We start from the raw sequence: 48229 nt of genomic DNA on the forward strand, positions 1-48229 counted from the left end.
AAGACGGGACTCGGGAGCGTCGGGCGATGTCTGGCGCCGGCCGGTTGGGCCGGCGACCAGCGACGACGTCGAACGGTCTGCCCTGGACAACGACTTCGGACCGGCCGACTCGGCCGGGACACCCGACTGAACACCCGACTGAGCGACGAGCCACGCGAGTCGATCCGCGGCAACGTTCGTGGCGTAGCGGCACCATCCGTCGCCGTTGCGTCAAGGGCAAGGACGGCCGAGCCGTCCACACGAGCAAGGGTTCTCATTTGATGTCGAGGACCATGAGCCTCGCCGCGCGGAGTCGACGCCACTCATCCGGTACCGGCCGACGGCCGGAACACCTCGGAGAACCGCGCCGTCTCCCGGTCCCCGACGTCAGGGATGCCGCGCTGAACCGGCTGACCGCGCAGGAGTGATCGGCCGCTCCGCCCCTCGGTGACCGCCGCGGCCGCGAAGCGTGTGCCCGACAAGCCTGCGGCAGCGAAACCCGCGCCCTCGGAGGCTGCGACCGCGAAGCCCACGGTCGGGCGTACGCGTGGGGCGGAGCGGTAGCGCTCCGTCGGCCCGCCGGACATACGCGAGCCCCCGGATCACGTCCCCGCGCGAGGCGGGGCGGCGTGAGCCGGGGGCGAAGTGCGGAGCCGCGTGTTGACGCGGGCCGGCCGCGGAGCCGTGTGTTCATGTAGGGCACGAGCAGTTCCGGGCCCGAGGGGCTCGGCCGGAGGCGCCGTGCTCTCTGGCTCGTGGGCAAAGCCCGGTCCTGATCGACGCTCGATCGGCATCCGGGAGACCGGTGACCGGGAGGTCGGAGCAGCGCCGGCGGTCGGAGCTACGCGTTCGCGCGGGCCGCCATGCGGGCCTTGCGGGTGGCGAGCTTCTCGTCGAACTTCGAGGCCTCCGAGTCGAGACCGCCCATGAAGAGGCCGAGCTCCTCCTGGGCCTTGAGGCCCTCGGGGCCGAGGCCGTCCATCTCCAGGACCCTGAGGTGGCGCAGCACGGGCTGGAGCACGTCGTCGTGGTGGATGCGCATGTTGTAGACCTCGCCGATGGCCATCTGCGCGGCCATGCGCTCGAAGCCGGGCATGCCGTGACCGGGCATCCGGAAGTTGACCACGACATCGCGGACGGCCTGCATGGTCAGGTCGGGGGCGAGCTCGAACGCGGCCTTCAGGAGGTTGCGGTAGAAGACCATGTGAAGGTTCTCGTCGGTCGCGATGCGCGCCAGCATGCGGTCGCAGACCGGGTCGCCCGACTGGTGACCGGTGTTGCGGTGCGAGATGCGGGTCGCCAGCTCCTGGAAGGCGACGTACGCGACCGAGTGCAGCATCGAGTGGCGGTTGTCCGACTCGAAGCCCTCGCTCATGTGGAGCATCCGGAACGCTTCGAGCTTGTCCGGGTCCACCGCGCGCGAGGCGAGAAGGTAGTCGCGCATCACGATGCCGTGCCGGCCCTCCTCCGCCGTCCAGCGGTGCACCCAGGTGCCCCAGGCGCCGTCACGGCCGAAGAGAGAGGCGATCTCGTGGTGGTAGCTCGGGAGGTTGTCCTCGGTGAGGAGGTTGACCACCAGGGCGATGCGGCCGATCTCGGTGACCTTGGACTGCTCCTTGTCCCAGGCCTCGCCGTCCTCGAAGATCCCGGGGAAGTTCCGGCCGTCGCTGAAGGGCACGTACTCGTGCGGCATCCAGTCCTTGGCCACCTTCAGGTGACGGTTCAGCTCCGTCTCGACGACTTCCTCCAGCGCGTACAGCAGGCGAGCGTCGGTCCAGGCGGCTGCCGGGCTGCCGAGGTCAGGAGAAGTGATCGTCACGGGTACTCCAGGGAGGGACGGGAAAGCGAGCGGAACACCTAACCTACGGCATCGTAGGCTACGTCTCCGTAGGTTACGCCTCCGTAGGTTAAGAACCCTGTAAAGGTCGCTGATCTGCGGTGTTACAGGCGAGGGCGCGCACTTTCCGGCCCACACCGGAGGACGCCCTGGACGCCGAGGTCCCAGGGCCGGACGGATGTATCGCTCACTCGTTCAGACGTACAGCTCCCGAAGTCTTACTGAGAGACACGTCACACACCCTTCGAGCTTCTCGAACTCGCTGATGTCCACCAGGACCGGTTCGTGGCCGAGGTCCGCGAGCAGTTCCGCGGTCTTCGGGGCGCCCGCCGACATCAGGAGCTTGCCGCCGCCCAGGAGGACGACATGCGCCCCGGACTCCTCCGGGACCGCCAGGAAGCGCGGGAAGAGCGAGGGGGTGTCCACGAGCGGCTCGTGCCCGATCACCGTCCCGTCGGGCAGCGCGGTGACCGCCGACTTCAGATGCAGCACCTTGCTGACGGGGACGGCGACGACCCGCGCCCCGAGCGGTTCGAAGACCGCTCGCAGCTGCTGGACCCCGGCCGCGTTCGTGCGGCCGCCACGGCCCACATAGATCGTGTCGCCCACCTTCAGGATGTCGCCGCCGTCGAGGGTGCCCGGCTCCCAGATCCAGTTCACCGAGCAGCCGAGCCGTGCCACGGCCTCCTCGACCCCCGGAGTCTCGGCGCGCCGGGACTCGGCACCCGGGCGGGCGATCAGGGCGACGTTGCGGAAGACGACGACGGCGTCCTCGACGAACACCGAGTCCGGGCAGTCCTCCGCCGGGTCGACCTCGACGGTCTCCCAGCCGTGCGTGCGCAGCGCCTCGGTGTACGCCTCCCACTGCTCGACCGCGAGGTCGACGTCCACCGTCGTGCGCTCCATGTGGGTCACCAGCCCCTCGGCGAGGCGGGGGCTGGGCCGGCGTACGAGCGCTTTCTGACTGGGCACGGGTGGGTCTCCGAATCGGCAGGGGGTGTCGGCGCAACATCATGCAGCGCGGTTCGCGCGCGCAAAAGCCCCCCGGCCTGACGTCGGGCGCCACCCCCGACGCTAGGCCGCCTCCGCTCCCCGCACTAGGAGGAATACCCGACAGTTTCCGGCGCGATTTCTTTCAGTTCTCCTCCTTCCAACAGCAGCCGTCGCGTGATGCCGATCGACTCCAGGAACGGCATGTCGTGGCTGGCGACGATCAGAGCCCCTTCGTACGACTCCAGGGCCGTGGTGAGCTGGCGGACGCTCGCCATGTCGAGGTTGTTCGTCGGCTCGTCGAGCATCAGGAGCTGCGGCGCGGGGTCGGCCAGCATCAGAGCCGCGAGCGCCGCGCGGAAGCGTTCGCCGCCGGAGAGCGTCGCCGCCCGCTGGTCGGCCTTCGCGCCCTTGAACAGGAAGCGGGCCAGACGCGCCCGGATCCGGTTGTTGGTGGCGGCGGGCGCGTACCGGGCCACGTTCTCGGCGACGGTGCGCTCGTCGTCGAGAACGTCGAGCCGCTGCGGCAGGAAGCGCAGGGGCACATGGGCGTGCGCCTCACCGGACACGGCGTCCAGCTCCCCGGCGATCGTGCGCAGGAGCGTCGTCTTGCCCGCTCCGTTGCGCCCGGTGAGCGCGATGCGTTCGGGTCCGCGCAGATCGAACACGCCGTCCACCCGTGCGCCGTATCTCAGCTCCAGCCGGTCGAGGGTGAGGACGGTGCGCCCCGGCGGTACGGCCGTGTACGGCAGGTCGATCCGGATCTCGTCGTCGTCCCGTACGGCCTCCACCGCCTCGTCGAGACGCTCCTTCGCCTCGCTGAGCTTCTCCTCGTGCATGATGTGGTGCTTGCCCGCGGACTCCTGGGCCGCCCGCTTGCGCGCACCCATGACGATCTTCGGCTCGCGTTTCTGCTCGAACATCTTCTGGCCGTACCGCTTGCGCCGGGCCAACTTGACCTGTGCGTCCACCAGTTCGCGTTTCTGCTTCTTCAGATCGGACTCGGCGACGCGCACCATGCGCTCAGCCGCCTCCTGTTCGCCGGCGAGCGCTTCCTCGTACGCGGAGAAGTTCCCGCCGTACCAGGTGACCTCGCCGGACCGCAGATCGGCGATCTGGTCGACCAGGTCCAGCAGTTCACGGTCGTGGCTGACCACGACCATGACCCCGGACCAGGCCTCCACGGCCGCGTACAGCCGCTGTCGCGCGTACAGGTCGAGGTTGTTGGTGGGTTCGTCGAGGAGGAGGACGTCGGGCCGGCGCAGCAGGAGCGCGGCCAGCCGCAGCAGCACCGACTCGCCGCCGGACACCTCGCCGATCGTGCGGTCCAACTCGATGTGTCCGAGACCGAGTTCGCCGAGGGTCGCGCGGGCCCGCTCCTCGACGTCCCAGTCGTCGCCGACGACTTCGAAGTGCTCCTCGGCCACGTCGCCCGCCTCGATCGCGTGCAGGGCGGCGCGGACCGCGGAGATTCCGAGAGCCTCGTCGACCCGCAGGGCGGTGTCGAGGGTGACGTTCTGCGGCAGATGGCCGACCTCGCCCGCGACCCGGACGGTGCCGTCGGCCGGGGCGAGTTCTCCGGCGATCAGCTTCAACAAGGTTGACTTACCGGATCCGTTGGCCCCGACGAGCCCGGTGATGCCAGGTCCGACGGCGACCTGGAGGTCGTCGAAGACCTCGGTGCCGTCCGGCCAGGCGAAGGACAGGGAGGTGCACGTTACGGAGGTGGGGAACGCTGACATGAGAGCCTCGCGGTTGCTGGATGCGGTCGGGGGTACGCGTACGGGACACCGCGAGGCGACGACGATCCAGTTCGGAGGAGAGCGAGAAGAAGGCTCCGCACCCAAGGACGGCTCGAACGCCGAGGTCGCACGCTGCGCACACGCGGGCCGGACAGATCACAGATCCGGCTGTGTGTGACGCGGTGTCTCAGACCTCAGACGAGCAACGTCCTTCTCCATTCGACGGCAACAGAACCGCTGAACACCGTACGGGCGGCCCACTGGGCTGTCAAAGGATTAGACGCGCCCCCGACGAACCAAGGAGACCTCGTGCCGAACGGCCCGCTCTCGTTGCCCGCCCGGCTCTACCTCCTGGCCTGGGACACCTCGAAACGGAAGATCACCGGGTCCACCCACCTCCATCACCTGGTGCGCGCCGGCGCCCTCACCGAGCTCGCACAGCGCGGGCTGCTCGTCGACGACGACGGCATCGTCACCCCCGTGGACGCGGACTCCAGGACGGGAGACCTCGTCCTCGACGGGCTCCTGGAACTCGTGTCGGAGTCCCGGCCCCGCAGGTGGAAGCCCTGGGTCACCTCGTGGGCCAGGGTCACCCTGGACGCCGTACGCGCCCAGCTCGCCGCCGAGGGATATCTGCGGGCGGAGAAGAAGCGGGTCCTCGGGATCTTCCCCTCCGTGGAGTACGAGCTGGACCGGGTGCCCGCCGTGGAGGCCCTGCGCGCGGAGGCGCGACAGGTGCTGGGGGGACCGGTGCCCGTCGCCGACGTCTGCGACCGCGACGCGGCCCTCGTGGCCCTCGCCACCGCGGCCGAGCTCCGCACCCTCGCGTCGCCCAAGGACCGCAGGCTCCACAAGGCCCGCATCGACGAACTCACCGAACGCAGCGGCGCGGCGGCTCCTGCCCTGAGGAAGGTCATCCAGGAGGTCCGTACGGCGGTGATCGTGGCGGCCACGACAGCCACGACAGCCACGACAGCGACGACCACGGCCGCGACCACCGCGAACTGAACGGACACGGGCCGAGGCGCCCCCGCGGGAACGCGAGTTCCCGCGGGGGCCCGTCCGCGGCCACGGCGGGGGCCGTCTTTGACGGGCCCCCGTCTGTGGCCCCGGGGTTCCAGGACGGCGGCCTGCCCCACATGCATGTCGGATTCCCGCCAGCCCCCGTCGCGCGGACCGTGCTTGGGTTCTCTCCATGACCAAAACCGAGCAGCTCCGCGAAACCGCCCGCGCCTTCCGCGCCCTGCATGTCCCGGGCCGCCCCCTCGTCCTGCCGAACGCCTGGGACGCCGCGAGCGCCAGGATCGTCGAGGAGGCCGGCGCGGCGGCCGTGGCGACGACCAGCGCGGGGCTCGCCTGGGCACTGGGCGCGGCGGACGGGGACCGGCTGGACAGGGAGGTCGCGCTCGCGGCCGTCGCGCGGATCGCCGCCGCGGTCGGGGTGCCGGTCAGCGCGGACATCGAGAGCGGGTACGCGCCCAACGCACAGGGAGTGGGGGACACCGTCCGCGCGGTGCTCGCGGCGGGCGCCGTGGGCGTGAACATCGAGGATGCCCTCTATGGGGAGGGCGCCGGGCCGCTGCGCCCGGTGGACGAGCAGGCGGAGCGCATCGCTGCGGTCCGCGCGGCAGCCGACGCCGCGGACGTGCCGCTGTTCGTCAATGCCCGCATCGACACGTTTCTGCGCGGCGCGGGCGGGATGGAGGAGACCCTGGAGAGGGCTGCCGCGTTCCTGGCCGCGGGAGCCGACGGCGTCTTCGTCCCCGGAACCGTCGATCCGGCGACCGTGAAGGCGCTCGTCGAGGGCATCGACGGCCCCCTGAACATCCTGGTGGGCCCCGGAGCGCCGTCCGTCGGCGAGCTGGCCGCTCTCGGAGTGGCCCGGATCAGCGCGGGTTCGAGCATCGCGGTGGCCGCGTATGCCCTGGTCCGGCGGGCCGCGCGGGAGCTGCTGGGCACGGGATCCTACGAGACGCCGACCGGCGGGCTCGACTACGCCGGGCTCAACACCCTGATGCGCCGCGTCGGTTGAAGACCCTGAAGGTACCTGCGCCGTGTTGGCTGAAGGTGCTGAAGGTACCAGCGCCGCTTCAGCAGGTGCCCCGCATGAGTTCCGCCAGATCGTGGTCCAGGTCCACCTGGAGGTGCTCCAGGCCGACCGGCACCAACTCGGTGGTCTGCTGCAGGAAGTTCCGCACCTCGCCGGAGCGGATGTGCACCACGGCGGTGCCCTCGGGGGCGTGGAACTCCAGCACGGTGCGGTCGTATCCGTACGGCCGCACCCGTACGTCTCCGACCCCCACCGAGTCGTCGAGGCCCGACACGAGCAGCTCGCGGGCGAAGGTCCAGCAGACCTCCACGCCTTCGAGCGTGGCGGGGGCCGGGAAGGTCATGCGGACGGCGAACGGGTCGGTCCGGTCGTAGTGGAGCGTGGCCGGAATGCTCGGCATCCGCGGCGCGGCGGCGACGAGGCGGGCCTCTACGGGCTGCTCGATGACGGTGGACAACGCCTTGCTCCCTTGTGACGGCTGAACGAACTCCGGGCGGATGAAGCCGGTCAATTGAAGAGACGGAAGAATGACCCGGCGCGTGCACCTCTGAGCCGAGTGACCTCTGTCACCGAAGTCATGCACCGGGGAGATCCACTTACCCCGGCCATGGTGATCTCTTTCCGTTCCGCACTCACCCGACACCGAAGAGGACACCCGAGCGGGCTCCGGGGTTCCCGCGGGAGGCCATATAGACGCCATCGGGCGAGTGGACTAGCTTCGCCCGCCATGAGGGGCTTGGGGAAGACGAGACGTACGAGCCGGACGGTCGGCGTGGGACTGGGGGCGGCCGCACTCGCCGCGGCGCTCGCGGTGGCGGTGCCGGCGCAGGCGCACGAGGCGGCACGGACCACCCCGCACTGGGCGCTCAAAAGCAGCGGTACAGACGTACGGTTCCGTGGACTGTCGGCCGTCAGCAGGGACACCGCGTGGGTGGCCGGCTCGAAGGGCACCGTGCTGCGCACCACCGACGGCGGCGCGCTCTGGCGGAACGTGTCGCCGCCCGGGACGGCGGACCTGGAGTTCCGCGACATAGAGGCGTTCGACGCGCGGCGCGCGGTGGTCCTGGCCATCGGGGAGGGCGAGGCGTCCCGCGTCTACCGGACCGAGGACGGCGGCGCCACCTGGACCGAGTCCTTCCGCAACACCGACCCCAAGGCCTTCTACGACTGCCTCACCTTCCTCGACCGGCGGCACGGCCTGGCGGTGAGCGACCCGGTGGACGGCAGGTTCCGCATCCTCTCGACCAGCGACGGCGGCCGCTCCTGGAAGGTGCTGCCCAGCGACGGGATGCCCGCCGCCGAGGACGGCGAGGCGGGCTTCGCCGCGAGCGGCCAGTGCCTGGTCGGTTCGGGGCCCCGCGATGTGTGGCTGGCCACGGGAGGGGGCGCCCGCGCGCGCGTGCTGCACTCCGCGGACCGCGGACTGACCTGGACCGCCGCCGACACGCCCGTACCCGCCGGCGATCCGGCGCGCGGTGTCTTCGCCCTCGCCTTCCGCGACCGCGTCCACGGACTCGCGGTCGGCGGCGACTACCGCGCCGACCAGGCCTCACCGCAGGCCGCCGCGACCAGCCTCGACGGAGGCCGCACCTGGACCACGGCCGCTCAGTCCCCGCCCGCCTACCGCTCCGGCGTCACCTGGCTTCCGCACAGCCGCACCGCCGCCCTCGCGGTCGGTCCCACCGGCACCGACCTGACGACCGACGGCGGCCGGACCTGGCGCACCCTCGACACCGGCTCGTACGACACTGTGGACTGCACCCCGGACCTGGGCTGCTGGGCCTCCGGCGAGAAGGGAAGGGTCGCCCGGCTGGAACGCTGAACCGTGCGCTGTCCGTCCGGGGCGCGCCCTTGGCCGCGCCCGGACAGCGCCCCGAATTCTGTCCGAATGCCGTCCGGATACGGGGTACTCGTACCGCGCAGGAAGGGAAGTGATCAGCAATGCCACGCGGTGCGAGCCCCAAGCGGGAACGTCAGTACGAACACATCAGGCAGAGCGCGCGAGATCGGGGCGAGAGCGAGAAGCGCGCCGAGGAGATCGCGGCACGCACGGTGAACAAGGAGCGTGCGCGCGCCGGCGAGTCGCGGACCGCGAGCCGCACGTCCGTCGAGGACATGTCGTCCGGTGAACGGGGTGGCAGGCGCTCGCACCAGGGCGCACAGGGGCCCACTTACGACCAGCTCTACGAGGAGGCCAGGCGGCACAATATCGAGGGCCGCTCGGGGATGAACAAGGAGCAGCTCCAGCGGGCGCTCGACCGGGGCTGAGCGCGGCGCTCAGCCGAGCGGCTCGCGGTACCGCTCGAGGCCGGGAGCCGTTTTCGTCGCGACGAACTCGGTGACGCGGTACGCGCACACGCCCGCCGTGACGAACGGGTCGCCCGCGGCGATCTCCTCGATCCGCGCCCGGTCGTCCGCGACGGCCAGGATCACGCCTCCGTCGCGGGGGTTCTTGCGCCCCGAGGCGATGAAGAACCCGGCCGCGTACTGCTCGTCGAGCCAGGCGACATGAGCATCAAGGACGGCGTCGACGGCTTCGAGCGGCGCGGTGTAGGTCAGCTCCAGTACGAACATGATCGCGAGCCTATCCCTGGCCCGCCGACCGGATGCCGTACCCCTTGACGAGTGGCCGGCATCCCCGTCCGAAGCGCGGCCCAAGCCCCTGGGGGCGAAGGTGTAAAGGAATCCTTGACGCGCTCGACCGTGTAAAGGCATCCTTTACATGTGACCGATTCCTCGCTGTCCCTCACGGCCGTATGCGCCCGGCTCGCCGAGCAGGCCTCGGCCCTGGCCGCCTCCATGGGCAGCCCGTTGACCCCACCGGCCTACCTCGACCTGGTGGGACGCGCCCAGGGCATCGATGCCCTGGGGGAACAGGTACTCAGGTTGTGCGTCCAGCAGTCCCGCGACGCCGGTCACACCTGGCAGGAGATCGGGGACCTGCTCGGAGTCACCCGCCAGGCCGCCTTCCAGCGGTTCGGCAAGCCCATCGACCCTCGCACCGGAGAACCCATGGACAAGACAGTGCGGATGACCGACGCCGCGGAACGCGCCCTCACGATCGTCACGGCCGTCCTCGAAGACCGCATGGACGACGCCCGGCCGTCGTTCAACGCGCAGGTCCTGGAGGCCTTCACCGACAAGGTCCGGGCCGACGGCCTGGCCACGGTCGCCGGACTGGTCGGCGCGTTCGAGGGCTTCGCGGAAGGTGAGCCGTTCGTCCGGAGGGTCGGCGACCACACCGTCGTCGACATCCCCCTGAACTACGAGGCCGGTGACATGAAGGCCCGGGTCGCGTTCGACGCCGACGAGAAGGTCGCCGGAATCTTCATCCTCGCGCCCGAGGTCCCGTGAGGTGTCCGTCCATATCCGCCCACATCCGTCCGCGACCAGGACGAGGATCCGCTGGCCCGCTGGCCCGCTGACCCGCAGACGGAAGCGGGTGATCGGCCCGCGATGAGCACCAGGAGATGCAGTTGAGCCACGAGAGTGCGACCCCCTATGACGACGGCGTGATCCGCTGCGACGAGCAGGGCCTCACCATCCGACGCTACTTCCCCTGGGGGGCGAAACGGATCCCCTACGCCTCGATCAGAGGAGTCACCACGCTTTCCCTGACCGGCGTGAACTCGGTGCGGAAGTGGCGCATCTGGGGCTCGGGTGACCTGGTCCACTGGTGGAACCTCGATCCGCGGCGCCCCGGGAAGCACATGGCACTCGTGATGGACGTCGGGCGTCGTGTGCGTCCCACGATCACTCCGGACGACCCGGACGCCGTCCAGCACATCATCGCCCAGCGCATCGGCGGCGGTTGATCGGGACAGCCGCCAGGGTTGATTGCAGTCGTTGGTTTTGCCTTCCCGGGACCGGGGCCGGGCCGAAAACCCGGCCCCGCCCAGGAAGACCTGAACTCATCTGCGACGCTCTTTCCCATCATGACCATCGTGAGGATCCCCGCGGGGTGGCCCGCCACCGAGGAACAAGCCCGGCTCGTGCAGGACGAGTTGCGCGAGCGCGTGGTGCTCGACGAACCGGGGCCGCCGCCCGGCACCGGCCGGGTCACGGGCGTCGACGTCGCCTACGACGACGAGCGGGACGTCGTGGTCGCGGCGGCCGTCGTCCTCGACGCGGCGACCCTCGACGTCGTGGCGGAGGCCACCGCCGTCGGCCGGGTCTCCTTCCCGTACGTCCCCGGACTGCTCGCCTTCCGCGAGATCCCGACCGTCCTGGCCGCGCTGGACGCCCTGCCCTGCCCGCCCGGCCTGGTCGTCTGCGACGGGTACGGACTCGCCCACCCGCGCCGTTTCGGCCTCGCCAGTCACCTCGGCGTCCTCACCGGGCTCCCCACGATCGGCGTCGCCAAGAACCCGTTCGCCTTCTCCTACGAGGAGCCCGGCGCCCGGCGCGGCAGCGTCGCGGCGCTGCTCGCCGGTACCGACGACGTGGGCCGCGCGCTGCGCACCCAGGACGGGATCAAGCCCGTGTTCGTGTCCGTCGGCCACCGCGTGGACCTCGACAACGCCTGCGCGCACACCCTCGCGCTCACCCCGAAGTACCGCCTGCCGGAATCCACCCGGCGCGCGGACTCCCTGTGCAGGCGGGCTCTCCAGGAGGCAACTGCCTGACGTCTTCGGACTGTTGGCAGGCCCGACGTCCCTCACCCGCCGGCCGGCCCGACGTCCGTCACGCGCCGACCGCCCGATCCTCCCACCGGCCGGCCCGCCCGATGTCTCCCATGTGTCGGCCGGGACGGTCTGAGTACGTGTTCTGAGTACTCGTACGGATGCATGAAGTCGCCATGATCGGCAAGCTGATCCGTATGACCACGCACCGTGCCCCGAGACCCGCCGCCGACCCCGCTCGGCCCGCCGGACGCGCCGTGACGGCCGCACTGGTCCTCGCCGTTCCGGCCGGACTCGCCTGGATGGGCGGGATGATCTACACGGTCATGGCCTGGGCGTCGTGAGGGTCGCCCGACCCTCACGCCCGCCTCGCACCCACCGGAGTACCCGGCCCTTCGGGATTCTGCCGGGTCCCACCGGACTTCCCGGCCCTACCGGACCGCCGCCACCCGGAAGGTGATCCCCGCCGCGCTGAGCCGTTCCAGCAGCGCGTCGCCCATCGCCACCGCCGGTGTGACCTGACCGGATGTCTTCGGCAGCTCGTCGAGGGCCAGGGCCAGCGCCGACTCGGCGAGCATCTTCGCGGTCTCGTCGTAGCCGGGGTCGCCACCCGTGACCTCGGTGAACACGCGTCGGCCGCCGCCCTCGCCCACGAAGCGCACCGAGAACCAGCTCTTCGCGCGGCGCGCGGCGCTCGGCCCCTCGCCCGGCTTGATCCGGTCGGACAACCAGCGGCGCGCGGGCGGCAGCTGGGCGGCGGCGAAGACCGCGCTCACCCCGGCGACTCCGCCGAGGGCCACGGGCAACCGCTCGACGGCCGCGTAATGGCGGTAGCGGAAGTCCGGCCCGTACCGCGCCAGGGCCCGCGCCGAACGCTGCACCACCTGGGCGTCGATCGTGGGCAGCGGCAGGGCCCACGCCCCGACCTCCGCGGCGAACCGCGGCGCCCCCAGCGGGGCCGTGACCCGCCGCCCCATCAGGCGCGGCTCGTGGTGCCTGCGCTCCCGCGCCGCGGCGAGCATGTGCCGGCCACGGGCGAACTGGTTGAGCGCGGAGGCGAAGGTGCCGCCCGAGAACATCGCCTGGGAGCGCACGAATCCGTCCACCCTCAGCGGCACGTCCTCAGGGAGCTGCCGCACGGTGAAGTAGGCGCCCAGGTCGTGCGGGATCGAGTCGAAGCCGCAGGCGTGCACGAGCCGCGCGCCCGTCTCCCGCGCGCGTGCGTCGTGCCGGACGTACATCAGGTCCACGAACTCGGGCTCGCCCGTCAGGTCCAGGTAGTCGGTCCCGGCATCCGCGCAGGCGGCCACCAGGTCCTCCCCGTAGGTGATGTACGGCCCCACCGTCGTGGCCACCACGCGCGCGTGGCGGGCGAGTTCGCGTACCGAGTCCGGGTCCGTCACGTCCGCCCGCAGCACACCGGGTGCGCCGCCGAGCCGCTCCCGCAGTCGTTCCAGCTTCTCCGCGCTGCGTCCCGCGATCGCCCATCGGAGTCCCTCGGGCGCGTGAGCGGCCAGGTACTCCGCGGTGAGTTCCCCGACGAACCCCGTGGCTCCGAAGAGCACGATGTCGTACGCGCGGTCCGACTCGATCAGCCTGCTCATGACACCCTCCGCACTGTGGGCTGCGCTCGATCGTGCGGTGCCTGCCCGCCACGTCGTGCGCGAAGCGCCGTTGTCGGTGGCTGAGGCTAGCGTGAGGTACGAACAGTCGGACGACGAGGTCGCACGAACAGGCCGGAGGCAGCCGTGGCCGTGTCGAAAAACGCGCTGAAAAAGTGGCAGAAGGTGCGCGAGTTCGCGCTCGGCCTGCCCGGCGCCACGGAGGAGTTCCCCTGGGGCGAGACCGTCGCGAAGGTCAACAAGAAGGTCTTCGTCTTCCTCGGCCTCGAGGACGGCAGTTACCCCCTGGGCCTCACCGTGAAGCTCAAGGACGAGGCGGCACACGCCCACGCGCTCACCTCACCCGGTGCGGAGCCCGCCGGATACGGCCTGGGCAAGGCCGGCTGGGTGCGCGTGCCCATGGAGGAGCAGGGGGCCCCCGCGGCGGAGCTGCTCTGCGACTGGGTCGAGGAGAGCTATCGCGTGATAGCGCCCAAGAAGCTGATCGCGGAACTGGACCAGCGCCGATGGCGGAATCGGGCCGGCGTGATTGCGGAACTGGACCAGGGCTGATCGCGGAGCTGGATCAGGGCCGGTCGCGGAAATGGGTCGGTGCTGGTCGCGGTACGGGAATTTAACTAAGCGCTTGCTCGCCAGGGGCTTGCCCGGAGTGGAACACGTTCTTAACATCGCTGATGTCACATCAGTGGTGTCACAGTGCTGGGGGCTTGATGACAGCGGCAGGAACACCGGGACACGGCCCGCTCACCGGGGTGCGCGTGGTCGAGCTGGCGGGCATCGGCCCCGGCCCGTTCGCCGCCATGCTGCTCGCCGACCTCGGAGCGGACGTCGTCCGGGTGGACCGGCCCGGCGGGGCCGGGATCGGGGTCGATCCGGCCTACGACATCACCAACCGCAACAAGCGGTCCGTGATCATCGACCTCAAGGCCGAGGACGGGGCGGCCGGCGTTCTCGACCTGGCCGAACGGGCCGACATCCTGATCGAGGGCTACCGCCCCGGCGTCGCCGAGCGCCTCGGTGTCGGCCCCGAGGCCTGCCGTGACCGCAACCCGAGGCTCGTCTACGGCCGGATGACCGGGTGGGGCCAGGAAGGCCCGCTCGCCGACCGCGCCGGGCACGACATCGCCTACATCGCGCTCACCGGCACCCTCGGAATGATCGGCGAGCCGGACGAGCCGCCGGCGGTCCCCGCCAACCTCCTCGGCGACTACGCGGGCGGCTCCCTCTATCTCGTCGTCGGCGTCCTCGCCGCCCTGAACCACGCGCGCGCGACCGGCGCCGGGCAGGTCGTGGACGCGGCCATCGTCGACGGCGCCGCGCACCTCTCCACGATGATCCACGGCATGATGGCCGCGGGCGGCTGGCAGGACCGGCGCCGCGCCAACCTCCTCGACGGCGGCTGCCCGTACTACGGTACCTACGAGACGGCCGACGGCCGGCACATGGCGGTCGGCCCCCTGGAGCGGCGGTTCTACGACGAGTTCGTCGAACTGCTCGGCATCCCCGAACTCGGCCCCGCCCGCCAGGACCCGGCCCGCTGGGAGGAGCTGCGCGAGGGCGTCGCCGCCCGCTTCAGGACCCGTACGAGAGACGAGTGGACCGCCGTCTTCGAGGGCTCCGACGCGTGCGTGGCGCCGGTCCTGTCGCTGCGCGAGGCGCCCGGGCACCCGCACCTCGCCGCGCGCGGCACCTTCGTGGACCACGGCGGCATCACCCAGCCGGCCCCCGCGCCGCGCTTCTCGGCCACCCCCACCTCGGTCCGCGGCGGCCCCGCCCAACCGGGCGCCCACACCGCGGACGTGGCCCGTGACTGGGACGTACCCCGGCTGACGAAGGACGGCGGTTGATGGAGCTCACCCGACCGCCCGCCCGCGGCGAGGACCCGGCCCGTACGCACCCTCGCGAGCCCCAGGAGCACGCTCCACGAGGGTTCCCCGGTATGAACTCCAGGAAGGCGTTTCCCGCATGAAGCGGCAGATCTTCACCGCCGAGCACGACGCGTTCCGCGAGACCGTGCGCACCTTCCTCGCCAAGGAGGTGCTGCCCCACTACGAGCAGTGGGAGAAGGACGGCATCGTCTCGCGCGACGCCTGGCGGGCGGCCGGTAAGCAGGGCCTGCTCGGACTCGCCGTGCCCGAGGAGTACGGGGGCGGCGGCACCACCGACTTCCGCTACAGCGCCGTACTCGCCGAGGAGTTCACGCGCGCGGGAGCGGCGGGTCTCGCCCTCGGACTGCACAACGACATCATCGGGCCGTATCTGACGGGCCTCGCCACCGAGGAGCAGAAGCGGCGCTGGCTGCCCGGTTTCTGTGACGGCTCGATCGTCACGGCGATCGCGATGACCGAACCCGGCGCCGGATCCGACCTTCAGGGGATCACGACCCACGCCGAGGACAAGGGCGACCACTTCCTGCTCAACGGCTCCAAGACCTTCATCTCCAACGGCATCCTCGCCGACCTGGTGATCGTCGTCGCGAAGACCACGCCCGAAGGCGGTGCGCGCGGGCTGTCGTTGCTCGTCGTCGAGCGCGGCGCGGAGGGCTTCGAGCGCGGCCGCAATCTCGACAAGATCGGGCAGAAGTCGCAGGACACCGCCGAGTTGTTCTTCAACGACGTGCGCGTACCCAAGGAGAACCTGCTCGGAGAGCTGAACGGCGCGTTCATCCACCTGATGACGAACCTCGCGCAGGAGCGCATGGGCATCGCCGTCGCCGGGATCGCCGCCGCCGAGCACCTGCTGGAGATCACCACGCAGTACGTGAAGGAGCGCGAGGCCTTCGGGCGGCCGCTCGCCAGACTCCAGCACATCCGCTTCGAGATAGCCGAGATGGCCACAGAGTGCGCCGTCACCCGCACCTTCCTCGACCGCTGCATCGTCGACCACTCGAACGGCGAACTCGACGCGGTGCACGCCTCGATGGCCAAGTGGTGGGCGACCGAACTGCAGAAGCGGGTGGCCGACCGGTGCCTCCAACTGCACGGCGGCTACGGCTACATGACGGAGTACCGGGTCGCCCGGGCCTTCACCGACGGACGCATCCAGACCATCTACGGCGGGACGACCGAGATCATGAAGGAGATCATCGGCCGTTCCCTGCTCGGCTAACCCTCCCCGAAAGGCTTACCAGTGAGCACCGAAGCGTACGTGTACGACGCGATCCGCACTCCGCGCGGTCGTGGCAAGCAGAACGGCGCCCTGCACGGAACCAAGCCCATCGATCTGGTCGTCGGGCTCATCCACGAGGTGCAGCGGCGCTTCCCGGGCCTCGACCCGGCCGCCATCGACGACATCGTGCTCGGCGTCGTCGGCCCGGTCGGCGACCAGGGCTCCGACATCGCCCGTATCTCGGCGATCGCCGCCGGACTGCCCGACACGGTGGCCGGCGTCCAGGAGAACCGCTTCTGTGCCTCCGGCCTGGAAGCCGTCAACCTGGCCGCGATGAAGATCCGTTCGGGCTGGGAGGACCTGGTGCTCGCGGGCGGCGTCGAGTCGATGTCGCGGGTGCCGATGGCCTCGGACGGCGGCGCGTGGTTCGCCGACCCGATGACCAACCTCGCCACCAACTTCGTGCCGCAGGGCATTGGCGCCGACCTCATCGCCACCATCGAGGGCTTCTCGCGTCGCGACGTCGACGAGTACGCGGCCCTCTCCCAGGAGCGTGCCGCCGCGGCAGTGAAGGACGGCCGCTTCGAGAAGTCCGTCGTCCCGGTCAAGGACCGCAGCGGTCTCACGGTCCTCGACCACGACGAGTTCCTGCGTCCGGGCACGACCGCCGACTCGCTCGCCAGGCTGAAGCCGTCGTTCGCCGACATCGGCGAACTGGGCGGCTTCGACGCCGTGGCGCTGCAGAAGTACCACTGGGTCGAGCGGATCGACCACGTCCACCACGCGGGCAACTCGTCCGGCATCGTCGACGGCGCCTCGCTCGTCGCCATCGGCTCCCGCGAGGTCGGCGAGCGCTACGGCCTCACCCCGCGCGCGCGGATCGTCTCCGCCGCCGTCTCCGGCTCCGAGCCCACCATCATGCTCACCGGGCCCGCGCCCGCGACGCGCAAGGCGCTCGCCAAGGCCGGTCTGACCATCGACGACATCGACCTCGTCGAGATCAACGAGGCCTTCGCGGCCGTCGTCCTGCGCTTCGTGAAGGACATGGGCCTGTCGCTGGACAAGGTCAACGTCAACGGCGGCGCCATCGCGCTCGGCCACCCCCTCGGCGCCACCGGCGCGATGATCCTCGGCACCCTCGTCGACGAGCTGGAGCGCCAGGACAAGCGGTACGGCCTCGCCACCCTGTGCGTGGGCGGCGGCATGGGCATCGCCACGATCGTCGAGCGCGTCTGACCTCCCCAACGGATCAAGGATCTACGGAGCATCCCCTGATGAGCACTGAGCCCACCACCATCCGCTGGGAACAGGACGAGACCGGCGTCGTCACCCTCGTCCTCGACGACCCCAACCAGTCCGCGAACACCATGAACCAGGCGTTCCGCGCTTCCCTCGCAGCGATCACCGACCGCCTGGAAGCCGAGAAGGACTCGATCCGGGGCGTCATCTTCACCTCCGCCAAGAAGACCTTCTTCGCGGGCGGCGACCTGCGCGACCTCATCCGGGTCACCCCCGAGACCGCCCAGGACCTCTTCGACGGCGGCCTCGCCATCAAGCGCGACCTGCGCCGCATCGAGACCCTGGGCAAGCCGGTCGTCGCCGCGATCAACGGCGCGGCCCTGGGCGGCGGCTTCGAGCTCGCCCTCGCCTGCCACCACCGGGTCGCCCTCGACACCTCCGGCACCAAGATCGGCTGCCCCGAGGTCACCCTCGGCCTGCTCCCCGGAGGCGGCGGAGTCGTCCGCACCGTACGGCTGCTGGGCATCGCCGACGCCCTGCTGAAGGTCCTCCTCCAGGGCACGCAGTACAACGCGACGCGCGCCAGGGACAACGGCCTCGTCCACGAGGTGGCCGCCACCCCCGAGGAACTGCTCGCCAAGGCCCGCGCGTTCATCGACGCCAACCCCGAATCCCAGCAGCCCTGGGACAAGCCGGGCTACCGCATCCCGGGCGGCACCCCGGCCAACCCGAAGTTCGCGGCCAACCTGCCCGCCTTCCCCGCCAGCCTGCGCAAGCAGACCAACGGCGCGCCCTACCCGGCCCCGCGGAACATCCTCGCGGCCGCCGTCGAGGGCTCTCAGGTCGACTTCGAGACGGCCCAGGTCATCGAGGCCCGCTACTTCGTCGAGCTGGCCGCGGGCCAGACCTCGAAGAACATGATCCAGGCCTTCTTCTTCGACCTCCAGGCCGTCAACTCCGGCGCCAACCGCCCCCAGGGCATCGAGCCGCGCCCGGTCCGCAGGGTCGCCGTCCTCGGCGCCGGAATGATGGGCGCGGGCATCGCCTACTCGTGCGCCCGCGCGGGCATCGACGTCGTCCTCAAGGACGTCACGGCGGACGCGGCGGCCAAGGGCAAGGCGTACTCCGAGAAGCTCTGCGCCAAGGCCGTCTCCCGGGGACGTACGACCCAGGAGAAGGCCGACGAGCTGCTCGCCCGCATCACGCCCACCGCCGACCCGAACGACCTCGCGGGCTGCGACGCCGTCATCGAGGCCGTCTTCGAGGACACCTCGCTCAAGCACAAGGTTTTCCAGGAGATCCAGAACATCGTCGAGCCCGACGCCCTGCTCTGCTCCAATACCTCGACGCTGCCCATCACGGCGCTCGCCGAAGGCGTGGAGCGGCAGGAGGACTTCATTGGGCTGCACTTCTTCTCGCCCGTCGACAAGATGCCGCTCGTCGAGATCATCAAGGGCGAGCGCACCGGCGACGAGGCACTGGCCCGCGCCTTCGACCTCGTACGGCAGATCAAGAAGACCCCGATCGTCGTGAACGACTCGCGCGGCTTCTTCACCTCCCGGGTCATCGGGCACTTCATCAACGAGGGCGTCGCGATGGTCGGCGAGGGCATCGAGCCCGCCTCCGTCGAGCAGGCGGCCGCCCAGGCCGGCTACCCGGCCAAGGTGCTCTCCCTGATGGACGAGCTGACGCTCACCCTGCCGCGCAAGATCCGCAAGGAGTCCAAGCAGGCCGTCGAGGAAGCGGGCGGCATCTGGGAGACCCACCCGGCCGAGGCCGTCATCGACCGCATGGTGGACGAGTTCGGGCGCCCCGGACGCAGCGGCGGCGCGGGCTTCTACGAGTACGCCGAGGACGGCAAACGCGGCCTGCTGTGGCCGGGGCTGCGCGAGCATTTCGGGGGTTTCGGGGGTCGCCCCCCGGGCCAGCACGGCACGAAGGCGGGGTACGAGATCCCGTTCGAGGACATGAAGGAGCGCATGCTCTTCTCCGAGGCGCTGGACACCGTCCGGCTCCTGGAGGAAGGCGTCCTGACCTCGGTCGCCGACGCCAACATCGGTTCCGTCTTCGGGATCGGCTTCCCGGGCTGGACCGGCGGTGTCCTGCAGTACATCAACGGCTACGAGGGTGCTTCCGGCACCGGACCGGCCGGATTCGTGGCCCGCGCGCGGGAGCTCGCCGAGCGCTACGGAGACCGTTTCCTGCCGCCGACGCTGCTCGTCGAGAAGGCGGAGAAGGGCGAGCGGTTCACCGACGCGTCCTGACCCGGCACACGACACCCGCGGGCCCACACCACATCCAGGCCCACGCGACACCCAGCCCCACGCCACACCCGGGCACATGCCACATCCCGCCGCACGCCACGAGGTGACGTGTCGCTGAGTGGTATGGGGGACTTGCTCCACGGGGGACGGGCACCGGACGCTGACCGGCGAACCGGTACCCGTCCACGCCGAGGAGCCCCCATGGGTCGCCGTCCCGCCCTCGCTCTGCTGGACATCCTGCGCGGCGAGGGCGTGGACCGCGTCTTCGGCAACCCCGGCACGACCGAACTGCCCTTCCTGGCCGCCCTCGCGGAGGCAGAGGACGCACCGGAGTACGTCCTCGGCATCCACGAGGGCGCCGTCGTCTCCATGGCCGACGGATACGCCCGCGCGACCGGGCGGCCCGCCTTCGTCAGCCTGCACATCGCCGCCGGGCTCGCGAACGGGCTCATCGGTCTGCTCAACGCCCGCCGCTCCCGCACCCCGTTGGTGGTGATGGCGGGCCAGCAGGACCGCCGCCATCTCCAGCAGGACCCGATGCTGTCGGGCGACCTCGTCGGGCTGGCCCGTCCCGCCGTCAAGGCGGCCATCGACGTCCAGCACGCCCGTGACCTGCCGCTCGCCGTGCGTCGCGCCTTCGCCCTCGCGATACGGCCGCCCGCCGGGCCGGTGTTCCTGTCCGTGCCGATGGACCTGCTCGCCGAGGACACCGAGGTCGAGGTCCCGCCCCGCACACCGACCCCCCGCGCGGGTCCCGCCGTCGGCCTCGACCGCGCCGCCGTGCTGCTGGGCGGGGCCACCCGCCCCGCCGTGGTGGCCGGCGACGGCGTGGGCCGCGACCACGCCGTCGCGGCGCTCGTACGCGTCGCCGAGGCCTGCGGTGCCCCCGTCCACCACCAGCCGATGGCCGACTGCCTCGACTTCCCGACCACGCACCCGCTGTACGCGGGCATGCTGCCCCCGCGCCACGAAGCCATCCGCGAGTCGCTCGCGCCGTACGACACCGTCCTGATCGCCGGCACACACGCGTTCACCCCGCACCACTACAGCGCCGGACCCGCGCTGCCGCCCGGTATCACCGTCGTCCAGCTCGACTCCGACCCGGACGAGATCGGCCGCAACTTCACCGCAGACCTAGGGCTGGTCGGCGCCCTCGCCCCCTCCCTCGACCGGCTGGCGGACCTGCTGCGCGACCAGGTGCCCGCGCATACGGCCAAGGCCAGGGTGCTGCGCGCCGGTGAGCGGCACACGGCGGAACGGGGCCGCGCGGAGGCCGCTGCCCGCGCCGCCTACTCGTCGGCGCCGCTCGCACCCTGGGCCGCCGCCCACGCCGTGGCGCACGGACTGCCGCCCGGCGCCGTGCTCGTCGAAGAGGCCATCACCGTCGGCCTGTTGCTGCGTCGGCTGGTACGCATGGACCGTCCCGGCAGCTACACCCACACCGTCGGCGGTGGGCTCGGCTGGGGGATCGGCGCCGCCGTCGGGCGGGCGCTCGCCGAGCCGGGGCGGCCCGTGATCGCCGTACTCGGGGACGGCTGCGCCCTGTTCGGCCTGCAAGGGCTGTGGAGCGCGGCACGGTCCGGGGTACCAGTGCTGTTCGTGGTGATGAGCAACGGCGCCTACCGCACCCTCCAGGACACCTACGAGGCGATGGGCGGCCGGGGTCCCTGTCCCGGGACGGAGCTCGGCGCACTCGACTTCACCCGGGCGGCGGGATTCTTCGGGATCGACGCCGTCCGGGCCGAGAGTGCCGACCATGTACGGGAGATCGTCGCGGGAGCGGGCGATCTGACGCGCCCGATGCTCATCGACGTACCGTTGAGATAACCGACCGGGAGCATCAACATCCCTTGCAGGTGCTGGAGTTGTCCGTCCGAAGCCGACCGGCCCACCACTTCGGAGTCGGCCGGCGACTCACGGTGACCCACGCCTTGTCATCCGGCGTCGCGGGCCCGATCATCGGTCCATGACGGACGCAGCGGTCCCGAAGTCGGTGCTCGCGCGGGGTGCGGCGCTGCTGCGCGCCTGCGGGGAGTCCGAGGACGCCCTGAGCCTCGCCGAACTGGCGCTGCGCACCGGGCTGCCCAAACCGAGCGCGCACCGGCTGATCGGCGAACTGGTCCGGCTGGGGCTCCTCGAGCGCACCTCCGCAGGTCGCTACCGAATCGGGCTCGCCCTCTTCGTCCTCGGCCAATCGGCGCCGTCCGCCCGGGAGTTGCGGGACGTCGCCCTGCCCTACCTCGGCGATCTGCACGAGGAGACCCACGAGAACGTGCACCTCGCCGTGCCCGACGGGCCCGACACCCTGTTCCTGGAGAAGATCACCGGCCGCCGAGCCACCCCGATCGTCTCGCGCACCGGCGGCCGGCTGCCCGCGCACTGCACGGCCACCGGCAAGATCTTCCTCGCCCATGACCCCCGGCCACCGCACCGGGCCCTGCCTCGGCTGACCCCGCGCACCCTCGTCCTGCCGGGCCAGCTCGCCCGCGACCTCGCCGCGACGCGGGCCCGTGGCTACGGCGTCAACCTGGAGGAGGCCGAGATCGGCGTGTCGGCCGTCGCGGCCCCCGTCTACGAACAGGGCCCCGACGGACCGCGTCCGATCGCCGCGCTCTCGGTCACCGGCAGCACCCGCCGCCTGGACGTGGACCGCGTCGGGGCGCGGGTCTGCGCCGCGGCACGAGCACTGACACGCGCACTGTCCGCGTGACCGCCGGAACGGTCAGTGGTTCCGTCCCGCCCGGCACAGAGCCGCGGGTCGCCGACGGGCGGACCGAACTCCGCCACGATGAAGCCCGTTGGCGGTCCGAACCGACCGGTGAGGTCGCTCCGGCCTCCGGCACCGACGACGCCGGGCGCGGTCGCGGACGGCGCCCGCACGGGTGCCCGTCGGACGCACTCCCTGTCACCTGGCCCAGCTCACCCCCGACTGCATCGCCACCGCCAGGGCGTGCTCCGTGAGTTGCTCGCCGTGCACCTCGCCGACGAGCCGCCCCCGCACGAACACCAGCACCCGGTCGCACAGCTCGGTCAGTTCCGCCGGATCTGTCGAAGCCGTCAGCACCGCCGCCCCCGAGGCGGCCAACTCGCCGACGATCCGGTGCATCTCGGCGCGCACGCCGACGTCCACACCCCGGGTCGGATCGTCCAGGACGACGATCCGTGGCTCGGTGGCGAGCCACTTGGCGAAGACGACCTTCTGCTGATTGCCACCGGACAGCCGGGCCACGATGTCCTCCGGGGTGCCACGCAGCCGTAGCCGGTCGGTCAGAACCTCCGTGCTCCGGATCAGCCGGGCGCGCGAGGGCAGCATCCCGCCGCGCCCCAGGGCCAGCCGGCTCACCGCGGTGGCGTTCTCCCAGACCGTGCGATCGGTCATCAGCCCGTAGCGTTTGCGGTCGCTCGGCACGAAGGCCACCCCCGCGCGCACCGCCGCCCGCAGGGATCGCGGCAGCCCCCGGCCGCCCACATCGACGCGCCCGGCCGAGATCGCCGTACGCCCGCAGACCACCTCCAGCGCGGTGAGATGGCCCGCTCCCTGGAGCCCGGCCACCCCCACCACCTCGCCCGCCCGGACCGTGAACGTGACGTCGGTGAGCCGCCCCGGCACGCTCACCTCGGACAGCACCACCGGCGGCGGGCCGTCGCCCACGACGCGCGAACGGCGTACGGGCCCCGGCGGAGCGCCACCGAGCATGGCCGTCACCAGCTCCGGCACATCGACGTCGGCGCGGTGAGCGCCGGCCAGCGCGACCCGTCCGTCCCGCAGCACCGTGACGCGCTGCGCGAAGCGCATCACCTCCTCCAGGAAGTGGGTGACGTACAGGACGGCGATGCCCCGTGCCGTCAGGGCGCGCAGCACGCGTTCCAGCCGGTCCACCGCGGCGGCGGGCAGCGCGGAGGTCGGTTCGTCGAGCACCAGCACCTGGGGGCGCCGCAGCAGCGCCCGGGCGATCTCCGTCAACTGCTGGTCGGCCAGCGTGAGTTCGGCGAGCGGCGTGCCGGGGTCGAGGTCGAGACCGAGCTCGGCGAGCACCGGCCGGGCCGCGCGGTCCATCGCGCCCCGGTCGAGCAGGCCGAACCGGCTCGGGGGGAGGTGGGGGTAGAGGTTCTCGCGGACGGAGAGATCGGGAAAGAGGCTCAACTCCTGTGACACGACGGCGATTCCACCCGACCGCGTTTCCCGCGCCGCTCGCACCGTGCCTTCGTCGGGCGTCACCGTGCCGGACAGGATGCCCACGAGCGTCGACTTGCCGGCGCCGTTCTCGCCGACCAGCGCGTGCACTTCGCCGCCGCGCAGGCTGATGCCCGCTCCGTCCAGGGCCCTGACCCCGCCGTAGGACTTGACCAGGTCGCACGCGACCAGCAGCTCGCCGTCACCCATGTCAGCGCGCGTCCTTCAGGGGCTTCAGCTGGGCCTTCTGGTCGCCGAGCAGCTTGTCGATCGTCGGCTTGTACCAGTCGTAGGCGGCCTTCGCGGATTTCTGGCGGGCGATGATCTGGTCGATGTCGGACCGGTCGACCACTGCGCCGGGGGACAGGAACCAGCCCTGGAGGAGCTTGCCCTGGTGATCGCGGACCGCCTCGATCAGCATCGACGTGGACAGATAGCCCTTGAGGAAGTGCTGGGGGTCGATGGTGACGAAGTTCGAGCCGTCCTTGACCGCGTCGAGGGTCTTCGGGTCGACGTCGAAGCCCGCGGTGAGCCAACTCCCGTGCTGGGCCTTCTTGATCTTCGCGAGGTTGTAGCTGTCGGCGTCACCGACACCGAGGAAGGCGAGTGCCTTGGGGTGCGCGTTGACCTGCGCCGACCAGGAACTGTAGTTCTGCCCCGGGTCGCTGTACGTCTGGAACGGGCCGAGGATCTCGACGTTCGGGGCCTGCTTCCTGAACGTGTCGGCGATGCCCTTCGCCCGGTTGTCCAGCACCGGCGTCCCGGGGTTGGGCACGCCGATCACGATCTGCCCCCGGGGATCCTTGCCCAGCCGCTTGAGCGCCTCCTTCGCCATCAACTCGCCCAGCCCGTAGTTGTCGTTGCCCACGTAGAAGCCGACCTTGCTGCCGTCGGTCGGTGAGGTGTCCAGGGCGACGATCGGGATGCCCTGGTCGACGGCGCGCGCGGCGGGCCGGGTGAAGATCGGCGGGTCGAGGTTCTCCAGGACGATGCCGTCCTTGGCGCGGGCGGTCAGGTTCTGGAAGAGCTGCACCTCGGCGGGCCCGTCGGTGTTGGGCGGCCCGACCGTCTTGAAGTTCACGTCGCCCTGGTGGCTCGCGGCGCTCTCCGCGCCGAGGACCATCTCATGGGCGAAGTTCAGGCTGATGTTGGCCACGGCGATGCCCATGTCGAGCCGGCCGTTCCTGCCGTCGGAGCCGCTGCCGCCGCCACACCCCGCGGCGGCGAGCAGGGCCAGCGCGGCGGGTACGGCGAGCAACATACGCGATCGGGGGTGCATCACGGCCTCCAAGCGGCTCCGGACGGGATCTGAGGTCCGAAGGGGGGAAGTCTTCGGACCGGGGTACTTCACCGGGGTACTTCAACGACGTCGGCGGCCGGTTCCGCGCAGCGCGCTGTCCGCCGCGACCGCGACGAGGATCACGCCACCGGTCGCGAACGACGTCCAGTTGATGGGTACTTCGAAGAAGACGAGTCCGGAGGCCACCACGGCCAGGATCATCGCCCCGGCCACCGCGCCGACCACCGAACCGCGCCCGCCGGCGAGCGGTGTGCCGCCGATGATGCACGCGGCGATGGCCTGCAACTCGTAGCCCTGGCCGAGCGTCGGGTCGCCGGCCCCGTAGAACGCGAGCGCGAGCGCCGCAGCGCAGGCCGTGGTCAGACCGGACAGGGCGAGCGCCTGCACCCGGGTGCGGACGACGGGGATGCCGCTGAACTCGGCCGCGTCGGGGTTGGATCCGATCGCCCGCACCCGCGCTCCGTAGCGCGTCCGCGTCAGCACCACCGTCAGCACGACGACCACGCCGAGCAGCACCCACAGCGCGAACGGAATCCCCGCCGCGTCACCGCCCGCCAGCGTGAAGAACGAGTCGTCGAGCGGCAGATCGGTGATCTGCTTGCCGTCGGCGAGCGCGAGACCGACACCGCGGTAAAGCATCAGCGTGCCGAGGGTCACGATGAACGAGGGCAGCGAGAGCAGTGTCGTGACCAGCGCGTTGAAGACGCCGAGCGCGATGCCGGTGGCCAGCATTACGGGGACCGCCAGCCACGGCGGCGTACCGTCGCGCACCAGCAGCGCCCCCACGACCAGGCACATGGCGTAGGTGCCGCCCACCGACAGATCGACCTCTCGCATGGCGAGCGCGAAGACCATCCCGCACGCCATCAGTGAGATGTAGACGGAGTTGTGGGCGGTGGTGAGCAGGTTGTCGCCGGTGAGGAAGTCCGGGTAGGGGATGCCGATTCCCGCGACCAGCAGCCCGAGCACGACGAGCACGCCCAGTTCGTCGCGGACCAGCCGGCGGGAGAGCGTGCCCAACCGCCGTCGCCCGCCGCCCAGTTCGCGGGCGCGCTCGGCGTCGTCCACGGCATGCTCGGTCTCGGTCATCGGGCACGGCTCCCGTACGTACGGCTGACGCTGGGCGGTCGCCCCGCAGCGTGGGCCCGGCGAACGCCCGCGGCAACAGGGCCGTTCCGGCGAGTGGAATGCGCCTCTGCCCAGCACGGTTCCGGTACGGAGGGGGCGCTCCGCCCCAGCACGGTTCCGGCGAGTGGAACGCGCTCTTGCCCGGCGACCGACGGCTCTTCACACTCGGCGCATGGAGACACGTACCGCGCTGGTGACCGGAGCGGCACAGGGCCTCGGGCAGGAATTCGCCGTGGCGCTCGCCGGGCACGGCTACCGGGTCGCGGGCCTGGACCTGGTCCCGCAGCCCGAGACGGCGAAACGCGTACTGGACTATGTGGAGTTGATCGCCGACGTCACCGACGAAGCGCAGATTGCGTCTGCGCTGGAACACGTCATCGAACGGTTCGGCACCCTGCACGTGCTCGTCAACAACGCCGGTGTGTACCCGGAGTCGGCGTTCGAGGACACCACGCCCGAGGAATGGCGGCGGGTCATGCGCGTCAACCTGGGGGCGCCGTTCCTGATGGCCCGCGCCGTCCTGCCGCACCTGAAGGCGGCCGGCTGGGGCCGGATCGTGAACATCACGTCCGCAGCCGTCCTCACGGCACCGCCCACGATGGTCGCGTACGTCTCCTCGAAGGCCGGACTGATCGGCTTCACAAGGACGTTGGCGTCCGCCCTCGGACCGTACGACATCACCGTCAACGCGATAGCGCCGAGCATGGTGCGCACCGCCACCGCCGAACGGACCGTCGGCGCGGACGGCGGCTTCGAGCACGTCCGCGCCCAACAGGCCGTCCCGCGCACCCAGCGGCCGTGCGACCTCGTCTCCACTCTCCTGTACGTGGTCGACGAGGGCAGTGGCTTCCTGACCGGCCAGACCCTCAACGTGGCGGGCGGGTCAGCCTACTTGTGAGCGATCGCGCCGCCGGGGCGGGCCGACCCGGAATCAGGAATCGGATTCCTTGAGCCACTCCCGCAGCTCGTCCTTCAACGAGCGCTGGAACGCGGTGAGAAGCGCCTGCACCACCAGCGGCTGCATGTGCGCCGACAGCGACTTCACCGCGGCCACCGACTCCCGTTCGCCCACTGCGTCGCGCAACAGGACGGACAGTTCGTGGGCCGCCGCGCGCGAGTGCTCCAGCAGGACGGTCCGCGCGGCGAGGATCGCCTCGTCCGCGATCGGTACGTCCAGGAGCTCCACGCCGAGCTTCAGCAGCCCGGGGTCCAGCCGGACGGAGTCCCCCGTCCGCTCGATGACGCCCATCGCGGCAAGCCGCTCCAGGTCCGCGTCGCCGAGCGCCCGCCCGGCCCGCCGCTCCAGCTCCGCCCGGGTCACGTCCTCCATCGCGTCGGGCGCCCAGGAGGCCACCACGGCACGGTGGATGGCGAGGTCGTGCGCGCTCAGACCGGGCGGCAGCCGCGTCAGATGGCGCTCGATCGCGGCCAGCGTCATGCCCTGGTGCTGCAGCTCCTCGATCAGCGCGAGCCGGGCCAGGTGCTCCTGGCTGTAGTGGCCCACGCGCCGGGGGCCGATCACGGGCGGCGGCAGCAGGCCCCTGGCGCTGTAGAAGCGGACCGTACGGACCGTGACGCCCGCCCGCGCGGCCAGCTCGTCGACCGTGAGCGTCGGTTCCTCGGTGTCCGTCGTCATGGCAGGTCCTCGCCTCTCGCGTCGTGCGGCGCGCGTCCTTGGTGACCGGCGACGGCGCGGTGCAACAGTATTGCTGTCCCACCAGTGTTGTGAAAGCGCCTGTCCACGAGCGACGCGGGTCGCGGCCCTTGACCTCCAAGAAGGAAGCATCGGTGCCGGAAGGGTGTGGTCACCGTTGAGCAGGTTCACCGAATCCGGCCCGATGCCTTCGCCCGCCGCGCCGTCGGCGGTGCGGTCCACGACCACGCTGATGGGGCGGAGAAGCAGCCGCGCTGTTGGGGCCGGTGAAGTCCGCCCGCACCTGCACCGTGCCGTCCGGGTCGACGACGAATGTCGCTCTCCACGTCGGGCTCGGGCTCTTGCCACTGGTCAGAGCCACCGGCCGGCCGGTCAGGGCCTCGCCGCCCGACGGCACGTCCGAGGCCGTGATAGGCGTCAGCCGTCCGCGTCGCCGCGTCGCCGCGTCTCCAGGAGAAGGTGACCTTGTCGTACTTGGAGGCGTCGGCCTCCGCCTTCAGCGGGACGCGGGCGGCGGGGCGGTGCCGTCGTCGAGGGCGGTGACGCCACTGGGACCGAGGTGGAAGGTGCAGGAGACAGGATCGGACTTGTTCTCCGCCTTGTCGGTGGCCCGTACCTCCAGTGTGTTGGTGCCGGGGTGACGGTGAACTTGCCCGTCTGGTCGGCGCCCTTGACCCACCAGGCGGAGGGACAGTCGGTGGAGGTCACCGAGGCAGGCGCGGAGGTGTCGACGGTGAAGTTGGCCCACGCCGACCAGTCGGCGAGCAGGCCCCGGCGAAGAGGTGTGCCGACCATCGTCAGTACGCCGTTACATATCCCTCTGTCCACTGGTCTTCGTTGATCACGGCCTCTTCGATATAGAAGCAGTTGGGTTCGTCGGCGAACCCGGGAAGGGTACGGGCGCGCTCGATGCGTTCTTGTGCCAGCTCGCGGCTCGAATAGACGCCGAGGTGTTTGACGTTGTCTCCGTCTTCTTCATCGGCCCAGAAGTCATCGGGATCCGCGAAGTGCCGAATCATTCCGTCTTCCTCGGCCTTGTGATGTACGTGCGACAGCAGGTAGACCTTGCCGGACTCGTCCATATCGTTTCGCAGCCTTTCTTGTATTTCGACTGGGCAAAAGATGGGTGCCTGTGGATGATGCACGGGCAGTCGGCGCAAACCCGGGCCACCGGACGGCCGGCCACGCGGGCCGACCGTCCGGTGCGACTGATCGTCGCACAGGCTATTTCAGTTCCTGGACAGGTACTTCCGCACCTGGTTGTAGATCGACTTGGGCCCCTTCTTGTACGGAGGTCGGTATTTTCCGTGCCTCATCACTCGGTCCACGGCCTTGTCAAGCGATTCCCCCGTATGCCTCCGCTGGCCCTTCGCGAAGTCGGGTACATCGTTGCCCTTCTCCTTGCCGGACTTCTTGGAGTCCCTCCACAGGACCCGGACCTTGTGGATGGCCCAGTTCTTTCCGTACCACCAGATGAGAGCGATGATCGCGACGACCGCGGCGACGCCGATGATGGTGAGTGCCGTGCCGGCGCTCACTCCGAGGCCGGCGGCTCCGACGAGGGCGATCGCGGCCATTCTTCCGTCGAGGTCGACCATGTTGACCGGGTCGCCGCAGACGTAGTCGTAGCTGTTGCAACTGCCGCCTGCGACCGGGTCGACCTGGAGGAACCGGCCGGAGTTCGCGTCGTACAGGCGGACGCCCATCAGGGTGAGGCCGGTGACGGTCTCGGACGAACGCTGCTTGCCGCCCAGCCAGTCGTAGCGGGCCGCCGGCTGATCCGCCCGCGGGTTGCCGTACTCGTCGGCGTCGAAGACGGTCGGCGCCACACTGGTGTCGACCGGCAGCGCGAGAATCACGTCGCTGTGCAGGTTCGACAGCAGAAGGACCGTGTCACCCGTCTTGCCGGTGGTGGCGGCGAGGGCGCCGTCGGGTCCGTCGACGTTGCGGCTGAGGGCCCCGCCGGCGGTGTCCTCCACGATCCAGCGCGGGTCGTCCCCGTCGGAGTCGTAGTGGTTGAGCTTGGATCCGGTCTGGGTCCAGGTGCCGGAGGCGTTGGACTCCGTGGTCCAGGAGCGGAACCGCAGACCGGAGTCCAGGGTCCAGGTCTGACGTTGAGTGCCGGCGGTCTGCTGCTGGACGAGGTCGTTGGCGAAGTAGGCCAGCGTGGTACCCGGCAACGTGGTGGTGCGGCCGAAGGCGTCGTAGGTGTAGCCGGTGTTCATCAGCCGGTCGGCGCTGTCGTAGGTGTTGGAGGTGCTTGTACCCCCGGTGGTGGTGCAGTCGGTGCCCGGGGTCGCGACGGAGGTCGCGAGCGCCTTGCGGTTGCTGTTCTTGTCGAAGGTGTAGGAACGAGTGGTGCAGACCGCGTCGGCGCCGGTGTCCTGCACCTGGGTGAGGCGGCCGACCTTGTCGTAGGTGTAAGCCTGGGAAGACGTCACGCCGGGGGTGCCGGTGTGGGTGGCCAGTTGGCCCTGCACCGTCGCGGCGACGCTGTCGGACACGAGCACGGTGCCGTCGCTGTCGCGGGTGTAGGTACGTGCGACGGGACGTCCGGCCGGATCCAGGTCCTGCTGCATGGTGTAGCCACCGGGCAGGCCCTGGCTCGCCACCGCGCCGTCGGCGTCGTAGCGGGCGGAGAAGGTGCCGGCGACGGAGTCGGTCACCGAAGTGGCCAGCCCCCGCGGGTCGATGGCGGCGTCGTAGGTGTAAGTGGTGCTCGACGGCACGTTGTCGGTGACGACGGTGGGCCTGTCGAGCGTGTCGTACTGGGTGCTGGTGGTACCGCCGTCGGCGTCCGTGTAGGACATCTGACGGCCGAGCCGGTCGAACGTCTGGGTGATGGTGCCGCCGGCCGTGGAGGTCTGCTTGACCTCATCACCGGTGGTGGGGTCGTACGACTTGGTCGTCGCCGGGACGGCTGCCCCGACCCCGCCGGAGACGGTCACCGTGGTGGGCCTGCCGGCGGTGTCGTAACCGTTCGTGGTGGTGCGGGTGACGCTGTTGGCGGTCTCGGTGACCTTGGTGGTCTGCCCGAGCGTGTCGTACTCGAGAGTTTTGACAGGCAACTGCGTCGGGTTCGAGCCGCCGTCCGTGATAGCCGCGGCGGGGCCGGTCTGGCAGACCGCGTCGGCCCATTCCGGCCTACCGCCGCAGGTGCCGGTTCCGTCGCCGGTGTAATAGCTGGTCTGGGTGGTTCCGGCGTCGGTGCCGGTGGAGGCGGGCAGCTGGGTCTTGGTGACGCGGCCCTGGCTGTCGAAGGTGGTGGTCGTGGTCAGCGCCAGCCCGCCCGGGTCGGCGGTGCTGGTGGTGGCCACGCCCTTGCCCCAGTCGTAGCCGATGGCCGTGACCTTGGCGTCGGCGGTCAGCGTGGGCCAAGCCCGAAGCTGGGCGCCCACGGTCTGCTTGGTGACCTGGTCCTGTACCGCTGCGGTGCCGTCGGTGGGGCGACCGCTGTCGTGCTCCTTGAGGGTCTGGGTACGAGCGATGACGGTGCTGCCGGCCTGTGCGACGGTGGTGGCGCCGCTGAGCAGCTTGGATGCGAGGACGACCTGGTGCAGGGGCCCGTCTTCTTCGAGCACGCGGGTGCCGGCGCCGTTGTAGACGGTGCTGGCCGACAGCAGCTGGGCGCGTTCGGCGGAGGCCAGGTTGACGATGCCGAGCATGGTCAGCCGGGTCCGCTGGTCGGCGGTGACGCCGAGGGCCAGTTCGCGGTTGCCCGCGCTCAGGGCGCGGACGGTGTTGCCGAACTGGTCGTACTCGGTGGCGGTGATGTGGTGGCCCGGGGTGGCCTCGTCGACCTCATGGCCGGAGGCGTCCAGGTAGTGGATGTCCGCCCGGGTGTAGGCGGTCGCGGTCAGGGTGCTGCCGTCGTTGTCCGCGGGCACCTGGTCGGTGGGGAACACCGCGGTGGCGTCACTGGGCTTGTCGGTCTGACCCCAGGAGTCCGTCGCGGAGGAGCCGAGGTTTTCCGGCGCCGTCGTGCCGGTCAGCGGGACGCCGTAGACGACGCTGGTGGTGGCGGTGCCGTTGGTCTGGCCGGCACTGCCCGGGGCGAGCGTGGGCCGGCTGGCCTTGAGCAGCATGCCGGCGCCGGCGGCCGGGTTGGATCCGGCCTGCCCGTAGGTGAAGGTCCACGGCAGTTGTCCGGCCGGGGTGAGCGTGGTGACGCGGCCGGCGCTGTCGTAGGTGTAGGCGGTCTTCAGCGGGGGGCTGACGCGCGGGTCCCACTGCTCACGCAGTCGGCCGCTGTCGTCATAGGCGTAGGACGCGACGGTCTGCGCGGTGGCCGCAGCGGCCCCGGGCGCGGTCGACCACAGCTTGATCGCCGACACCTGGTCCTTCACGTCTCCCAGCGCGGAGCCGGTCGCGGTGGTGGAGGTGGCGTAGACGAACTCCAGGACCCGGCAGCCCTTGGTCGACGGCGCGGACGCGCACGCCGATGAGGTGACCGCCGAGGTGGGGGCGATGAGCAACTTCGGGCGGGAGGTCTTGTTCTCGCCCAGGGTGACGGCCTCACTGACCGTGGTGGTCGTGGTGCTGGCCAGACCGTCCAGGTAGGAGGTGGAGGCATTCCACAAGGTGGTGCTGCCGGTCACCGCGGTGAAGGTGGTGGTCTCGCCGTCGCTGTTCTTCAGGGTGAAGTTGCCGCTGAAGTCGCCGGTGAGATTGTAGTCCTCGGCGCCGACCTCCGGGATCCAGCCGGTCTTCGCCGCGTTCTGGGTGAAGTTCAGGTGCGTGTCATCACCCGACGCACCAATGCTCACCGAAGTCGCCGACGTCTTCATCAGCACCGTCCACGGGGTGGACGTCTGGTCGCCGGCGGCGCCGTAAAGCCATTCCTTTCCGAAGATCGGCGCCTGTTGACCGGTGCCGGCCGCCGCCTGCGGGGAGCGGGAGGATGCGGTGCGGTCGACGGACAGACCGAAGAAGGAGGCGTCGTTGTCGGAGAGCGTGTAGTCGCCGGTCAGCAGGCTCAGCGAACCGGGACCCACGGCGTCGGAAGCGGCACCGTCGGCTGTGCGGTCGATGGTTGCGTTGACCGGATCCGCAGAAGCCGAAGCGCTGGAGGGGCCGGTGAAGTCGGCCCGTATCTGCACCGCTCCGTCCGGATTGACGGTGGAGGTGGCGTTCCAGGTCAGCTTCGGGCTCTTGCCGCTGGTCAGAGCCACCGGCCAGGCCGTCAGCGGCTGGCCTGCCACTGTCACGTCACCGGTGGGAATGATGGTCCAGGTGTCGGCCTCGCCGCGGCGCCAGGAGAAGGTCACCTTGTCGAACTTCGAGCCGTCCGCCTCGGCGGTCAGCGGCAGCCGGGCGGCGGTGCGGGTGCCTTCATCGGGATTGGTCACACCGCCGGGGCCGACGTGGAAGGTGTAGGTCGTGGCCTCGGACTTGTTGTCGGCCTTGTCGGTCGCCCGCACCTGCAGGGTGTTGGTGCCGGCCTTGGCGGGCTTGACGGTGATGCTGACCGGGGTGGTGCCGGAGGTGGGCACCTTCGTCCAGGTCGTCCCGTCCAGTGACCACTCGATGCCGTTCTGGTCCCCCGACGGGGGCGTCACCTTGAACACGCCTGCCTGGCCGGCACCCTTGACCCATGAGGCGGAGGGATAGTCGGTGGAGGTCACCGCGGTCGGGGCGGACGGGGCGGAGGTGTCGACGGTGAACGTCGCGTACGCCGACCAGTCGTTGTTGTAGTGCAGCCCGTCGTAGGGGTTGGTGCGGAACTTGTAGGTCTTGCCGTTGGTGAGCAGACCCGAGGGAACCGTCACCGACGCGGGCTGCCCGGAGGGCACGTAAGGAGAGACCAGATAGTTGCCGACCTGCGCATTGGTGGTGGCGTCATCGACCTCGAAGGTGCCGTCGACCTTGTCGTTGTTGGCGTCGATGAAGGTGTCGCTCAGCGTCGGCGTCGTGGTGTTGACATACCAGGCACCTGAGGCGTCCTGGAAGAACGGTGGGCCGGCCTGCTGGTCGGTGCCGGTCTTGGGCCGGTAGTTGTACGTCACCGTCAGCTTCGGCGGATTCGACGCGGCATTCGCCGAGTTGAACCGCTTCCACTGCGCGGTTGCCGTCTCGCTCGGCGCACGCAGGCCCATGCCGGAGGTGACGTTCTTCGCCGATGCCCACGTCTGCACCAGATTGGTGACATCCGCGTTCACCCAGCCGTCCGGCGCCGAGGTGCAGCCGGGATTGCCCTTGGTCTCCGTCGACGTCGCCGAGGCGGTGGCCGGCCAGGTCGGCTGGGAGGTCCAGCGCGAGGCGGTGGACGCCGTGGCCGTGCTGTACACGCCCCACGGGTAGGCCGCACAGTCGGTGTTGCCCGAGTGGAAGTTCCACAGGCTCAGCTTCGCGCTGGAGACCAGCGAGTCCGAGATCGGCTTGGTGTTCCAGTTGATGAAGGAACGGGCCGTGCGCGGTGTGCCGTCGCCGTTGGTCGTTCCCGGGTTGCCCATGTCGAGTTCGACGTCGGTGGACCAGTCGACCGTCTCGCCCTGCTGGACGTAGGTGTCGAACACGTTGGACAGCGCCGAGGTCGAGGGGTCGACCGTGACGGGGTACTGCGTCTTCGGGTCGGCGAGGAACTTGGCGTCAGGGGTGAAGACCAGGTTGATGGTCCCCTTGGCGCGGACGACCTTCACCTTCACCGGTGCCCGGTGCGTGTGCTCGCCGGAGACCTTGTCCACCTGCGCGTCCCACATCACCGGGGCGGGCATGGTCGCCTGCTTCTTGCCCTTCTTGTCCGTGAACAGCAGGCTGCCATCCTTGAGCTGACGCACCTTCAGGCCCTTGGCCTTCAGCGGCAGCGTGTAGGAATAGCCCCCGCCCGGACGGGAGTTGAGCACGACGTACTGCTCGAAGCCCGTGCGTGTCGCCTCGACCACCACGTCCGCACCGGACGCGGCACCCGCATAGGTCGCGCGGTTGCCCTTCAGCTTCGGCTTGGGCAGATCGCCCTTCCACTGCAGGGCGATCTGCCGGTCGCCCTCGCCCAGCGTCACCAGATCATGCGTCGACGATTCCGGCGAAACAGACCGCTTCACGGCCGACGCGGCTTGGCCGCCGCCCAGACTCAGGCCCCGCGGATGGGCCTTGGGCTCCACCCGCCCGCCGACCGCCCGCAGATCCAGGTCGACCGAGCGCCACTTGCCCGCATCCTTGAACCGCACCGGGCCTGCCGATAACTCCGTCGTCAGCGAGCCATTGGCATTCACCCACGTCGTGGACGTCTCCGTCCGCTCCGACAAGGCCTCGACCTTCTTGCCGGACAAGCGGGCCAGCACCCGCGCCGATGCCAGGTCCGCCGCCGACGCGGGGTAGTGCTTCGCCGGCTTGCTCGCAACATCAGACCGTGCAGCATCACCCACACCCCAGGCATTCTCCGTACCCGCAAGCACGGTCACCGCCATCGCGAGCGCGAGCGAACCGGCTATGCCCCGGCTCCATGCAAACCCAGACAAGCCAGGTCTGTGCCTTGCCCATACTGTCTTGCCCATTCAAACTCCCATGTTCACAGAAGCCCCATAGATCACAAGGCAGTCGCAAAGCTAGCCGAGCTTAAAAGGTGACAAAAATGCCCACAGAGGCACCAAGATCACTTGCGTTCAAATTTAATGAGTAAAGTATTCGTAAAAAGAAAGACGGAAGGGTGGTAAAGTGCCCCTGGTGGATTCGATCCAGCCATCCGTAAACGCAATCCGGCCACCGCCGCACCTAAAAAACAGCATCGAGAGTGATGTGCGGCGAATTGCTGCATATCGGGGTGGCGCTTCATGCCGTGTTGGGCTGATCTGATCCAGTAATCTGAACGGAATGTGTCCGTACAGCTGACTCCTCAAGGCTTGCGGTTCTGTCGGTGAGGGTTCCGGCGTCATGGCTCGATGTGTTCTTCCGGTCACAACTTCCCTGGGATCTGCTGGCGTGCTCGCGAATTTGTACACGATGGCTTGCTGGTACTCCGCAACAGGTGCGCACCTCTCCATTTTCCCGGATGGTGGATCGCCCGAACGGAAGCCGACAGGTGTTGAGATCGCCTTGGGTGGTGCACTGGAGCTCTTGTGTCGATGAAAGCCAGTCGTGTGACCGTAATCACTTCCACCGCCATGGCCGGTGTCCATTTCGGCATGTAATGAATACACGGATTTTCCGCTACTCTGACGGCCGATAATTGCGGCACATGCCGGTTGAGGAAACCTCCCGGCTTGCGATGCCGTCAGACGTGGAGGGGCGTCCGAGCAATATGAACAAGCGAAGAGTGTGGGCTACTGCCGCCGCCGTGACAGCGGGGCTGACCGGCCTGGCTGTCTTACAGGGCTTCGCAGGGGGATCCAAGGGGAACGACACCGGCCAGGACAAGCCGGTCACCGGGCCGGTTCAGGCCCACGTGCGATCCGCTGCCCTGCAGGTCGACGGCGACCATGCCGTGATACCCCAGCGCGACACCGACCCGTTCAGCCTGGTGGGCCTGTCCTGGACGAAGCCGGCCGCCGAACTGCCCGGCAGGGTCGAAGTACGTACCCGCAGTACCAGCAGTGGCGACTGGGGATCCTGGACTTCTCTGTACGTCGGAGGCCACGGCGCCGCGGCGGAGGAGAGCCGGCGCGGTGCCACCGAACCGGCCTGGGTGGGTTCGTCGGACGGCGTGCAGGTGCGTGTCGACGGTCGGGGCTCGGCTCTTCCTGCCGGACTCCGGCTGGAGATGGTTGATCCGGGCAAAGGTACTGCTGCCGTCCGCCCCGCTCCAGTGGCGTACGCCGTCGACGCGGAGCCCAGTGACGAGGCCACCCCGACTGCGTCCGACGCGGTGACCACAACACCGGACGAAGGCGAATCCGCGTCCACGCCACCGGTGGACGACTCCGCGTCGCCTTCGCCCAGCGAGAGCATTTCGAGCAGCGCCCCGGTAGTGACGGACACCCCCAGCGCCTCGGTCAGCGCTTCGCCCACCGCGACCGTGCCGCCCGCGCCGACGTCGACGGCACCGCGGCCCACCATCGTGACCCGGGCCCAGTGGGGAGCCGACGAGTCGCTGAACGATGAAGCGCCCGGCTACGGCACGGAGATCAAGGTGGTCTTCGTCCACCACACCGTGGACGCCAATACCTACACCTGCACCGAGTCGGCTGCTCTGGTTCGCGCCATCCGCGCATACCACATCAAGACCAACGGGTGGAAGGACATCGGCTACAACTTCCTGGTGGACAAGTGCGGCACCATTTTCGAGGGGCGCAAGGGCGGTGTGGACCAGCCGGTGATCGGGGCCCACAACCCGGGCTTCAACACCAACTCCACCGGCATCGCCGTCCTCGGTGAGTACTCCTCGATCGACGCCTCCGCCGCCGCCAAGGCCTCGGTCGCGCAGATCGCCGCATGGAAGCTCGGCCAGTACGGCCACGACCCGGCCGGCAAGGTCGACCTGACGGCCAGTATGACCAACGGCAAGTTCACGCTAGGCCAGACGGCATCGTTCTACCGCATCTCGGGCCACCGCGACGGCTACTTCACCGAGTGCCCCGGCAACAAGCTGTACGCCTCCATCCCCGGGATCCGTGCCCTGGCCGGCGGCCCTGTCACCGGGCTCGCCCTCAAGCCCCTCACCGGGGTAGGCCTCTCCGGCACCACCGCCTACACCAAGAGCTCCCTCACGGTGAACTGGACGACAACGACGCCGTCGGCCTTCATCCGGCGCTTCGACGTGCTCCTGGACGGGAAGGTCGCCGCGACCGGCGGGCCGACAGCCACATCGGCCCCGTTGACTCTCACCCCGGGCAGTCACACCCTCGCGGTGCGCGTCACGCACATCTCGGGGAAGACCACGGTGACGCCCAGCACCGCCGTGGTCGCCGAGACCACCGCGCCTTCCTTCACCACCAAGCCGTCCCTCTCGCTGAGTACCGGAACGGTCAACACCACCGCCGTCCCCGTGACGCTGAACTGGAAGGCCGCCGACAACGGCGCCCTGAAGGAGGTCCGCGTCACCAAGCCGGCCGCGCACACCTACGGACCGACCGTCAGCAGCGCCGCGCTGACAGCCAACTCCGGCACGGCCGGCACCTGGTCGATGACCGCCTACGACTACGCGGGCAACACCGCCTCCGCCTCACTGACCGCCACCCCGATGATCCTCCAGGAGACGTCCGCCACCCGCACCGGAACCTGGACGACCAAGGCTTCCAGCAGCTATTTGGGCGGCGCGTCCTACAGCAGCACATCCAAGAACGCCTCACTCACCTGGAAGTTCACCGGCCGCTCGGCGGCATGGGTGGTCTCCCGCGCCGCAGGCTCCGGCCAGGCGGACATCTACGTCGACGGCGTCAAGGCCACCACCGTTGACATGAAGTCGGCCACCACCGCCTACCGTGCCGTGCAGTGGACGAAGTCCTGGTCCACGAGCGGCACCCACACGGTCAAGATCGTGGTCGTGGGCACCCCGGGGCGTCCGACCGTCACCACCGACGGACTGGTCTACCTCAAGTAGGACCCCGCCGTCCCCCGGCCGAGCGGCGCCTCGCGCGCCGCTCGGCAGCCCCGGGACAGCGACCCGGGCCCACTGTCAGTGGCGGCCTCTACGGTGGTGTCATGTCGGAGATCATGTACGTCCGGGGTGATGCCACCGTTCCGTCGTGCAAGGGCGTCAAGCTGATCGCGCACGTCTGCAATGACATCGGGGGCTGGGGAAAGGGCTTCGTGCCGGCCCTCTCCCGCCGCTGGCCGGAGCCGGAGGCCGCGTACCGCGCCTGGCACCGCGACCGGGCGGGCAACGACTTCGGCCTGGGTGCCGCCCAGTTCGTCCAGGTCGAGCCGTGTGTGTGGGTGGCGAACCTGGTGGGCCGGCGGGGGATACGCACCGGCAGCAAGGGCGTGCCCGTGCGCTACGAGGCCATCGATGCCGCACTCGGACCGCTCGCCGACAAGGCCGTCGAACTCGGCGCGTCCGTGCACATGCCGCGCATCGGGTGCGGTCTGGCCGGCGGCAAGTGGTCGCGCGTGGAACCCCTCGTCACCGAGCGGCTGGTGCGCCGCGGCCTCCCGGTGACGGTGTACGACCACGGGGACTGACCGGCGCGACGAGCGAGCGGTGCGCCGGACGGAGTGGAGTCGACCGACGTGCGTACGACCATGGGGTGACCGGGGTGCACCAGCCGCTCGGTGACGGGATCGGGGTGACGAGAACCTGGCGACGGGAGCGCGGTGACGGGAACGGGCGCGTCGGCTCGGCCGGTGTCGACCGGCTTGCGGATGGCGGGACTTGCGGAAGTTTCTGCAACTCCTTGCCGTGGCCGTCGGAGGCCTGCTTGACTCGCTGCTCGCATCCGAGAGGGAGAGTCATGAGCCGCGACATCGATGTCCTCGTCCTGGGTGGTGCGGGTGTGGACACCATCGTCCACGTCCCCGAACTGCCGCTCCCCTACGCCGACAGCTACATGATCCGTCCCGGGATCGAGAGCCGGGCCGGGCAGACCGGTGACTTCGTCGCGCTGGGCCTCCACAACCTCGGCCTGCGCACGCACCACCTCGACATGCTGGGCGACGACCCCGAGGGCGACCTCGTACGAGCCCTGCACCACGACCGGGGCATCGCGCTCACCGAGGTCCCCCAGCCCGCGGGTACCAAGCGCGCTGTCAATCTCGTCGGCCCCGACGGGCGAAGGCTGTCCCTGTACGACGACAGCCGTTCGCGCGAAGAGGACCGGCTGCCCGAGAAGACGGTGCGGGACCTGGCCGCGGCGAGCCGTCACGCCCATGTGTCCATCACCCACCCGTGCGCCTTCGCCCTGCCGGCCCTGCGGGAGGCCGGGGTGACCCTCTCGACCGACCTGCACAACTGGGACGGCGAGAATCCGTACCACGAACCGTTCGCGTACGCCGCCGACATCGTGTTCGTCTCCACCACCGCGCTCGCCGACCCCGAGCGCACCATGCGACGGGTCGCGGAACGGGGCCGGGCCGAGGTGGTCGTCGCCACGGCCGGTGCCGAGGGGGCGTACCTGCTGGCCGACGACGAGTTGACCCATGTCCCGGCGGTCTCGCCGCGCGCACCCGTGGTCGACTCGAACGGCGCCGGAGACTCCTTCGCCGCCGGTTTCCTCTACGGCCGGCTGACCGGCGAACCGGTTCGGCGCTGCGCCCTGTACGGCGCGGTGGCCGGCGCCTACGCCTGCACCGTGCCCGCGACCCGGGCGGATGCCATCGGCCGTGACGAGCTCCTGTCCCAGATAGCCGAGTTGGAAGAGAAGTCCACCCACCACTGAACCACGCCGCCCGTCGACGGCCGATGCCCGCCCGCCGGCGGCCGACGCTCCCGTCAACGGCCGGTGCCCGCTCGCCGACGGCCGGTGCCCGCCCGTCAGTGGCCGCTGCCCGCCCGCCGGTTGCTCGCGGTCGGCGCCCACCCGCCCTCGGCGCGCAGCCGGCGTCCGAGCCGCCGCCCGCTCGCCGGTGGTGCCCGCCCGTCCCCGACGAGCAGGGGCGGGCGGGGGAGTCCCCGACGGGCGGGCGGCCGTGCCTCAGCCGGAGTGGACCGAATCAGTGGCGGCGATCTTCTTCCACGACTTCGGCCGGGCGAGGGCGCCCTTCGCTGCCGAGGCCGGGGCGACCCCGGCGCTCCGCGCCGCGGGCGCCGCCGGCTTCGACGGCTGGAACAGCCAGGTGTCGAAGAGCGCCGAGAGCGACGTGCCGGACACCTGCTCGGCGTACTTCTGGAAGTCGCCGACCGACGCGTTCCCGTACGCGTGCTCCTTCGGCCACCCCTTCAGGATGGCGAAGAACGCGTCGTCCCCGACCTGGTTGCGCAACGCCTGCACCGCCAGCGCGCCCCGGTCGTAGACCGCGATGTCGAACTGGTTGTCCGGCCCCGGGTCGCCGGGCGCCACCGTCCAGAAGGCGTCGTCGGCCGGATGCGAGGCGTACACGTAGTCCGCGAGCTCCTGCGTCGTGCCCTCGCCCTCGTGCTCCGACCACAGCCACTGCGCGTAGCGCGCGAAGCCCTCGTTGATCCAGATGTCCTTCCAGCCCTTCAGTGACACGTCGTCGCCGTACCACTGGTGCGCCAACTCGTGCACGACCACGGAGGTGTTGGAGCCGTTCGCGAACTGCCGCGGGCTGTAGTACACCCGGGTCTGCGTCTCCAGCGCGTACCCCGTGGTGGTGTTGGGGACGTATCCGCCGGCGGAGCTGAAGGGATAGGGCCCGAAGTAGCCGCTCAGCCAGTCGACCAGCTCTCCCGTCCGCTCGACACTGGCGCGCGCCGCCCCGTCGTTGTCGCCGAGGTCCTTGCTGTACGCGTTGACGACCGGGACGCCGCCCTCGGACGTGCTGGTCGTGATGTCGAACTTCCCGACCGCGAGGGTGGTCAGATACGTGGCCTGCGGTTTGTTGGACCGCCAGTTGTAGCGGGTCCAGCCGAGCCGTGAACTCGTCGACTGCAGGGTGCCGTTGGAGATGGCCTGGGTGCCGTCCGGGACGGCCACGGACACGTCGTACGTCGCCTTGTCGAGCGGGTGGTCGTTGCTCGGGTACCACCACCACGCCGATTCGGGCTCGTCCGCCGCGACCGCCCCGTCAGGGGTGCGGTGCCAGGTCGAGAAGCCGTACGCGCTCTTCGTGGACGGCACTCCGCTGTAGCGGACGACGACGGTGACCGGCGTGCCCTTGGCCAGTGGCGCGGCCGGCGTGATCTCCAGCTCGTGCTGGCCCGAGGTGGCGAACGACGCCTTCGCGCCGTTGACCCGGACCTCGCTCACATCGAGCAGAAAGTCCAGATCGAACCGGGACAGGTCCTGTGTGGTGGTCGCCAGAAGGGTGGCCGTGCCCTCCAGTTCGTCCGTCCGCGGCTGATACGTGAGCCGCAGGTCGTAGTGCGAGACGTCGTATCCGCCGTTGCCGTAGGCCGGGTAGTAGGGGTCGCCGATGCCCGGTGCTCCCGGTGTGTAGCTTGCCGCCGATGCCGGGATCGCCAGCAGCAGGGAGGCGGCGAGGGCGCCCGGGGCGATGAGTCTGCGGTGCACGTCAAGCTCCAAGTCGTCGGGGCGTGAAGTCGGTCCGGAGCCTATTCAGTCCCGGTGGCCCCAGTCATGTCCACGGCCACCCCTGTCACACGATCGCCATTCGGCCGACATGAGCCATCCAGCCCCGCGGGCCTCATCTGCCCTCTTTTGCACGGGAGTTGACCGGGGTACGTTCCGCGCATGCCGATACCAGTACGCCGCATGCGCTTCATGACCTGGAGATCGCTCGCGACGGCGGCCGTTGCCGCCCTGATGGCCGCCTTCCTCGTCCCGGTCGCCGCACACGGCGCTCCGCGGGAGAGCGCCCCGGTCTATTCGTACGAGAACGCGATCCGTGAGTCCGTCTGGGTCGACACCGGTCTCGACGGCGACAGCGACGGAAAGAACGACCGGGTCGCCGTCGACATCGTCCGGCCCCGCGAACTCGCCCGGCAGGGCCGCAAGATCCCCGTGATCATGGACGCCAGCCCGTACTACTCCTGCTGCGGGCGCGGCAACGAGAGCCAGATCAAGACGTACGACGCGAACGGCCACGTCGTCCAGATGCCGCTCTTCTACGACAACTACTTCGTGCCGCGCGGCTACGCCTTCGTCGGTGTCGACCTCGCCGGCACCAACCGCTCCGACGGCTGCGTCGACGTGGGCGGCCGCTCCGACATCCAGTCCGCCAAGGCGGTCGTCGACTGGCTGAACGGCCGGGCCAAGGGCTACACCACGCGCACCGGCGCCGCCACGGCCAGAGCAACCTGGACCAACGGCAGGACCGGCATGATCGGCAAGAGCTGGGACGGCACCATCGCCAACGGCGTCGCCGCCACCGGCGTCAAGGGCCTGAAGACCATCGTGCCGATCAGCGCCATCTCCTCCTGGTATGACTACTACTTCGCCAAGGGCGCCCCGCTCTACGACTCCGGCCCCGACTGGCTGTCCGGCTACGTCGACAGCCCCGACGCCCAAGCCAAGTGCGCGGCCGTGCAGCGGAAGTTGGTCGACGAGGCGCCGCGCACCGGCGACTGGACGTCGCTGTGGACCGAGCGCGACTACGTCAAGAACGCCGCGAAGGTGAAGGCCAGCGTCTTCCTCGTCCACGGCATGGAGGACCTCAACGTCCGCACCAAGAACTTCGGCCAGTGGTGGGACGCCCTCTCCAAGCACGGTGTAGAGCGCAAGATCTGGCTCTCCCAGACCGGCCATGTCGACCCCTTCGACTTCCGCCGCGCCGCCTGGGTCGACACCCTGCACCGCTGGTTCGACCACGAACTCCTCGGCTACGACAACGGCATCGACCGCGAGCCCATGGCCGACATCGAACGCCACCCCGACCAGTGGGCCACCTCGACGGTCTGGCCGCCCCGCACCACCAGCGCCACGACCCTGCGTCCGGGTACGGGCGCGCAGCCCGGCGTCGGCACTCTCGGACTCCGCGGAAACCGCGGGACCGAGACCTTCACGGACGACCCGCGGCTGAGCGAGACCGACTGGGCCGCGCACATCGACCTGCCGACCCCGGACAAGGCCGGCTTCGCAACCCGGCCGCTCGCCCGCGACCTGCGGATCTCCGGCTCCTCCAAGGTGACCGTCACCGCCACGCCGACCACCTCGACGGCCCATCTCTCGGCGGTGCTCGTCGACCTCGGTCCGGACACCATCCGTGACTACGCCGGCTCCGGCGAGGGCATCGCCACGCTCACCGACCGCACCTGCTGGGGCGCGAGCACAGCCGGCGACAGCTCCTGCTACAAGGTGACCGAGGCGGCCAAGACCGACGTCGACTACACGGTCCTCAGCCGCGGCTGGGCCGACCTCGGCAACTACGCCTCGGACCAGGGCGTCCCGCTCACCCCGGGAACGGCGTACACCATCACGCTGGACCTGGCGGCCACCGACCACGTCGTCCCGAAGGGCCACCGGCTCGCGCTGATCGTCGCCGGCACCGACAAGGATCTCATCGACCCTCCGTCCACCACGCCGACCCTGACCCTCGACCTGTCCCGCACCTCGGCCCGCGTCCCCCTGGTGGGCGGCGCCGACGCGTTCACGCGGGCGACGGCGGGTTCCAGGGCGGCCCCGGCCGCGTCCGTCCTCGACGGCGTACGCAACCCCCGCACCGCGCTCCGCGTCCCGGGGGAGAGTCACTGACCCCCTGACGGAGGTCAGACGGAGGCGGTCGGGCCGACGAGTTCGGCCGCCTCCCGCGCGCAACCCCACGCCACGGTGACGCCGGCCCCTCCATGCCCGTAGTTGTGCACCAACACCCGTCCGTCCGGCAGGACTTCGCGTTCCAGCCGGACCGCGTCGCGTACCGGCCGCAGCCCCACCCGGTGGCCCAGCACGCGCGCCCCGGCGATCTCGGGGCGCAGCGCCGCGCACCGCTCGACGATCTCCGCCGCCACCTCCGGGTCGGGGACCCGCGACCAGTCGTCGTCGTCCGTGGTGCCGCCGAGGACCACCCGGTCCGGTTGCGGGAAGACGTACGTGGTCGTCCCGGCCGCCGCGTCCGTCGAGACGAGCCACTCATGGATCCCGGGGTTCTCGACGATCACGAGCTGCCCGCGCACGGGCCGTACGGCCGGATCCGGGACGAGATCGCGGGCGCCGAGACCCGCGCAGTTCACGACGACCGGCGCCTTCGGTTCCGAGAGGTCCGTCACCGTCCGCTCCTCGACCGTCCCGCCCGCCCGCAGAAGCCGTTCGCGCAACAGGCGCAGATGCACGGGCATGTCGATCAATGGCAGCCGCGCCCGCAACGCGGTCCCCGGGTAGTCCTCCGCCGTCGCCGCGCGCAGTCCGGGCACCCGGGCCGCCCACGACCCCAGCTCGTCCAGCCGCGTCTCGCCCATGACCCCCTCGACCAGGCGTACGCCACTCTCCTCGGGCCGCTCCGCCAACTCCTCGTACACGGAGAGGGACACGAGCGCCCACTCGCGGGCGAGTGCCTTCGGCTCGATGCGGTACGGCCACCACAGCGCCCCCGCAACCGCCGAGGTGGTCCGCTCGGCGGGCTCCCGCGTCCACACCCGGACCCGCCTGCCGGCCTCGGCCAGCACGACGGCCGTCGTCAGGCCGACGACCCCGCTGCCGACCACGATGACATCGTCGCTCCCGGGCTTCTCCATGCCGGGACGTTAGCGGAATATGTCATGCCGTGGTCGTATCACTCTCAGTCTGGGGATACTCACAGCATGTCTGCCCAGTACGCCACGTTCGGCCTGGCACCGGCGATGCGTGCCGGTGGGGTCCTCGCCAATGGTGACTACCAAGTGCACCGGGACTTCGTCGACTTCATCGTCGACGGACGCCCGCTGCTGTTCCAGCTCTCCGACCTCGACGCGGTGTCCCCACTCGCGTCCGACGTACCACCCGCGATCTTCACCGCGCACGTGCGCCGGCTTCTCCTGGAGGCCGACGCCCCACTGGAAGGGGGCAGATACGTCATCTACGGCTGTCCCGAGTGCGAGAGCATCGAGTGCGGTGCCGTCACCGCACTGATCGAGAGGGACGGCGACGACTACGTCTGGCGGGATTTCGCCTGGCAGACCGGCGAACGGGCCGACCTGGAACGCAACGGCTATCACGGCATAGGGCCATTCCGCTTCCACGGCCCCGAGTACCGCGACGCGCTGAACTCCCTGCTCGACGGCGACGCGGGCGCCCGCCGCCGCGTCCTGCTGATCGGTGCCCGGGGCGCCCTCCTCGCGAAGCCGGCCGCCGCCCTGCGCGCCGTCGGCATCGGCGCCGACATCGCCCGCGACGCCACGGGGGTCGCAGGGGTCGCGGCGGACGAACTGCGCACCTACGGCGCGGTGGTGTTCGGCCGGGCCGTCCCCGAGGCGGAACGGGCCGCCGTAAGGGAGTCCTTCCGTGGCGCGGGCGTGGACGTCGCCCATGTCGAGGGCCTCGCCCCGATCGTTCCGCTGCTGGTCGCCCAGATCGAGCACGCCCTGGACCGCAGCCCCCGGGAGCTGCGCCGGCTCACCCGTCTGGTCGCCGCCGACGGCGAGGCCGGAGTCGAGGTCACCTCCACCTGCCGGGTGCGGTTGACCGCCTACCGCCTGGACCGCCTCTCGCGCACCCGCGCGCACGACGTGTTCGACGGAATCCTGGACCCCGGGCACCACCGGATCCCGCTGGAGGCCAGGGCCGTGAAAGGAGAGTCGTTCATCGTGGCCCGGACGTCCGGCAGCGTACTGGTGACGCCGATGCCGCACTGAGCGACGGCCCGGTGGTCCAGGTGGATCGGCGGGCGTGGTGCTTCGGGGAACCGGTGGCCTCAGACGGCGGGCCGGGTGGTCCGGGCACCGTGGGCCGGGTGGCCGGGTGGCCGGGTGGCCAGGTGGCCAGGGGATCGGTGGATCCGACAGTTCGGCAAAGCCGCGGGCCCTGGATCGAAGCCTCCGCCCCCGACTCCGCGGACATCCTGATCGCGGACGTCTTCGGCGGCCCGGGGGCACGGCACCGGAGGGCCGGGGGGAGCCGTGGGCCTGGCGGGTCGGGGGAGCCGTGGCCCGCCGGCCGGGGAGCTGTGGCCCGCCGGCCGGGGAGCTGTGGACCCAGTGGTCGGGGCAGCGGCGGGCCCGGTGGCCGAGGCTGCGGCGGATCCAGTCGTCGAGGCTGCGGCGGACCGACCGGCCGGGGCAGCGGCGGGCCCACTGGCCGAGGCGGCGGCGACCCCGGTGGGCGGGGTGGTGGCGGACCCCGGAGAGCGGCGGCGTGGGGCGACCCGGTGGGCCGTTAAAATCGGCTCCCTGATGACTGCCACTCTCGTCGCCAAGAATCTCACCGCCGGACACGGCGACCGCGCGCTCTTCGCCGGACTCGACCTCGTCGTCGCGCCCGGCGACGTGATCGGACTCGTCGGCGCCAACGGCGCGGGCAAGTCCACCCTGCTGCGGCTGCTCGCCGGCCTCCTCACCCCGGAGGAGGGCGAGCTGCGGCTCTCGCCGCCGTCCGCGACCGTCGGGCACCTGCCCCAAGAGCCGGAGCGCCGGGAGGGCGAGACCGTACGTGACTTCCTCGCGCGCCGTACGGGCGTCGACGAGGCCCAGCGGGTGATGGACGAGGCGACGCAGGCGCTCGTGGACGGAGCGCCGGGCGCGGACGACGCGTACGCGACCAGCCTGGAGCGCTGGCTCGACCTCGGCGGCGCCGACCTCGACGAACGTGCCGAGGAAGTCGCCGACACCCTGGGGCTCGGCGTCGGTCTCGACCAGCTGATGACCTCCCTGTCCGGCGGCCAGGCGGCCCGCGCCGGACTCGCCTCCCTGCTCCTCTCCCGCTACGACGTCTTTCTCCTCGACGAGCCGACCAACGACCTCGACCTCGACGGTCTGGAGCGCCTGGAGCGCTTCGTCTCCGGACTGCGTGCCGGGACCGTCGTCGTCAGCCACGACCGCGAGTTCCTCACCCGCACGGTCACGAGGGTCCTCGAACTCGACCTCGTACAGCAGCAGATCACGCTGTACGGCGGTGGCTACGAGGCGTATCTCGAAGAGCGCGACACCGCCCGTCGGCACGCCCGCGACGACTTCGAGGAGTACGCCGACAAGCGCTCCGCCCTCGAAGGCCGGGCCCAGATGCAGCGGGGCTGGATGGACAAGGGCGTCAAGAACGCGCGGCGCAAGGCGAACAACGACAACGACAAGATCGGCCGCAAGTTCCGCAGCGAGGCCAGCGAGAAGCAGGCCGCGAAGGCCCGGCAGACGCAGCGCATGATCGAGCGGCTGGACGTGGTCGATGAGCCGCGCAAGGAGTGGGAGCTGCGGATGGAGATCGCGGCGGCCCCGCGGTCGGGCGCGGTCGTGGCCACCCTGCGGGACGCGGAGGTGCGGCGCGGCGACTTCACCTTCGGTCCGGCGACCCTCCAGATCGACTGGGCGGACCGGGTGGCCGTCACCGGCGCGAACGGCGCCGGCAAGTCGACCCTGCTGGGCGCGCTGCTCGGCCGGGTCCCGCTGTCCGACGGCCATGCCACGCTCGGTTCCGGCGTGATCGTCGGCGAGGTCGACCAGGCCCGCAAGCTCTTCCACGGCTCCGAGTCACTGCTGGACGCGTTCGGCGCGGCAGTCCCGGACACGGAGCCCGCCGAAGTCCGCACGCTGCTGGCCAAGTTCGGCCTGAAGGCGGACCACGTCCTGCGTCCGGCGGCCACCCTCTCCCCGGGAGAACGGACCCGCTCGGCGCTGGCTCTTCTCCAGGGCCGGGGCGTCAACCTGCTGGTCCTGGACGAGCCGACCAACCACCTCGACCTCCCTGCCATCGAGCAGCTGGAATCGGCCCTGGACACCTACGAGGGCACGCTCCTGCTGGTCACCCACGACCGCCGCATGCTGGACGCGGTCCACACGACCCGCCGCCTGGAAGTGGCGGACGGCAAGGTGACAGAGCACTGAGCCGCATCACGGAGGGGGGGGGGGGGGGGGGGGGCGCCGCCCCCCCCCCCCCCCGCCCCAGGGGAGGCGCCGCCCCCCGGCGGTCTCCCCGGGCCGCCGCCCCGCCCCCGGCGTCCCCCCCGGCCGCC

Annotated in this window: 37 protein-coding genes; 22 read left to right on the forward strand and 15 right to left on the reverse strand. The window is 70.6% G+C overall.

Annotated features, from left to right (window positions below; translation table 11 throughout):
- Positions 1–302 precede the first annotated feature (302 nt).
- The 4 genes from ACFYR3_RS23315 to ACFYR3_RS23330 form a co-directional block, all read right to left on the reverse strand.
- Positions 303–566, reverse strand: coding sequence for a hypothetical protein (locus ACFYR3_RS23315; protein WP_389284653.1), 264 nt, complete (start codon positions 564–566; stop codon positions 303–305).
- A gap of 254 nt (positions 567–820) precedes the next feature.
- Positions 821–1798 carry an acyl-ACP desaturase gene (locus ACFYR3_RS23320; RefSeq protein WP_355857053.1) on the reverse strand — a complete coding sequence of 326 codons (978 nt, stop codon included), beginning with the start codon at positions 1796–1798 and terminating at the stop codon, positions 821–823.
- Between the two features lie 213 nt (positions 1799–2011).
- On the reverse strand, positions 2012–2788 hold the full coding sequence (gene ddaH / locus ACFYR3_RS23325) for a dimethylargininase (protein WP_356783273.1): 777 nt from the start codon (positions 2786–2788) through the stop codon (positions 2012–2014).
- A gap of 125 nt (positions 2789–2913) precedes the next feature.
- The gene (locus tag ACFYR3_RS23330) at positions 2914–4548 is read right to left on the reverse strand and encodes an ABC-F family ATP-binding cassette domain-containing protein (RefSeq protein WP_389284654.1); all 1635 of its coding nucleotides are present in this window, start codon (positions 4546–4548) and stop codon (positions 2914–2916) included.
- A gap of 309 nt (positions 4549–4857) precedes the next feature.
- Here ACFYR3_RS23330 and ACFYR3_RS23335 point away from each other — a divergent pair, with 309 nt between their 5' ends.
- Together ACFYR3_RS23335 and ACFYR3_RS23340 are read left to right on the forward strand one after the other, a co-directional pair.
- On the forward strand, positions 4858–5556 hold the full coding sequence (locus ACFYR3_RS23335; protein WP_389284655.1) for a GPP34 family phosphoprotein: 699 nt from the start codon (positions 4858–4860) through the stop codon (positions 5554–5556).
- Positions 5557–5743: 187 nt separating this feature from the next.
- On the forward strand, positions 5744–6580 hold the full coding sequence (locus ACFYR3_RS23340; protein ID WP_389284656.1) for an isocitrate lyase/phosphoenolpyruvate mutase family protein: 837 nt from the start codon (positions 5744–5746) through the stop codon (positions 6578–6580).
- 58 nt (positions 6581–6638) lie between these two features.
- Here the strand turns inward: ACFYR3_RS23340 and ACFYR3_RS23345 are convergent, their stop codons facing one another.
- Complete coding sequence (locus ACFYR3_RS23345) at positions 6639–7055, reverse strand: SsgA family sporulation/cell division regulator (RefSeq protein WP_355857068.1); 417 nt, start codon at positions 7053–7055, stop codon at positions 6639–6641.
- Between the two features lie 270 nt (positions 7056–7325).
- Between ACFYR3_RS23345 and ACFYR3_RS23350 the strand changes: the two genes are divergently transcribed.
- Together ACFYR3_RS23350 and ACFYR3_RS23355 are read left to right on the forward strand one after the other, a co-directional pair.
- Positions 7326–8420, forward strand: a complete 1095-nt coding sequence (locus tag ACFYR3_RS23350; RefSeq protein ID WP_389284657.1) for a WD40/YVTN/BNR-like repeat-containing protein — start codon at positions 7326–7328, stop codon at positions 8418–8420.
- Between the two features lie 119 nt (positions 8421–8539).
- Positions 8540–8866, forward strand: a complete 327-nt coding sequence (locus ACFYR3_RS23355; protein ID WP_355857074.1) for a plasmid stabilization protein — start codon at positions 8540–8542, stop codon at positions 8864–8866.
- A gap of 9 nt (positions 8867–8875) precedes the next feature.
- Here ACFYR3_RS23355 and ACFYR3_RS23360 read toward each other — a convergent pair whose 3' ends face one another.
- A complete protein-coding gene (locus tag ACFYR3_RS23360) occupies positions 8876–9172 on the reverse strand; it encodes a YciI family protein (protein ID WP_355857077.1) in 297 nt (98 codons plus the stop codon).
- Between the two features lie 150 nt (positions 9173–9322).
- On the opposite strand from ACFYR3_RS23360, the gene ACFYR3_RS23365 reads away from it, so the two are divergent.
- From ACFYR3_RS23365 to mmpA, 4 genes are all read left to right on the forward strand, one after another.
- The gene (locus ACFYR3_RS23365; protein ID WP_355857080.1) at positions 9323–9952 is read left to right on the forward strand and encodes a DUF3887 domain-containing protein; all 630 of its coding nucleotides are present in this window, start codon (positions 9323–9325) and stop codon (positions 9950–9952) included.
- Positions 9953–10074: 122 nt separating this feature from the next.
- Complete coding sequence (locus ACFYR3_RS23370) at positions 10075–10413, forward strand: hypothetical protein (protein ID WP_355857083.1); 339 nt, start codon at positions 10075–10077, stop codon at positions 10411–10413.
- 120 nt (positions 10414–10533) lie between these two features.
- Positions 10534–11223 carry an endonuclease V gene (locus ACFYR3_RS23375; protein ID WP_355857086.1) on the forward strand — a complete coding sequence of 230 codons (690 nt, stop codon included), beginning with the start codon at positions 10534–10536 and terminating at the stop codon, positions 11221–11223.
- Positions 11224–11417: 194 nt separating this feature from the next.
- Entirely contained in the window at positions 11418–11564 is a 147-nt protein-coding gene (gene mmpA / locus ACFYR3_RS23380; RefSeq protein WP_389284698.1) for a morphogenic membrane protein MmpA, read from the forward strand.
- 87 nt (positions 11565–11651) lie between these two features.
- Here the strand turns inward: mmpA and ACFYR3_RS23385 are convergent, their stop codons facing one another.
- Entirely contained in the window at positions 11652–12824 is a 1173-nt protein-coding gene (locus ACFYR3_RS23385; protein ID WP_355857092.1) for a saccharopine dehydrogenase NADP-binding domain-containing protein, read from the reverse strand.
- A 144-nt stretch (positions 12825–12968) separates the two neighbouring features.
- Here ACFYR3_RS23385 and ACFYR3_RS23390 point away from each other — a divergent pair, with 144 nt between their 5' ends.
- The 7 genes from ACFYR3_RS23390 (at position 12969) to ACFYR3_RS23420 (ending at position 22163) form a co-directional block, all read left to right on the forward strand.
- A complete protein-coding gene (locus ACFYR3_RS23390; protein ID WP_355857094.1) occupies positions 12969–13394 on the forward strand; it encodes an MmcQ/YjbR family DNA-binding protein in 426 nt (141 codons plus the stop codon).
- A 158-nt stretch (positions 13395–13552) separates the two neighbouring features.
- A complete protein-coding gene (locus ACFYR3_RS23395) occupies positions 13553–14689 on the forward strand; it encodes a CaiB/BaiF CoA transferase family protein (protein WP_389284658.1) in 1137 nt (378 codons plus the stop codon).
- Between the two features lie 118 nt (positions 14690–14807).
- Positions 14808–15950: an acyl-CoA dehydrogenase family protein gene (locus ACFYR3_RS23400; protein WP_356783287.1), complete on the forward strand. Its 1143-nt coding sequence runs from the start codon at positions 14808–14810 to the stop codon at positions 15948–15950.
- Between the two features lie 21 nt (positions 15951–15971).
- Positions 15972–17186, forward strand: a complete 1215-nt coding sequence (locus ACFYR3_RS23405; RefSeq protein WP_355857102.1) for an acetyl-CoA C-acetyltransferase — start codon at positions 15972–15974, stop codon at positions 17184–17186.
- Between the two features lie 38 nt (positions 17187–17224).
- Positions 17225–19453 carry a 3-hydroxyacyl-CoA dehydrogenase NAD-binding domain-containing protein gene (locus ACFYR3_RS23410; RefSeq protein ID WP_355857105.1) on the forward strand — a complete coding sequence of 743 codons (2229 nt, stop codon included), beginning with the start codon at positions 17225–17227 and terminating at the stop codon, positions 19451–19453.
- Between the two features lie 201 nt (positions 19454–19654).
- A complete protein-coding gene (locus ACFYR3_RS23415; RefSeq protein WP_389284659.1) occupies positions 19655–21280 on the forward strand; it encodes a thiamine pyrophosphate-binding protein in 1626 nt (541 codons plus the stop codon).
- Positions 21281–21419: 139 nt separating this feature from the next.
- Complete coding sequence (locus ACFYR3_RS23420; protein WP_355857111.1) at positions 21420–22163, forward strand: IclR family transcriptional regulator; 744 nt, start codon at positions 21420–21422, stop codon at positions 22161–22163.
- Positions 22164–22358: 195 nt separating this feature from the next.
- Here ACFYR3_RS23420 and ACFYR3_RS23425 read toward each other — a convergent pair whose 3' ends face one another.
- From ACFYR3_RS23425 to ACFYR3_RS23435, 3 genes are all read right to left on the reverse strand, one after another.
- Positions 22359–23837: a sugar ABC transporter ATP-binding protein gene (locus ACFYR3_RS23425; protein ID WP_355857114.1), complete on the reverse strand. Its 1479-nt coding sequence runs from the start codon at positions 23835–23837 to the stop codon at positions 22359–22361.
- 1 nt (position 23838) lies between these two features.
- Entirely contained in the window at positions 23839–24906 is a 1068-nt protein-coding gene (locus tag ACFYR3_RS23430; protein ID WP_355857117.1) for a sugar ABC transporter substrate-binding protein, read from the reverse strand.
- Between the two features lie 81 nt (positions 24907–24987).
- A complete protein-coding gene (locus ACFYR3_RS23435; protein ID WP_356783296.1) occupies positions 24988–26016 on the reverse strand; it encodes an ABC transporter permease in 1029 nt (342 codons plus the stop codon).
- A 211-nt stretch (positions 26017–26227) separates the two neighbouring features.
- Between ACFYR3_RS23435 and ACFYR3_RS23440 the strand changes: the two genes are divergently transcribed.
- Positions 26228–26953 (forward strand): SDR family NAD(P)-dependent oxidoreductase, encoded by a 726-nt coding sequence (locus tag ACFYR3_RS23440; RefSeq protein ID WP_389284660.1) that lies wholly within the window; start codon positions 26228–26230, stop codon positions 26951–26953.
- A gap of 33 nt (positions 26954–26986) precedes the next feature.
- Here ACFYR3_RS23440 and ACFYR3_RS23445 read toward each other — a convergent pair whose 3' ends face one another.
- The 3 genes from ACFYR3_RS23445 to ACFYR3_RS23455 form a co-directional block, all read right to left on the reverse strand.
- On the reverse strand, positions 26987–27691 hold the full coding sequence (locus ACFYR3_RS23445) for a MerR family transcriptional regulator (protein ID WP_355857127.1): 705 nt from the start codon (positions 27689–27691) through the stop codon (positions 26987–26989).
- A gap of 815 nt (positions 27692–28506) precedes the next feature.
- On the reverse strand, positions 28507–28791 hold the full coding sequence (locus ACFYR3_RS23450; RefSeq protein ID WP_355857130.1) for a hypothetical protein: 285 nt from the start codon (positions 28789–28791) through the stop codon (positions 28507–28509).
- 147 nt (positions 28792–28938) lie between these two features.
- Complete coding sequence (locus tag ACFYR3_RS23455) at positions 28939–35115, reverse strand: DNRLRE domain-containing protein (protein WP_389284699.1); 6177 nt, start codon at positions 35113–35115, stop codon at positions 28939–28941.
- Positions 35116–35945: 830 nt separating this feature from the next.
- Between ACFYR3_RS23455 and ACFYR3_RS23460 the strand changes: the two genes are divergently transcribed.
- The 3 genes from ACFYR3_RS23460 to ACFYR3_RS23470 all read left to right on the forward strand — a co-directional run bounded on the left by ACFYR3_RS23460 (position 35946) and on the right by ACFYR3_RS23470 (position 39957).
- On the forward strand, positions 35946–38183 hold the full coding sequence (locus tag ACFYR3_RS23460; RefSeq protein ID WP_389284661.1) for an N-acetylmuramoyl-L-alanine amidase: 2238 nt from the start codon (positions 35946–35948) through the stop codon (positions 38181–38183).
- A 101-nt stretch (positions 38184–38284) separates the two neighbouring features.
- Positions 38285–38764: a macro domain-containing protein gene (locus ACFYR3_RS23465; RefSeq protein WP_355858506.1), complete on the forward strand. Its 480-nt coding sequence runs from the start codon at positions 38285–38287 to the stop codon at positions 38762–38764.
- Positions 38765–39033: 269 nt separating this feature from the next.
- Entirely contained in the window at positions 39034–39957 is a 924-nt protein-coding gene (locus ACFYR3_RS23470; protein ID WP_355858509.1) for an adenosine kinase, read from the forward strand.
- 255 nt (positions 39958–40212) lie between these two features.
- Here the strand turns inward: ACFYR3_RS23470 and ACFYR3_RS23475 are convergent, their stop codons facing one another.
- The gene (locus ACFYR3_RS23475) at positions 40213–41712 is read right to left on the reverse strand and encodes a M1 family metallopeptidase (RefSeq protein ID WP_355858512.1); all 1500 of its coding nucleotides are present in this window, start codon (positions 41710–41712) and stop codon (positions 40213–40215) included.
- A gap of 180 nt (positions 41713–41892) precedes the next feature.
- Between ACFYR3_RS23475 and ACFYR3_RS23480 the strand changes: the two genes are divergently transcribed.
- On the forward strand, positions 41893–43851 hold the full coding sequence (locus ACFYR3_RS23480) for a Xaa-Pro dipeptidyl-peptidase (RefSeq protein ID WP_355858515.1): 1959 nt from the start codon (positions 41893–41895) through the stop codon (positions 43849–43851).
- Between the two features lie 14 nt (positions 43852–43865).
- On the opposite strand, the gene ACFYR3_RS23485 is transcribed toward ACFYR3_RS23480, so the two are convergent.
- Positions 43866–44828, reverse strand: a complete 963-nt coding sequence (locus ACFYR3_RS23485) for an FAD-dependent oxidoreductase (protein WP_355858518.1) — start codon at positions 44826–44828, stop codon at positions 43866–43868.
- 66 nt (positions 44829–44894) lie between these two features.
- On the opposite strand from ACFYR3_RS23485, the gene ACFYR3_RS23490 reads away from it, so the two are divergent.
- A complete protein-coding gene (locus ACFYR3_RS23490; RefSeq protein ID WP_355858521.1) occupies positions 44895–45923 on the forward strand; it encodes an oxidoreductase in 1029 nt (342 codons plus the stop codon).
- 537 nt (positions 45924–46460) lie between these two features.
- Positions 46461–48101 carry an ABC-F family ATP-binding cassette domain-containing protein gene (locus ACFYR3_RS23495; protein WP_389284662.1) on the forward strand — a complete coding sequence of 547 codons (1641 nt, stop codon included), beginning with the start codon at positions 46461–46463 and terminating at the stop codon, positions 48099–48101.
- The last annotated feature ends 128 nt before the right edge of the window (positions 48102–48229 follow it).

The sequence above is a fragment of the Streptomyces sp. NPDC005784 genome (genome assembly GCF_042871525.1).
In the GTDB taxonomy this organism is placed as follows: domain Bacteria; phylum Actinomycetota; class Actinomycetes; order Streptomycetales; family Streptomycetaceae; genus Streptomyces.

Coding starts and splice junctions, on each gene's coding strand:
- ACFYR3_RS23315 (WP_389284653.1), bottom strand. CDS start 566: ATGTCCGGCGGGCCGACGGAGCGCTACCGCTCCGCCCCACGCGTACGC.
- ACFYR3_RS23330 (WP_389284654.1), bottom strand. CDS start 4,548: ATGTCAGCGTTCCCCACCTCCGTAACGTGCACCTCCCTGTCCTTCGCC.
- ACFYR3_RS23340 (WP_389284656.1), top strand. CDS start 5,744: ATGACCAAAACCGAGCAGCTCCGCGAAACCGCCCGCGCCTTCCGCGCC.
- ACFYR3_RS23350 (WP_389284657.1), top strand. CDS start 7,326: ATGAGGGGCTTGGGGAAGACGAGACGTACGAGCCGGACGGTCGGCGTG.
- ACFYR3_RS23355 (WP_355857074.1), top strand. CDS start 8,540: ATGCCACGCGGTGCGAGCCCCAAGCGGGAACGTCAGTACGAACACATC.
- ACFYR3_RS23360 (WP_355857077.1), bottom strand. CDS start 9,172: ATGTTCGTACTGGAGCTGACCTACACCGCGCCGCTCGAAGCCGTCGAC.
- ACFYR3_RS23375 (WP_355857086.1), top strand. CDS start 10,534: ATGACCATCGTGAGGATCCCCGCGGGGTGGCCCGCCACCGAGGAACAA.
- mmpA (WP_389284698.1), top strand. CDS start 11,418: ATGACCACGCACCGTGCCCCGAGACCCGCCGCCGACCCCGCTCGGCCC.
- ACFYR3_RS23385 (WP_355857092.1), bottom strand. CDS start 12,824: ATGAGCAGGCTGATCGAGTCGGACCGCGCGTACGACATCGTGCTCTTC.
- ACFYR3_RS23395 (WP_389284658.1), top strand. CDS start 13,553: ATGACAGCGGCAGGAACACCGGGACACGGCCCGCTCACCGGGGTGCGC.
- ACFYR3_RS23400 (WP_356783287.1), top strand. CDS start 14,808: ATGAAGCGGCAGATCTTCACCGCCGAGCACGACGCGTTCCGCGAGACC.
- ACFYR3_RS23410 (WP_355857105.1), top strand. CDS start 17,225: ATGAGCACTGAGCCCACCACCATCCGCTGGGAACAGGACGAGACCGGC.
- ACFYR3_RS23415 (WP_389284659.1), top strand. CDS start 19,655: ATGGGTCGCCGTCCCGCCCTCGCTCTGCTGGACATCCTGCGCGGCGAG.
- ACFYR3_RS23420 (WP_355857111.1), top strand. CDS start 21,420: ATGACGGACGCAGCGGTCCCGAAGTCGGTGCTCGCGCGGGGTGCGGCG.
- ACFYR3_RS23425 (WP_355857114.1), bottom strand. CDS start 23,837: ATGGGTGACGGCGAGCTGCTGGTCGCGTGCGACCTGGTCAAGTCCTAC.
- ACFYR3_RS23430 (WP_355857117.1), bottom strand. CDS start 24,906: ATGCACCCCCGATCGCGTATGTTGCTCGCCGTACCCGCCGCGCTGGCC.
- ACFYR3_RS23435 (WP_356783296.1), bottom strand. CDS start 26,016: ATGACCGAGACCGAGCATGCCGTGGACGACGCCGAGCGCGCCCGCGAA.
- ACFYR3_RS23440 (WP_389284660.1), top strand. CDS start 26,228: ATGGAGACACGTACCGCGCTGGTGACCGGAGCGGCACAGGGCCTCGGG.
- ACFYR3_RS23445 (WP_355857127.1), bottom strand. CDS start 27,691: ATGACGACGGACACCGAGGAACCGACGCTCACGGTCGACGAGCTGGCC.
- ACFYR3_RS23450 (WP_355857130.1), bottom strand. CDS start 28,791: ATGGACGAGTCCGGCAAGGTCTACCTGCTGTCGCACGTACATCACAAG.
- ACFYR3_RS23455 (WP_389284699.1), bottom strand. CDS start 35,115: ATGGCGGTGACCGTGCTTGCGGGTACGGAGAATGCCTGGGGTGTGGGT.
- ACFYR3_RS23460 (WP_389284661.1), top strand. CDS start 35,946: ATGAACAAGCGAAGAGTGTGGGCTACTGCCGCCGCCGTGACAGCGGGG.
- ACFYR3_RS23465 (WP_355858506.1), top strand. CDS start 38,285: ATGTCGGAGATCATGTACGTCCGGGGTGATGCCACCGTTCCGTCGTGC.
- ACFYR3_RS23470 (WP_355858509.1), top strand. CDS start 39,034: ATGAGCCGCGACATCGATGTCCTCGTCCTGGGTGGTGCGGGTGTGGAC.
- ACFYR3_RS23480 (WP_355858515.1), top strand. CDS start 41,893: ATGCCGATACCAGTACGCCGCATGCGCTTCATGACCTGGAGATCGCTC.
- ACFYR3_RS23485 (WP_355858518.1), bottom strand. CDS start 44,828: ATGGAGAAGCCCGGGAGCGACGATGTCATCGTGGTCGGCAGCGGGGTC.
- ACFYR3_RS23490 (WP_355858521.1), top strand. CDS start 44,895: ATGTCTGCCCAGTACGCCACGTTCGGCCTGGCACCGGCGATGCGTGCC.
- ACFYR3_RS23495 (WP_389284662.1), top strand. CDS start 46,461: ATGACTGCCACTCTCGTCGCCAAGAATCTCACCGCCGGACACGGCGAC.